Origin of the sequence: Corynebacterium tapiri (genome assembly GCF_006334925.1) — a bacterium.
In the GTDB taxonomy this organism is placed as follows: domain Bacteria; phylum Actinomycetota; class Actinomycetes; order Mycobacteriales; family Mycobacteriaceae; genus Corynebacterium; species Corynebacterium tapiri.
The window spans coordinates 170414-225153 of record NZ_VDHJ01000005.1 but is presented as its reverse complement, the minus strand read 5'-3'; the positions used below and the strand labels follow the sequence as shown (position 1 = coordinate 225153).

General features: G+C 61.8%; 64 protein-coding genes (2 of these 64 running past the window's edge). 47 read left to right on the top strand and 17 right to left on the bottom strand.

Annotated elements, in window-relative coordinates; genetic code table 11:
• The 3 genes from fusA to FHE74_RS05095 form a co-directional block, all read left to right on the top strand.
• Window positions 1-1500: the 3' portion of an elongation factor G gene (gene fusA, locus FHE74_RS05105; protein ID WP_139465424.1), read on the top strand. Its footprint begins 627 nt before the window's first position; only the last 1500 of its 2127 coding nucleotides appear in the window; its start codon lies off the left edge, out of view; the stop codon is at window positions 1498-1500.
• 351 nt (window positions 1501-1851) lie between these two features.
• Window positions 1852-3042, top strand: coding sequence for an elongation factor Tu (tuf, locus tag FHE74_RS05100; RefSeq protein ID WP_139465423.1), 1191 nt, complete (start codon window positions 1852-1854; stop codon window positions 3040-3042).
• 207 nt (window positions 3043-3249) lie between these two features.
• A complete protein-coding gene (locus tag FHE74_RS05095) occupies window positions 3250-3876 on the top strand; it encodes a hypothetical protein (protein ID WP_139465422.1) in 627 nt (208 codons plus the stop codon).
• Here FHE74_RS05095 and FHE74_RS05090 read toward each other — a convergent pair.
• Genes FHE74_RS05090 through FHE74_RS05065 form a run of 6 tightly spaced genes read right to left on the bottom strand, consistent with a single transcriptional unit; the run spans window position 3860 to window position 7026 of the window.
• The gene (locus tag FHE74_RS05090) at window positions 3860-4414 is read right to left on the bottom strand and encodes a hypothetical protein (RefSeq protein ID WP_139465421.1); all 555 of its coding nucleotides are present in this window, start codon (window positions 4412-4414) and stop codon (window positions 3860-3862) included. The genes FHE74_RS05095 and FHE74_RS05090 overlap by 17 nt on opposite strands.
• The gene (locus FHE74_RS05085; RefSeq protein WP_139465420.1) at window positions 4411-5010 is read right to left on the bottom strand and encodes a DUF6286 domain-containing protein; all 600 of its coding nucleotides are present in this window, start codon (window positions 5008-5010) and stop codon (window positions 4411-4413) included. Before FHE74_RS05085 ends, FHE74_RS05090 begins: the two co-directional genes overlap by 4 nt.
• Entirely contained in the window at window positions 5003-5929 is a 927-nt protein-coding gene (locus FHE74_RS05080; protein WP_139465419.1) for an Asp23/Gls24 family envelope stress response protein, read from the bottom strand. The genes FHE74_RS05085 and FHE74_RS05080 overlap by 8 nt, the downstream gene beginning before the upstream one ends.
• The gene (locus FHE74_RS05075) at window positions 5926-6123 is read right to left on the bottom strand and encodes a hypothetical protein (RefSeq protein ID WP_139465418.1); all 198 of its coding nucleotides are present in this window, start codon (window positions 6121-6123) and stop codon (window positions 5926-5928) included. Before FHE74_RS05075 ends, FHE74_RS05080 begins: the two co-directional genes overlap by 4 nt.
• A gap of 14 nt (window positions 6124-6137) precedes the next feature.
• On the bottom strand, window positions 6138-6458 hold the full coding sequence (locus tag FHE74_RS05070) for a hypothetical protein (RefSeq protein ID WP_139465417.1): 321 nt from the start codon (window positions 6456-6458) through the stop codon (window positions 6138-6140).
• A 58-nt stretch (window positions 6459-6516) separates the two neighbouring features.
• The gene (locus FHE74_RS05065) at window positions 6517-7026 is read right to left on the bottom strand and encodes an Asp23/Gls24 family envelope stress response protein (RefSeq protein WP_139465416.1); all 510 of its coding nucleotides are present in this window, start codon (window positions 7024-7026) and stop codon (window positions 6517-6519) included.
• A gap of 698 nt (window positions 7027-7724) precedes the next feature.
• On the opposite strand from FHE74_RS05065, the gene rpsJ reads away from it, so the two are divergent.
• The 15 genes from rpsJ to nirD all read left to right on the top strand — a co-directional run bounded on the left by rpsJ (window position 7725) and on the right by nirD (window position 17814).
• The gene (gene rpsJ, locus FHE74_RS05060; RefSeq protein WP_003848085.1) at window positions 7725-8030 is read left to right on the top strand and encodes a 30S ribosomal protein S10; all 306 of its coding nucleotides are present in this window, start codon (window positions 7725-7727) and stop codon (window positions 8028-8030) included.
• 49 nt (window positions 8031-8079) lie between these two features.
• Window positions 8080-8736 (top strand): 50S ribosomal protein L3, encoded by a 657-nt coding sequence (rplC, locus tag FHE74_RS05055; protein ID WP_139465415.1) that lies wholly within the window; start codon window positions 8080-8082, stop codon window positions 8734-8736.
• The gene (gene rplD / locus FHE74_RS05050; protein WP_139465414.1) at window positions 8733-9383 is read left to right on the top strand and encodes a 50S ribosomal protein L4; all 651 of its coding nucleotides are present in this window, start codon (window positions 8733-8735) and stop codon (window positions 9381-9383) included. Before rplC ends, rplD begins: the two co-directional genes overlap by 4 nt.
• Entirely contained in the window at window positions 9383-9688 is a 306-nt protein-coding gene (gene rplW / locus FHE74_RS05045; protein ID WP_139465413.1) for a 50S ribosomal protein L23, read from the top strand. The genes rplD and rplW overlap by 1 nt, the downstream gene beginning before the upstream one ends.
• A gap of 34 nt (window positions 9689-9722) precedes the next feature.
• Complete coding sequence (rplB, locus tag FHE74_RS05040; RefSeq protein WP_139465412.1) at window positions 9723-10559, top strand: 50S ribosomal protein L2; 837 nt, start codon at window positions 9723-9725, stop codon at window positions 10557-10559.
• Between the two features lie 16 nt (window positions 10560-10575).
• Window positions 10576-10854 carry a 30S ribosomal protein S19 gene (gene rpsS, locus FHE74_RS05035; protein WP_047258954.1) on the top strand — a complete coding sequence of 93 codons (279 nt, stop codon included), beginning with the start codon at window positions 10576-10578 and terminating at the stop codon, window positions 10852-10854.
• Between the two features lie 3 nt (window positions 10855-10857).
• A complete protein-coding gene (gene rplV / locus FHE74_RS05030; protein ID WP_139465411.1) occupies window positions 10858-11220 on the top strand; it encodes a 50S ribosomal protein L22 in 363 nt (120 codons plus the stop codon).
• Entirely contained in the window at window positions 11220-11972 is a 753-nt protein-coding gene (gene rpsC / locus FHE74_RS05025) for a 30S ribosomal protein S3 (protein WP_139465410.1), read from the top strand. The genes rplV and rpsC overlap by 1 nt, the downstream gene beginning before the upstream one ends.
• 5 nt (window positions 11973-11977) lie before the next feature.
• The gene (gene rplP / locus FHE74_RS05020) at window positions 11978-12394 is read left to right on the top strand and encodes a 50S ribosomal protein L16 (RefSeq protein ID WP_139465409.1); all 417 of its coding nucleotides are present in this window, start codon (window positions 11978-11980) and stop codon (window positions 12392-12394) included.
• Window positions 12394-12624: a 50S ribosomal protein L29 gene (gene rpmC / locus FHE74_RS05015; RefSeq protein ID WP_139465408.1), complete on the top strand. Its 231-nt coding sequence runs from the start codon at window positions 12394-12396 to the stop codon at window positions 12622-12624. The genes rplP and rpmC overlap by 1 nt, the downstream gene beginning before the upstream one ends.
• Window positions 12624-12905 (top strand): 30S ribosomal protein S17, encoded by a 282-nt coding sequence (gene rpsQ / locus FHE74_RS05010; protein ID WP_139465407.1) that lies wholly within the window; start codon window positions 12624-12626, stop codon window positions 12903-12905. Before rpmC ends, rpsQ begins: the two co-directional genes overlap by 1 nt.
• 287 nt (window positions 12906-13192) lie before the next feature.
• The gene (locus FHE74_RS05005) at window positions 13193-13639 is read left to right on the top strand and encodes a MarR family winged helix-turn-helix transcriptional regulator (protein WP_139465406.1); all 447 of its coding nucleotides are present in this window, start codon (window positions 13193-13195) and stop codon (window positions 13637-13639) included.
• Window positions 13629-14804: an MFS transporter gene (locus FHE74_RS05000; protein WP_139465405.1), complete on the top strand. Its 1176-nt coding sequence runs from the start codon at window positions 13629-13631 to the stop codon at window positions 14802-14804. Before FHE74_RS05005 ends, FHE74_RS05000 begins: the two co-directional genes overlap by 11 nt.
• A 138-nt stretch (window positions 14805-14942) precedes the next feature.
• Window positions 14943-17477: a nitrite reductase large subunit NirB gene (gene nirB, locus FHE74_RS04995; RefSeq protein WP_139465404.1), complete on the top strand. Its 2535-nt coding sequence runs from the start codon at window positions 14943-14945 to the stop codon at window positions 17475-17477.
• Window positions 17478-17481: 4 nt separating this feature from the next.
• Window positions 17482-17814 carry a nitrite reductase small subunit NirD gene (gene nirD, locus FHE74_RS04990; RefSeq protein ID WP_139465403.1) on the top strand — a complete coding sequence of 111 codons (333 nt, stop codon included), beginning with the start codon at window positions 17482-17484 and terminating at the stop codon, window positions 17812-17814.
• On the opposite strand, the gene FHE74_RS04985 is transcribed toward nirD, so the two are convergent.
• Together FHE74_RS04985 and FHE74_RS04980 are read right to left on the bottom strand one after the other, a co-directional pair.
• Window positions 17804-18433: a hypothetical protein gene (locus FHE74_RS04985; RefSeq protein ID WP_139465402.1), complete on the bottom strand. Its 630-nt coding sequence runs from the start codon at window positions 18431-18433 to the stop codon at window positions 17804-17806. The genes nirD and FHE74_RS04985 overlap by 11 nt on opposite strands.
• A 102-nt stretch (window positions 18434-18535) precedes the next feature.
• Complete coding sequence (locus tag FHE74_RS04980) at window positions 18536-19213, bottom strand: hypothetical protein (RefSeq protein ID WP_139465401.1); 678 nt, start codon at window positions 19211-19213, stop codon at window positions 18536-18538.
• A gap of 179 nt (window positions 19214-19392) precedes the next feature.
• On the opposite strand from FHE74_RS04980, the gene FHE74_RS04975 reads away from it, so the two are divergent.
• The 7 genes from FHE74_RS04975 (at window position 19393) to rplE (ending at window position 25198) form a co-directional block, all read left to right on the top strand.
• Window positions 19393-21165 carry an efflux RND transporter periplasmic adaptor subunit gene (locus tag FHE74_RS04975; RefSeq protein ID WP_139465400.1) on the top strand — a complete coding sequence of 591 codons (1773 nt, stop codon included), beginning with the start codon at window positions 19393-19395 and terminating at the stop codon, window positions 21163-21165.
• Window positions 21166-21171: 6 nt separating this feature from the next.
• Complete coding sequence (locus FHE74_RS04970) at window positions 21172-21870, top strand: ABC transporter ATP-binding protein (RefSeq protein WP_139465399.1); 699 nt, start codon at window positions 21172-21174, stop codon at window positions 21868-21870.
• Entirely contained in the window at window positions 21867-23135 is a 1269-nt protein-coding gene (locus FHE74_RS04965) for an ABC transporter permease (RefSeq protein ID WP_139465398.1), read from the top strand. Before FHE74_RS04970 ends, FHE74_RS04965 begins: the two co-directional genes overlap by 4 nt.
• Before the next feature lie 12 nt (window positions 23136-23147).
• A complete protein-coding gene (locus tag FHE74_RS04960; RefSeq protein ID WP_139465397.1) occupies window positions 23148-23729 on the top strand; it encodes an LURP-one-related/scramblase family protein in 582 nt (193 codons plus the stop codon).
• A gap of 210 nt (window positions 23730-23939) precedes the next feature.
• Window positions 23940-24308, top strand: a complete 369-nt coding sequence (rplN, locus tag FHE74_RS04955; protein WP_139465396.1) for a 50S ribosomal protein L14 — start codon at window positions 23940-23942, stop codon at window positions 24306-24308.
• Window positions 24309-24311: 3 nt separating this feature from the next.
• Entirely contained in the window at window positions 24312-24626 is a 315-nt protein-coding gene (gene rplX, locus FHE74_RS04950; RefSeq protein ID WP_139465395.1) for a 50S ribosomal protein L24, read from the top strand.
• Between the two features lie 2 nt (window positions 24627-24628).
• Window positions 24629-25198, top strand: coding sequence for a 50S ribosomal protein L5 (gene rplE, locus FHE74_RS04945; protein WP_139465394.1), 570 nt, complete (start codon window positions 24629-24631; stop codon window positions 25196-25198).
• A gap of 229 nt (window positions 25199-25427) precedes the next feature.
• Here rplE and FHE74_RS04940 read toward each other — a convergent pair whose 3' ends face one another.
• The 3 genes from FHE74_RS04940 to FHE74_RS04930 are packed head-to-tail and all read right to left on the bottom strand — an operon-like array spanning window position 25428 to window position 30301.
• Window positions 25428-27665: a GNAT family N-acetyltransferase gene (locus FHE74_RS04940; RefSeq protein WP_139465393.1), complete on the bottom strand. Its 2238-nt coding sequence runs from the start codon at window positions 27663-27665 to the stop codon at window positions 25428-25430.
• Window positions 27666-28937, bottom strand: a complete 1272-nt coding sequence (locus FHE74_RS04935; RefSeq protein ID WP_139465392.1) for a lysine N(6)-hydroxylase/L-ornithine N(5)-oxygenase family protein — start codon at window positions 28935-28937, stop codon at window positions 27666-27668.
• Window positions 28934-30301, bottom strand: a complete 1368-nt coding sequence (locus FHE74_RS04930; RefSeq protein ID WP_139465391.1) for a pyridoxal phosphate-dependent decarboxylase family protein — start codon at window positions 30299-30301, stop codon at window positions 28934-28936. The genes FHE74_RS04935 and FHE74_RS04930 overlap by 4 nt, the downstream gene beginning before the upstream one ends.
• Before the next feature lie 187 nt (window positions 30302-30488).
• Here FHE74_RS04930 and FHE74_RS04925 point away from each other — a divergent pair, with 187 nt between their 5' ends.
• Complete coding sequence (locus FHE74_RS04925; protein ID WP_139465390.1) at window positions 30489-31292, top strand: formate/nitrite transporter family protein; 804 nt, start codon at window positions 30489-30491, stop codon at window positions 31290-31292.
• Here the strand turns inward: FHE74_RS04925 and fdhD are convergent.
• The 4 genes from fdhD to FHE74_RS04905 form a co-directional block, all read right to left on the bottom strand.
• Window positions 31289-32113 carry a formate dehydrogenase accessory sulfurtransferase FdhD gene (gene fdhD / locus FHE74_RS04920; RefSeq protein WP_139465389.1) on the bottom strand — a complete coding sequence of 275 codons (825 nt, stop codon included), beginning with the start codon at window positions 32111-32113 and terminating at the stop codon, window positions 31289-31291. The genes FHE74_RS04925 and fdhD overlap by 4 nt on opposite strands.
• Window positions 32113-32379: a DUF6457 domain-containing protein gene (locus tag FHE74_RS04915; RefSeq protein ID WP_180339679.1), complete on the bottom strand. Its 267-nt coding sequence runs from the start codon at window positions 32377-32379 to the stop codon at window positions 32113-32115. The genes fdhD and FHE74_RS04915 overlap by 1 nt, the downstream gene beginning before the upstream one ends.
• Before the next feature lie 99 nt (window positions 32380-32478).
• The gene (locus FHE74_RS04910; RefSeq protein WP_139465388.1) at window positions 32479-33939 is read right to left on the bottom strand and encodes an MFS transporter; all 1461 of its coding nucleotides are present in this window, start codon (window positions 33937-33939) and stop codon (window positions 32479-32481) included.
• Between the two features lie 24 nt (window positions 33940-33963).
• Window positions 33964-35205 (bottom strand): amidohydrolase, encoded by a 1242-nt coding sequence (locus tag FHE74_RS04905; protein WP_139465387.1) that lies wholly within the window; start codon window positions 35203-35205, stop codon window positions 33964-33966.
• 447 nt (window positions 35206-35652) lie between these two features.
• On the opposite strand from FHE74_RS04905, the gene rpsH reads away from it, so the two are divergent.
• The 19 genes from rpsH (at window position 35653) to FHE74_RS04810 (ending at window position 48450) form a co-directional block, all read left to right on the top strand.
• Window positions 35653-36051, top strand: a complete 399-nt coding sequence (rpsH, locus tag FHE74_RS04900; RefSeq protein WP_139465386.1) for a 30S ribosomal protein S8 — start codon at window positions 35653-35655, stop codon at window positions 36049-36051.
• Window positions 36052-36069: 18 nt separating this feature from the next.
• Window positions 36070-36606: a 50S ribosomal protein L6 gene (gene rplF, locus FHE74_RS04895; RefSeq protein WP_139465385.1), complete on the top strand. Its 537-nt coding sequence runs from the start codon at window positions 36070-36072 to the stop codon at window positions 36604-36606.
• A gap of 3 nt (window positions 36607-36609) precedes the next feature.
• A complete protein-coding gene (rplR, locus tag FHE74_RS04890; protein WP_139465384.1) occupies window positions 36610-37014 on the top strand; it encodes a 50S ribosomal protein L18 in 405 nt (134 codons plus the stop codon).
• A 37-nt stretch (window positions 37015-37051) separates the two neighbouring features.
• Window positions 37052-37690 carry a 30S ribosomal protein S5 gene (rpsE, locus tag FHE74_RS04885; protein WP_139465383.1) on the top strand — a complete coding sequence of 213 codons (639 nt, stop codon included), beginning with the start codon at window positions 37052-37054 and terminating at the stop codon, window positions 37688-37690.
• A gap of 3 nt (window positions 37691-37693) precedes the next feature.
• Window positions 37694-37879, top strand: a complete 186-nt coding sequence (gene rpmD / locus FHE74_RS04880) for a 50S ribosomal protein L30 (RefSeq protein ID WP_139465382.1) — start codon at window positions 37694-37696, stop codon at window positions 37877-37879.
• 6 nt (window positions 37880-37885) lie between these two features.
• Window positions 37886-38335 (top strand): 50S ribosomal protein L15, encoded by a 450-nt coding sequence (rplO, locus tag FHE74_RS04875; RefSeq protein ID WP_139465381.1) that lies wholly within the window; start codon window positions 37886-37888, stop codon window positions 38333-38335.
• A 255-nt stretch (window positions 38336-38590) separates the two neighbouring features.
• Window positions 38591-39913, top strand: a complete 1323-nt coding sequence (secY, locus tag FHE74_RS04870; RefSeq protein ID WP_139465380.1) for a preprotein translocase subunit SecY — start codon at window positions 38591-38593, stop codon at window positions 39911-39913.
• Window positions 39913-40458: an adenylate kinase gene (locus tag FHE74_RS04865; protein WP_139465379.1), complete on the top strand. Its 546-nt coding sequence runs from the start codon at window positions 39913-39915 to the stop codon at window positions 40456-40458. Before secY ends, FHE74_RS04865 begins: the two co-directional genes overlap by 1 nt.
• A 34-nt stretch (window positions 40459-40492) precedes the next feature.
• Window positions 40493-41284, top strand: a complete 792-nt coding sequence (gene map / locus FHE74_RS04860) for a type I methionyl aminopeptidase (RefSeq protein ID WP_139465378.1) — start codon at window positions 40493-40495, stop codon at window positions 41282-41284.
• Between the two features lie 45 nt (window positions 41285-41329).
• Window positions 41330-42076: a L,D-transpeptidase gene (locus FHE74_RS04855; RefSeq protein WP_139465377.1), complete on the top strand. Its 747-nt coding sequence runs from the start codon at window positions 41330-41332 to the stop codon at window positions 42074-42076.
• A gap of 180 nt (window positions 42077-42256) precedes the next feature.
• A complete protein-coding gene (gene infA / locus FHE74_RS04850) occupies window positions 42257-42475 on the top strand; it encodes a translation initiation factor IF-1 (protein ID WP_139465446.1) in 219 nt (72 codons plus the stop codon).
• Between the two features lie 180 nt (window positions 42476-42655).
• Complete coding sequence (gene rpsM, locus FHE74_RS04845; protein ID WP_139465376.1) at window positions 42656-43024, top strand: 30S ribosomal protein S13; 369 nt, start codon at window positions 42656-42658, stop codon at window positions 43022-43024.
• Window positions 43025-43027: 3 nt separating this feature from the next.
• Window positions 43028-43432 carry a 30S ribosomal protein S11 gene (gene rpsK / locus FHE74_RS04840; RefSeq protein ID WP_139465375.1) on the top strand — a complete coding sequence of 135 codons (405 nt, stop codon included), beginning with the start codon at window positions 43028-43030 and terminating at the stop codon, window positions 43430-43432.
• Between the two features lie 22 nt (window positions 43433-43454).
• The gene (rpsD, locus tag FHE74_RS04835) at window positions 43455-44060 is read left to right on the top strand and encodes a 30S ribosomal protein S4 (protein ID WP_139465374.1); all 606 of its coding nucleotides are present in this window, start codon (window positions 43455-43457) and stop codon (window positions 44058-44060) included.
• 125 nt (window positions 44061-44185) lie between these two features.
• Window positions 44186-45199, top strand: a complete 1014-nt coding sequence (locus FHE74_RS04830) for a DNA-directed RNA polymerase subunit alpha (protein WP_139465373.1) — start codon at window positions 44186-44188, stop codon at window positions 45197-45199.
• Between the two features lie 51 nt (window positions 45200-45250).
• Window positions 45251-45742, top strand: a complete 492-nt coding sequence (gene rplQ / locus FHE74_RS04825) for a 50S ribosomal protein L17 (protein ID WP_139465372.1) — start codon at window positions 45251-45253, stop codon at window positions 45740-45742.
• A gap of 92 nt (window positions 45743-45834) precedes the next feature.
• On the top strand, window positions 45835-46707 hold the full coding sequence (gene truA, locus FHE74_RS04820; RefSeq protein ID WP_139465371.1) for a tRNA pseudouridine(38-40) synthase TruA: 873 nt from the start codon (window positions 45835-45837) through the stop codon (window positions 46705-46707).
• 40 nt (window positions 46708-46747) lie between these two features.
• Entirely contained in the window at window positions 46748-47974 is a 1227-nt protein-coding gene (gene eccB / locus FHE74_RS04815; RefSeq protein ID WP_139465370.1) for a type VII secretion protein EccB, read from the top strand.
• A gap of 41 nt (window positions 47975-48015) precedes the next feature.
• On the top strand, window positions 48016-48450 hold the full coding sequence (locus FHE74_RS04810) for a TIGR02611 family protein (RefSeq protein WP_139465369.1): 435 nt from the start codon (window positions 48016-48018) through the stop codon (window positions 48448-48450).
• Here FHE74_RS04810 and FHE74_RS04805 read toward each other — a convergent pair.
• Both FHE74_RS04805 and eccD read right to left on the bottom strand, forming a co-directional pair.
• Complete coding sequence (locus tag FHE74_RS04805) at window positions 48344-49534, bottom strand: S8 family serine peptidase (RefSeq protein WP_246049190.1); 1191 nt, start codon at window positions 49532-49534, stop codon at window positions 48344-48346. The genes FHE74_RS04810 and FHE74_RS04805 overlap by 107 nt on opposite strands.
• Window positions 49535-49545: 11 nt before the next feature.
• The gene (eccD, locus tag FHE74_RS04800) at window positions 49546-50904 is read right to left on the bottom strand and encodes a type VII secretion integral membrane protein EccD (protein ID WP_139465367.1); all 1359 of its coding nucleotides are present in this window, start codon (window positions 50902-50904) and stop codon (window positions 49546-49548) included.
• A gap of 180 nt (window positions 50905-51084) precedes the next feature.
• Here eccD and eccCa point away from each other — a divergent pair, with 180 nt between their 5' ends.
• Together eccCa and FHE74_RS04790 are read left to right on the top strand one after the other, a co-directional pair.
• Complete coding sequence (eccCa, locus tag FHE74_RS04795) at window positions 51085-54723, top strand: type VII secretion protein EccCa (RefSeq protein ID WP_139465366.1); 3639 nt, start codon at window positions 51085-51087, stop codon at window positions 54721-54723.
• On the top strand, window positions 54723-54740 hold the 5' portion of the coding sequence (locus FHE74_RS04790; RefSeq protein WP_139465365.1) for a type VII secretion-associated protein. The gene runs 945 nt beyond the window's last position; only the first 18 of its 963 coding nucleotides appear in the window; its start codon is at window positions 54723-54725; its stop codon lies off the right edge, out of view. Before eccCa ends, FHE74_RS04790 begins: the two co-directional genes overlap by 1 nt.

Here is a 54740-nt window from a genome sequence, read left to right as displayed (position 1 = left end):
AAGGCTGCTGAGTACCGTGAGGCCCTCGTTGAGACCGTTGCTGAGTCCGACGAAGAGCTCATGGAGAAGTACTTCGGTGGCGAGGAGCTGAGCATCGATGAGCTCAAGACCGCCATCCGCAAGATGGTCGTGAACTCCGAGATCTACCCGGTCTACTGCGGTACCGCCTACCGCAACAAGGGTGTTCAGCCGCTTCTCGACGCTGTTGTCGACTTCCTGCCGAACCCGCTCGACGTGGGCGAGGTTCACGGCCACGCTGTGGGCGACGAGACCAAGGAGCTCACCCGTAAGCCGTCCATCGACGAGCCGTTCTCCGCACTGGCCTTCAAGATTGCCGTTCACCCGTTCTTCGGCAAGCTGACCTTCGTTCGTGTGTACTCCGGTCGCGTTGAGCCGGGCGAGCAGGTCTCCAACTCCACCAAGGAGAAGCGCGAGCGCGTCGGCAAGCTCTTCCAGATGCACGCCAACAAGGAGAACCCGGTCGATGAGGCCGTGGCTGGCAACATCTACGCCTTCATTGGTTTGAAGGACACCACCACCGGTGACACCCTCTGCAACCAGAACGAGCAGATCATCCTGGAGTCCATGGACTTCCCGGATCCGGTGATCCAGGTGGCCATCGAGCCCAAGACCAAGTCCGACCAGGAGAAGCTGGGTACCGCTATCCAGAAGCTCGCTGAAGAGGACCCGACCTTCACCGTCCGCCTGGACGAGGAGTCCGGCCAGACCGTTATCGGCGGTATGGGCGAGCTCCACCTCGACGTCCTGGTTGACCGTATGAAGCGCGAGTTCAAGGTCGAGGCCAACATCGGTAACCCGCAGGTTGCTTACCGTGAGACGATCCGCAAGGCAGTTGCCAGCGTGGATTACACCCACAAGAAGCAGACTGGTGGTTCCGGTCAGTTCGCTAAGGTCATCGTCTCCATCGAGCCTTACGCACCGGCTCCCGAGGAGCTGGAGGAGGGCGAGGATCCGAACTACAAGTTCGTCAACGCCGTTACCGGTGGTCGCGTTCCCAAGGAGTACATCCCGTCCGTGGATGCCGGTATCCAGGACGCGATGCAGTACGGCTACCTCGCTGGCTACCCGCTGGTGAACATCAAGGCCACCCTGGAAGATGGCGCCTACCACGACGTCGACTCCTCCGAGATGGCCTTCAAGCTGGCAGGCTCCCAGGTCCTCAAGGAGGCCCTGTCCAAGGCTAAGCCGGTCCTGCTCGAGCCGCTGATGGCTGTCGAGGTCATCACCCCCGAGGAGTACATGGGCGATGTCATCGGTGACCTGAACTCCCGCCGTGGACAGATCTCGTCCATGGACGACCGTGCAGGCGCCAAGGTGGTCAAGGCTAAGGTCCCGCTGTCCGAGATGTTCGGTTACATCGGTGACCTGCGTTCCCGCACCGCCGGCCGTGCTAACTTCACGATGATCTTCGACTCTTACGCTGAGGTTCCCAAGAACGTCGCGGACGAGATCATCGCGGAGCGCAACGGCAACGCTTAAGTCCTGGGCCTGTTCATCAGGCCAAGGCATTGAGTTCACGGGCCGAATGAGTGCTCGTGAGCTCTGGCTCACGCCAGTGGCAGGGTAGGGGCCATGCTGAACGTCACCCCAATAGCGTGTGTCGTTGAGCTGGCCGTTACCCTGTGAGAAGGTCCGCGATTCTCGTCGACATCAAAACCACGCGGTAACACCCGCCAAGGTTTGAAAATAGGTCGGTGCAAATCTAGGATCGTGTAACTGGCACATCTTGAAAAAGATCGCTTGCTGGTGCCCAAAAGGTATGAGCAAGTGGAAAAGTCAACCACGTGGCTGCGAAAGTCGTAGCCACCATGAAGTCCAGGAGGACATACAGTGGCAAAGGCGAAGTTCGAGCGTACAAAGCCGCACGTCAACATTGGTACCATTGGTCACGTCGACCACGGTAAGACCACCACCACGGCTGCCATCACCAAGGTTCTGGCTGACCAGTACCCGGAGGAGAACACCGCCTTCGCTTTCGACGCCATCGATAAGGCGCCGGAGGAGAAGGAGCGTGGCATCACGATCAACATCTCCCACGTTGAGTACTCCACCCCGAAGCGCCACTACGCACACGTCGACGCTCCGGGCCACGCCGACTACATCAAGAACATGATCACCGGTGCTGCCCAGATGGACGGCGCTATCCTCGTGGTCGCCGCTACCGACGGCCCGATGCCGCAGACCCGTGAGCACGTTCTGCTGGCTCGCCAGGTCGGCGTTCCCTACATCCTCGTTGCACTGAACAAGTGCGACATGGTTGACGATGAGGAGATCATCGAGCTCGTCGAGATGGAGATCCGCGAGCTGCTGGCCGAGCAGGACTTCGACGAGGAAGCTCCGATCGTCCACATCTCCGCTCTGAAGGCTCTCGAGGGCGACCAGAAGTGGGTTGACTCCATCGTCGAGCTGATGAACGCTTGCGACGAGTCCATCCCGGACCCGCAGCGTGCAACCGACCAGCCGTTCCTGATGCCCATCGAGGACATCTTCACCATTACCGGCCGCGGCACCGTGGTTACCGGTCGTGTGGAGCGCGGTCAGCTCAACGTTAACGAGGACGTCGAGATCATCGGTATCAAGGACAAGGCTATGTCCACCACCGTTACCGGTATCGAGATGTTCCGTAAGCTCCTCGACTACACCGAGGCTGGCGACAACTGTGGTCTGCTGCTCCGCGGCACCAAGCGCGAGGATGTTGAGCGCGGCCAGGTCGTGATCAAGCCGGGCGCTTACACCCCGCACAAGAAGTTCGAGGGCTCCGTCTACGTCCTGTCCAAGGACGAGGGCGGCCGCCACACCCCGTTCTTCGACAACTACCGTCCGCAGTTCTACTTCCGCACCACCGACGTTACCGGTGTTGTGAACCTGCCGGAGGGCACCGAGATGGTCATGCCTGGCGACAACGTTGAGATGTCCGTCGAGCTGATCCAGCCGGTCGCTATGGACGAGGGCCTGCGCTTCGCTATCCGCGAGGGCTCCCGTACCGTTGGTGCTGGCCGCGTCACCAAGATCCTGGACTAGTTCCAGACTTGGAACGCTTCAGCGCTAGACGCTGACAGCACTTAAGAGAAGCCGTTCCCGAGCTATTGCTCGAGGGGCGGTTTTCTTTTACCCAGAGCGCTTGACAGAATCACAAGAGTGCAAAAGGATCCCACCCGAATTCCCCGTGTGCTTGACGCCTTACAGCAAGCATGGGAGGGGCAACCTGATCGCAGCCTCCTGGAACTAATGGCTCTTGTCGAACAAGAGGCAGCACTACGTGGAACCAGTGATGAGTCAGTCCTGAAGCTGCTGAGGGAATTCTCGGCGGCTTGCCCTCCACGCATCTCTGCAGCCGACTTGGCGCATCGCTGCGCTGTCGTGGACACCGAATCGCCAGCTGCCAGGGTCTATCTGGCGCAAGGAGCAAGCCGGGTAACGGTGCGCTACCGCAACCAGGAGATACTTCCTTCGTCGTTTAGCGCGAAGATCAAGAGGTGTGAAGTTGCCATGCCCCTTGTGGTGAGTGACTCTAACGGGATTGATCGCCGTATCGGCGTTGCGCAGTCGATAAGAGTGTTCACCCCGCCTGAGTTCACGCTCAATGATGTGGAACGGAAGCAGATGGGGGACCTGCTGTGTGCCGTGTTTCTAGACGACGAGCGGGGAGGTGTCGACCTGTGCTTGATTGACCATGCCGTGACCGTTTACCGGGCCGGTCGCAGGACTACGCAGGTTTTACGCCACCGCTACTCCCGAATTGCCCGATGCGAGGTGGGAGGTGTGCTTCAGATACACGAAAACCCCGGCACGAATGCCATCGCGCTGGGGCTTGTGAAGGAAATTGTGGTGCTAGACGCTAGCTCACAGGGTTGAGCTGTACGAGGTAGCGGGTATCGACGTCCAGGTCACCCACTGCCTCACGAACATCCTGATCTGCCTGATTCACCGCGGAAATCAAGGTAGGCATAGACACACGGGGATCGGCTGTGATCCTCCACGTTAAAGTCTGCCGTCCGCGATCTTCCTTGGTGGTGTTCTTGACGTCTTCAACCTGGGGAGTCTTCTCCAGGTCGTCTCCGACGGCGTCCGCAAGCCGGGTGGTCGCCAAGCTGAGATCACCGGTGGAATTGCTGTGCGGAGAGGTCAGCCGGTTAAAGCTGTTACGCCGCAAGTTGGCGATCAGCAGGATCAGCCCAAGGATGACCGACAAAGCGGTGAAAATGCCGAGGGCAGCTGGCCACCAGGAGGCGCTGAATGCCCGGGAAACAATCCCAAGGTCGAGGTACTCCGCGTATCGGTGAGCGATGGATACGTCGAAATACCACAGCACAGCCCAAAGACCGCCCAGGATGAGCAGCAAGGAGAGCAGGAAAATAAGAAAGCGGTCGAAGCCGGCTAGTCCTCGGCTCATGCCGAAACCTCCTTGTTGTTGTCGCTTGACGCGGTCTGAGACTGAGCCTGCGACAGCTTTACGCGCACGTTCACGTCAGAACCGAATGCCGAGGCCAGCTCGGACTTCAGACGTTCCTCGATACGCTGTTGGGTTGCGCTATCCGGGTTGAGGGCAGTTGCTTCGACAGTGACCCGGTTCTTCTTAGCCAAAGACGTTGCGTTGATAACTCCGGGAACTTGCTTTGCACGGGCCGTCGTAAAGCGAGCGATGTCCACCGGACGCATCCACACCGACGGAGTCGCCTGTGAGACCTCGCGGTAGCGCTTCTTTCGCGGAGCTAATGCCGCAACCAGCAAGATGAGGCCGATGAGCAAAGCGATCGCACCGCTAATAGCGATCAGTTCCTTGGTCATCGACTGCAGTGCCTGGGGGATGGGTTCTAACCAGGAGGTCCACCCCTGCGGAGGCCGGTACATCACGAGCAGTTCGCGAGCAGCGACCAACCCGGCGGCGATCAGCAGAAGGCTAAGAAGAATCGTCCACCAGCGCACCTGGGGCGAACTAGCAGGCTTCAGCCCAAAGCCGCGAGAAGAAGAGCCCTTTTGCTTAGTCATTACTCTCCTCCCTCGTGGGGTCGAATCGGCGAATCACAATGTGGGCCAGTGGCTTTTCCGGAGGAACCGTAACCGGCACAAGGCGCTGGGCTCGGGGAACCTGTACGGAGGCCGGATCGATGTGGCCCCGGTACGGGCGGATAGCCACGTTAAGCAGGGGCGCCTCGGCGGGCACGCTTGGACGATAAGGCTGAATCGGTCGCGGCGCACGCACGAACCGAGCAGCAATATCACGGGGAGCGTATACGCGCTTGAGCTGCTGCGGTCGAGGAACGCTCACTCGGGCGAGGGAGAGAGCCGGTGGGACCTCTGGCGACCACACGGCACGCTCGCGCGGTAACTCCGGCGTGGAAACCGGCTTCTCATCCGGAACGGACGGCGACCACGGCTCAGGTGACTCCGCGACCTGCGGGGACTTCACCGTGACCTCAGAAGGATACTCGGGCATGACGACGCGCTCGCTAGCCTTCGTTTGAGGCGAAACGACGTTCAAAGTAGACGAGGTCACTGGGGAGGTGATTTCCCGCGAAGGTGCAGTCTCGACGGGAGTCAGTTGAGGCTCGGTGTCCATAGCGCTCAGCTCAGCTGAGCTCACGCGAGCGTGTCCCGCAATGGTCTGCTCGACCACCACATTCACGCGGGTGGCGTCCATGCCAGTCATGGACTTCACCCACGAAACAATGTTGGCCTGAACGCGTTCCGCGACAGCCGTTACCGGGGAAGGCCAGGAAACGGCGATAAACGAATCAACGTGCACCTCGTTGGCAACTGAGTCCTGACGAACGTCGCAGCGCGGATAGCTTTTCGTGCCGATCTCCGCCCACGAGCTGGTTAGTGTTTGCACGCCCGGCACGGCGGACGCTGCGTCATTAACTACTCGAGAAACGATGCGATCGGCGATCACAGTCGTTCCGGTCACCCGCGACCTCCACGGGAGCTCGTTACGTTGGACACCAAGTTCTTCAAGTCAATGCGACCTTCGAAGTGAGCGGCACACAGACCGCCGGTGATGCCGAAGAACAGTGCCCACAAGAATCCGCTAAATCCGTCAATAATGACGGCCAGGGCGACGAGGAGTCCGATGACTACGCCAAGAAGCGTCAGGTTGTTCATAAAAATTCCTTAAATCAGGCGGTTTGTGGTGAGGAAGCGATGGCGTCGGCGACGAAGATGTCAACCGGCAAATGCGTCAGCGATCCTGCAGCTCGGCGGACACTTTCCGATACCTCGTGCAGAGTGTGGCCTTCCGGTACAGCTGAAAGGTCGGCGACGACGTGGACTTGCAGGCGTTCGTCGACAACCCGAACGCCCCTCACACGCTGTCCGGGAAACAGCGTTGCCACTTCCCCGTGCGGCCCTCCGTGTAGTTCGGCGACCCCATTCACCCCCGAAACGGCGTCGGCGATAGAGCGGGCCAGATCGGCAGTAATGGGCTCGAAAGAACTCATACAGATACCTCGGGTTCAGAAATGATCGAATAGGGAAGTGGTCGGAAAGGGCTGCGTATTACTGAACGCGCGGCTGAGCGATCTCGGCCTGCTGTGCAGCCTCGAGGTCGCGAGAGTTGTCCTCGTTCTTGTCATCCTGCGGCAGGTGAACGTCGGTGACGTTCACGTTGACCTCGGTGACCTCCAGGCCAGTCATGCGCTCGATGGAGCGAGCGATGTTGCGACGGATAGCCTCAGCGAGCTCGTGAATAGCAACGCCGTACTCGGCCACCACGGAAAGGTCAACGGCAGCCTGGGTCTCGCCAACCTCAACGGAGATGCCCTGCTGGACGTTCTCGGAACCGCCGAAGGTGTCGCGGATAGAACCCATCATGCGAGCTGCGCCACCGCCGAGGGCGTGGACGCCGGAAACCTCGCGAGCGGCGATGCCGGCGATCTTGGACACGACGGTGTTCTCGATCACGGTGCGACCGGTGTCGGTAACGTTTGCGTTGGTGCCGTTGACGTTTGCGTCAGCGGCGGTGGCAGCGGTTGCGGTGTCCTTAACCTTGTTGGTGTTATCAGCCATGGTAGGCGTCCTTTCGGTAGTTCTAGGTGGACCGTTTTTAGCCTAACAACAATTTCTGCATGTGTCGGGTTAAGTTTCGGTCACAAGACCCCCGTACCCCCTGGGCAAATACGTGCCGTCGAACTCGATGCGTCGTTGATGCGAGCGGGAGAAAAAATAATTTGCCAAACTCGTCGAGCTCATGTTTAAATACCCAGGTTGCCTTGACATAGTCCGTCGATACACACGTAAAGACGGAACATGGCGAGGTGAACATGACACCTTTGAGTGCAAGGGCCCGTCCTCATCCTGAGGATGACCACCCTTGTGCAGAAGGCTCCATTATCGGGGAAGGTCGGCCGAAGTAGGCGCGGCATCCCGAGAGTGGAGACCGGAGAAGGGGCATGGCAAATAAACAGCGGCAGTACGTAAGGGCCACGCTTATCGCGAACTTTTGGTCCCTTTACGTCATGACGATGCAGTCCCCGCGGCCTCTGGCCGATGAGGCTGCGCCGGGTGCATCTGCGAGTGCGTTTATTTGTGCTTAACGCCCCGGAACCTGGTTAAGCGTCATGGCAATAAAGACAACGACACTGGCGTTGTGCCAGGCCCCGTAAGTGGGATCCGGACAACGTTATAGGGAAATCGAGAAGCGAACCCCACCGCTGCTCGGCGCTGATAGCGCTAGGGCAAGTGGGCTAGCGAGGAAGAGGATAAGCGTGGCGGGACAGAAGATCCGCATTCGGCTCAAGGCTTACGACCACGAGGCTATCGACGCATCCGCGAAGAAGATCGTCGAGACGGTCACCCGCACGGGTGCTCGAGTTGTTGGCCCGGTGCCGTTGCCCACTGAAAAGAACGTGTACGCCGTTATTCGTTCTCCCCATAAGTACAAGGACTCTCGCGAGCACTTCGAGATGCGCACGCACAAGCGCCTCATCGACATCCTCGACCCGACGCCGAAGACCGTCGACGCGCTGATGCGCATCGACCTTCCGGCCAGCGTCGACGTGAACATTCAGTAATCACGAGTGATCGATAGACCGAAAGACTTTGGCAGCGGAGAACTAACACATGAGTGAAAATGAGATCAAGGGCATTCTGGGCACCAAGCTCGGCATGACCCAGGTCTTCGACGAGAACAACCGGGTTGTCCCGGTCACCGTCGTCGAGGCTGGGCCGTGCGTGGTCACCCAGATTCGCACCACCGAAACCGACGGCTACAACGCCATCCAGATCGCCTACGGCGAGATCGACCCCCGCAAGGCAAACAAGCCGCAGGCGGGTCACTTCAAGAAGGCCGGCGTGACCCCGCGCCGCCACGTGGCTGAGATCCGTATGGACGATGTTTCGTCCTACGAGCTCGGTCAGGAAATCACTGCCGCAATCTTCGAGGGCGAGACCTTCGTCGACGTTAGCGGCGAGACTAAGGGCCACGGCTTCGCCGGTGGCATGAAGCGCCACGGCTTTGCCGGCCAGGGTGCAGCTCACGGTAACCAGGCTGCTCATCGCCGCGTCGGTGGCATCGGTGCCGCCGCTACCCCGGGCCGCATCTTCAAGGGCAAGCGCATGGCTGGCCGCATGGGCGGTAACCGCGTTACCACCCAGAACCTGAAGATCCAGAAGATCGACGCCGACTCCAACATCATCCTCATCAAGGGTGCTATCCCTGGCGCTAAGGGTGGAGTCGTCACCGTCAAGACCGCAGTGAAGGGCGGTGCACACGCATGACTCTGAAGCTCGACGTACACACCGCTGAGGGCAAGACCAACGGATCCGTTGAACTGCCGGCCGAGATTTTCGACCGCGAGGCCTCCGTTGCTCTGATGCACCAGGTTGTCAACGCACAGCTCGCCGCTGGCCGTCAGGGCACCCACTCCACGAAGACTCGTGGCGAGGTATCCGGCGGTGGACGCAAGCCGTTCCGCCAGAAGGGCACCGGCCGCGCCCGCCAGGGTTCGATCCGTGCGCCTCACTTCACCGGTGGTGGCATTGTCCACGGCCCGAAGCCGCGTGACTACTCTCAGCGCACCCCCAAGAAGATGATCAAGGCTGCTCTGTTCGGCGCACTGACCAACCGTGCCCGCAACGAGCGCATCCACGTCATCGAGGAACTGGTGCCGGGTCAGAACCCGTCCACCAAGTCCGCTCGCACCTTCATCGAGCGTCTGACCGACCGTAAGTCTGTCCTGCTGGTCATCGACCGCGAGGACCTGAACGGCCGCCGCAGTGCTAACAACCTGCCGAACGTTCACATCCTTGAGCCGGGTCAGCTGAACACCTACGACGTTCTCAACGCAGACGATGTTGTGTTCTCGGTTGCCGCTCTGCACGCCTTCGTTAACCGCACCCAGGGTGCGGACAAGGAGGAGAACTAATGGCACAGACCGCTAACCCGCGCGACATCATCCTCGCGCCGGTCGTCTCTGAGAAGTCCTACGGGCTGATGGAGCAGAACGTGTACACGTTCTACGTCGCCCCGGACTCCAACAAGACCCAGATCAAGATTGCCATCGAGCAGATCTTCGGCGTCAAGGTTGCCTCTGTGAACACCGCTAACCGCGAGGGCAAGCGCAAGCGCACCCGCACCGGTTACGGCAAGCGCAAGGACACCAAGCGCGCCTACGTGACGCTCCGTGACGGCAGCGACTCCATCGACATCTTCGGCGGCGCGACCGTCTAACGGCGCCGAAAACGTCGAAAGGTAAGGAACAATTATGGCTATTCGTAAGTACAAGCCGACAACTCCGGGTCGCCGCGCCAGCTCCGTTTCCGAGTTCGAGGAGATCACTCGCTCCACTCCGGAAAAGAGCCTGCTGCGCCCGCTGCCCAAGACCGGTGGCCGCAACTCCAAGGGCCACATCACCACTCGTCACCGCGGCGGCGGCCACAAGCGTCGTTACCGTGTGATCGACTTCAAGCGCAACGACAAGGACGGCATCCTGGCCAAGGTCGCTCACATCGAGTACGACCCGAACCGCACCGCCAACATTGCGCTGCTGCACTACCGCGATGGTGAGAAGCGCTACATCGTGGCGCCGAAGGGCCTGAAGCAGGGAATGCTCCTCGAGTCCGGTGCTAACGCCGACATCAAGGTGGGCAACAACCTCCCGCTGAAGAACATCCCGACCGGTACCACCATCCACAACGTGGAGCTGAAGCCGGGCGCTGGCGCTAAGCTGGCCCGCTCCGCAGGTGCCTCCGTGCAGCTGCTGGGTAAGGAGCACAACTACGCAGTGCTGCGTATGCCGTCCTCCGAGATCCGTCGCGTTGACATCCGTTGCCGCGCCACCGTGGGTGAGGTCGGAAACGCCGACCAGATCAACATCCGCTGGGGCAAGGCTGGTCGTATGCGCTGGAAGGGATGGCGTCCGACCGTCCGAGGCGTTGTCATGAACCCGGTCGACCACCCGCACGGTGGTGGCGAGGGCAAGACGTCGGGTGGCCGCCACCCGGTGTCGCCGTGGGGCCAGAAGGAAGGCCGCACCCGCAACCCGAACCGCTACTCCAACAACATGATCGTGCGCCGTCGTCGCCCGAACAAGAAGCGCTAAGAGGAGGTAAAACGCTATGCCACGCAGCCTGAAGAAGGGCCCGTTCGTCGATGAGCACCTCCTCAACAAGGTTGATGCTCAGAACGAGGCCGGCACCAAGCAGGTCATCAAGACCTGGTCTCGCCGTTCCACCATTCTCCCCGATTTCATCGGCCACACCTTCGCCGTCCACGACGGTCGCAAGCACGTGCCGGTGTTCGTCGACGAGTCCATGGTTGGCCACAAGCTCGGCGAGTTCGCACCCACCAAGACCTTTAAGGGTCACGTTAAGGACGACAAGAAGGGACGTCGATAAGCGATGAGTGACACCATCACCTCCGCACGCGCGACCGCCCGTTTCGTCCGCGTGACTCCGATGAAGGCCCGCCGCGTCATCGACCTGGTACGCGGCAAGACCGTCTCCGAGGCGCTCGCCATCCTGAAGTACGCCCCGCAGGGCGCAGCTAAGCCGGTAGCAAAGGTTGTTGCCTCCGCTGCTGCTAACGCTGAGAACAACTTCGGCCTGGATCCGCGCACCCTGGTCATCTCCGAGGCTTACGCCAACGAGGGACCGACCATGCGTCGCTTCCAGCCGCGCGCTCAGGGCCGTGCATTCCAGATCCGCAAGCGCACGAGCCACATCACCGTGGTCGTCGAGAGCCAGAAGGAAGGGGCCAAGTAATGGGCCAGAAGATTCATCCTCACGGCCTCCGTCTGGGCATCACTTCCGACTGGAAGACCCACTGGTACGCCGACAAGAACTACGCCGACTACGTAGCCGAGGACATCAAGATCCGCGAGTTCCTCTCCAAGGGTCTTGAGCGCGCCGGCATCGCCGACGTTGTTATCGAGCGCACCCGCGACCGCGTTCGCGTTGACATTCACACCGCCCGCCCGGGCATCGTGATTGGTCGTCGCGGCGCCGAGGCCGACCGCATCCGTCGTGGCCTGGAGAAGCTGACCGGCAAGATGGTTGCCCTCAACATCCTTGAGGTCAAGCAGATCGACGCCAACGCAACCCTGGTTGCACAGTCGATCGCCGAGCAGCTGGTTAACCGCGTTGCCTTCCGTCGTGCAATGCGCAAGGCCATCCAGTCCGCCATGCGTCAGCCGCAGGTCAAGGGCATCAAGGTTGTCTGCTCCGGTCGTCTGGGCGGCGCCGAGATGTCCCGCACCGAGCGCTACCACGAGGGTCGCGTTCCGCTGCACACCCTGCGAGCCGAGATCGACTACGGCGTTGCAGAGGCTCACACCACCTTCGGTCGCATCGGCGTCAAGGTTTGGATCTACAAGGGCGACGTCGTGGGCGGCGTCCGTGAGTCCGAGCTGAACGCTCCGTCCGAGCGCGGTGGCCGTGGCCGCGGCGACCGTGACCGTCGTCCGCGCCGTGGCGGCCAGCGTCGCCAGCGCGCTGAGAAGAAGCAGGAGGGCTAAAGCACATGCTTATCCCGAAGCGCGTTAAGTACCGTCGCCAGCACCGCCCGAACCGTCGTGGCGTGTCCAAGGGCGGTAACCGCATCACCCAGGGTGACTACGGCATCCAGGCTCTCGAGCCGGCTTACGTCACCAACCGTCAGATCGAGGCCGCTCGTATTGCGATCAACCGCCACGTCAAGCGTGGCGGCAAGGTCTGGATCAACATCTTCCCGGACCGTCCGTTGACCCAGAAGCCGCTCGGCGTGCGTATGGGTTCCGGTAAGGGCCCGGTCGAGAAGTGGGTCGCCAACGTTAAGCCGGGCCGCGTCCTCTTCGAGATGTCCTACCCGAACGAGGCCACCGCACTCGAGGCTCTGCGCCGCGCAGGCCAGAAGCTTCCGTGCAAGGTCCGCATCATCAAGAAGGAGGACCAGTTCTAATGAGCACCGGTACCCCCGCATCCGAGTTCCGCGAGCTCGGCACCGAGGATCTGACCGCTCGCTTGGCCGACGCCAAGGAGGAGCTGTTCAACCTCCGTTTCCAGCTTGCGACCGGCCAGCTGACCAACAACCGCCGCATCGGCACCGTCAAGCGCGACATCGCCCGCATCCTCACCATCCTGCGTGAGCGCGAGCTTGGTCTGTCCGCTGTCCCGGGAGCTGATCAGTAATGAGCGAGGCTAACGTGACCGAAACCAAGGAGCAGGGCGCCCGCAAGGTTCGCACCGGCTACGTCGTCTCTGACAAGATGCAGAAGACCATCGTTGTCGAGCTTGAGGACCGCAAGCAGCACGCCCTCTACGGCAAGATCATGCGTCGTTCCAGCCGCGTGAAGGCTCACGATGAGAACGAGACCGCCGGTGTTGGCGATCGCGTGCGCATCGAGGAGACCCGCCCGCTGTCGAAGGACAAGCACTTCCGTCTCGTCGAGGTCGTCGAGCGCGCGAAGTAAAGCTGTAGGGAGTTAACTCCCACGGTTAAACGAAAGGCCGCCATTCCCCGCAAAAGGGAATGACGGCCTTTTTGCGTGCTCGGAGTATCCATTCTCCGTCGAGTGGCGCCTCTCAATTGTGACCAAAACCGTCGCTGCAAAGAGTATGACCCGGTGCAGGCTCACTCAGCCAATGTGGGAATCTACTGGCGGTTGGGCGAGCGAGTCTGAGATCAATTGCATGTGAAGTGAAACTGACGTGTTGGTAAAACATTCAATTTCGCTTAAGTGTCGGTACGATCAGTGTTATGGACAAGGTTGAGCTATCGGACGAGTGGTGGATCGAGCTACTTTCTGCAACTTCTCGTTTTGTTCGTTCTTCGCAGGCGGCAGCGGGGCACCACCCTGGCTCTGCGACCTGGCGTGTTCTTACCACGTTGGACTACTACGGACCCAGCAGGGCAACGGACATCGCGCGCGCAGAGTGCAGTTCTCAGCCCACGGTGAGCAGGCTTTTGGCTCGGCTTCGCGACGAAGACCTCATTGCCACGGAGGTCGATCCCACCGACCGACGTGCGATGCTGGTGACACTGACTCCCGCTGGTAAGACCTTGCTCAATCGGAATCGTCAGTCGCTTGTCGACGCCGTTCGCAGCGTGTCGAGTTCCCTCGAACAGGATGAGATTGATGCGCTTAATAAGGCGGTAAAGACCTTGAATTCCCTATCCGATAGCATGCGAGAACATGAATGCTAAAGCTATCTTTCGCCAGCCCCTAGCAGTATGGGTGCTGGCGTTTGCGTGTGCGGTCTCTTACATGGGTCTAGGTCTGGTCGATCCCATCCTTCCCACGATCGCCCGCACCCTCAACGCATCGCCGGGCCAAACGGAGTTGCTGTTTACCTCCTACCTCTTTGTCACCGCGTTCGTGATGTTCTTTTCGGCGTGGATTTCTTCGCGCCTGGGAGTGAAAAAGACTCTCGTCGGGGGAGTGGCGATCATCGTCGTCTTTGCCCTCGGGTGTGCCCTCTCGAGCAGTGTTAACGAGATCATTGGTTTTCGGGCTGGCTGGGGTTTGGGTAACGCGCTCTTCGTCTCCACCGCGCTGGCTGCGATTGTGGGGTCTGCTTCTAGTGGGCCGGCCGCCATCATCTTCTACGAGGCCGCGGTAGGGCTTGGTTTCGCCGTAGGACCCTTGGTGGGCGGTTTGCTTGGAGAGGTCAGCTGGCGAGGCCCGTTCTTTGGGACGACCGCGTTGATGAGCCTTGCGCTGCTCGCCATCGCAGTCTTGTTTCGCGATCCGGTTTCCCACGCACAGCACCGGTATGGGCCCTTTGAGGCATTTAGGGCTGCCGTTCACCCGAGCATGCGTTGGTTGGGGTTAGGCGCCCTGTTCTACAACTTCGCCTTTCTCATGATGCTGGTGTATGCGCCTTTCCCCGTCGAACGCGCTGCTCACGCTAACGGAGTGACGTTCACTCCCATCCACCTCGGCTTCGTATTCTTTGCTTGGGGCTGTGCCCTTGCCGTGTCGTCGGTTTTCCTGGCTCCAATACTGGAGCGATTCTTTGGCACGCGCCCGTTGCTAGTGGGCATGATGATCCTTGTGGCGATGATTCACATGGCCGTGGCGGTGTCGGCGGGTTCACTCGTTGGCACGGTTATTTCGGTAGTGGTCAGTGGCGCAATCTTGGGAGTAGTAAATACCCTCTTGACTACCGCCTCGATGGGGGTCAGGGAGCTGCCGCGTCCCGTTGCAAGCTCAGCCTATTCAGGAGTGCGATTCATCGGCTCTGCATTAGCTCCGACACTGGTCGGGCCGCTGGAACTGGTGAGCCACACTGCGCCCCTGTGGGCCGCTGGAATCTCCGCTTTACTGTCTGCCGCTGTTCTGACAGCTGCGTTTTGGCGCCCAACTTAGGGTTACCTGAGTGGTAAAGAAAACACTTTTACGAATGCATATTTAGGAAACGCGTCCCCTACGCTGTTAATTAACTGGGGCTAGCGGTCAAACGAGATCGAGTGCCCCACGTAAGTCACCGACGAGTGGGGAGTATTCATGAACCAAACAACCACCTCTCAGGCGGCTGACGTCCTCGTTGTAGGTTTCGGAATGGTGGGGCACCGTTTTTGCCAGGAGCTTTCCAAGCTTCAGCCGGAGCGTTCCATCACCGTCATCGGACGCGAGCACGACTACGCCTATGACCGTGTGCACCTTTCCAGCTATGTCACGGACTGGAGCCGCGAGGGCCTGTACCTGGAGGACCTGCCGGAGTCTGTGACCGTGGTGGAAGGCCGGGCGGTTTCCATCAAGCCGGAAACCCGTGAGGTGGTGCTAAGCGACGGCCGCGTGTTCTCCTACCAGGAGCTCGTCATGGCTACTGGCTCGCGCCCGTTCATCCCGCGCCTCCCGGGCAACGACAAGCCGCAGGTGCACCAGTACCGCACCCTGGACGACCTGGACGGTATGCGTGCCGCGGTAGAAGGCGCCGTCGGAAACCATGGCGACGCTACTGCCGTGGTCATTGGCGGTGGCCTGCTGGGCCTGGAGGCAGCAAACGCGCTCCAGCACCTGGGTGCCCACACGCATGTGGTCGAGATGGCTCCTCGACTCATGCCACTGCAGGTCGACGATGCTGGTGGTGAGCTTCTCCAGGAGGCCATCCGCGAGCTGGGGGTGGAAGTGCACGTCGGTGCAGCTTCGCGCGAGATCACCGACGACCCGGATCGCGAGGGTGGAGTAATCCTCGATTTGGGTGATAAGGGCAGCATCAAGACTGACCTGGTGTGCTTCTCTGCTGGTATTCGCCCGCGCGACTCCCTCGGCCCGGACGCTGGTCTGGAGCTCGGGCCGCGTGGAGGCTTCCTCGTCGACCGTCAGTGCGCCACCGACGTCGAGCACATCTCCGCCATCGGAGAATGCGCCGCCGTGGATGGCAAGACCTACGGTCTGGTTGCTCCGGGCTATGACATGGCCCTGATCACTGCGAAGCGCCTGGCAGGTCAGCCGGGTGAGGACTTCCAGGATCCGGATATGTCCACCAAGCTCAAGCTCATGGGCGTCGACGTTGCCTCCTTCGGCGATGCTTTCTCCACCGCGGAGGGACGCAAGGAGCTGCACATCCAGGACCCGATCTCGGGTGTGTACAAGAAGCTGGTTCTCGACGCCGAGGGCAAGCGACTGCTGGGAGGCATCCTGGTGGGCGAGGCCTCCAGCTACTCGATGCTTCGCCCGATGGTGGGCTCTGAGCTGCCGGGAGACCCGGTATCGCTCATCGCTCCGGAGACCGGTGCGGGTACCTCCGCCATTGGCGTTGACGCCCTGCCGGACGAGGCTCAGATCTGCTCGTGTAACAACGTGTGCAAGGGACAGATCCGCGAGGCCGTAGGACAGGGTTGCCATTCCGTCGAAACGCTCATGGCAGCCACGCGCGCCGGTACCTCCTGTGGATCCTGCGTGCCGCTGCTCAAGGGCATTCTCGAGGGCGAAGGCATCGAGCAGTCCAAGGCGGTGTGCGCCCACTTCAGCCAGTCGCGCGCAGAGCTGTTCGAGATCGCGCAGTCGACCGGCATCAACGACTTCCCGTCCTTCATCGCTCGCTTCGGCCGCGGCGGGGGATGCGAAGTGTGCAAGCCGACCTTGGCTTCCATCTTCGCGTCTCTGCACACCGAGGACCACGTCCTCGAAGGCCAGCGAGCAGGTCTGCAGGACACGAACGACCGCATGCTGGCCAACATGCAGAAGAACGGCACGTACTCGGTCGTTCCGCGTGTGCCCGCGGGCAACATCAGCCCGGAGCACCTGGTAGTGATCGGCGAGATCGCCCAGGAATTTGGGCTGTACACCAAGATCACGGGTGCTCAGCGCATCGCCATGTTCGGTGCGCGCGTGGAGCAGCTGCCGCACATTTGGCGACGTCTGGTCGACGCCGGAATGGAATCTGGCCAGGCCTACGGCAAGTCTCTGCGCGCAGTGAAGTCCTGCGTGGGTACGGATTGGTGCCGTTACGGCCAGCAGGATTCCGTGGCTAAGGCTGTCGAGCTCGAGCTGCGTTACCGCGGCCTGCGTAGCCCGCACAAGCTCAAGATGGGTGTGTCCGGATGTGCCCGCGAGTGCGCAGAGGCACGCGGCAAGGACATCGGTGTGATCGCCACCGAGAACGGCTGGAACCTTTACGTGGGCGGCAACGGAGGCGCCACCCCGCGCCACGCTCAGTTGCTCGCTGGTGATCTGACCGATGAGGAACTGTTCCGCTACATCGACCGATACCTCGGCTTCTACATCCGCACTGCGGATCGTCTGCAGCGCACTGCCGCCTGGCAAGAGTCCGTTGAGGGCGGACTTGATCACATTCGCGACGTCGTGGTGAACGATTCGCTGGGTATTGGCTCCGACCTCGAGGCATACATCGAGCGCCACGTAGAGAACTACTTCGATGAGTGGGCTGCTGTTCTCAATGACCCGGAGAAGCTCTCCCGATTCGTTAGCTTCGTCAACGCTCCGGAGACCCCGGACCCGCTGGTCCAGTTCGAGGAGCACCCGCAGGGCGGCCGCAAGGTTCCGCTCATGACTCCGACCGTGGGAGGAAACTAAACACATGAGTTCCACCGTTGTCTGCCGCCTCGACCAGCTCACACCCAACCTGGGAGCAGCGGCGCTTTTGGAAAACGATCGGCAGATCGCGCTCTTTCGTCTGCAGTCCGGCGAGTCCGAAACCGTGTACGCCGTGGATAACGTCGACCCGTACACCGGCGTAGGTGTCCTCTCACGGGGGATCGTCGGCGAGCACGACGGTCGCCCGGTCGTAGCTTCGCCTCTGCTGAAGCAGAAGTTCTACCTGGACACGGGCGAGTCTCTGCAGGGCGACGAGAAGTCGCTGGCCACCTACACCGTCGGAATTGACGATGGAAACGTCGTCATCAGCGAGTAGTTAGACGCTGTTTCCACTCGAAGCCGGCGGCGACGAGGCTAAGCAGAATGCCGACGCCGGCGAGGGGGAGAAGCGGGAAGAAGAACGCAAGGCCGACGAACACGAGTGCGCCGGCCACCGCGGACAGACTTGCGGCTCGCGATGGGCGCGCCCAGAAGGCGACAACCATCTGGATAGTGCCAATGATGGGCGCGAAAAATACCACAGTGGAAGATGGCCCGAACGGCAGCGCGATAGAAGCTGCCAAGAGGGCGTAACAGAGTAGAAACCCGGGCGCGTGAGGGGAGCGCAGCTCCTTCATCCAGCGCGAGCCCATCCACGCCAGAGCACAGCCTACTGCCGCAGCACCAACGGAAATGCCCAAGATATTTATAGCGGATCCATCGCCTCGATCAATGGTCAGCGCCACCCACGATCCCGCGCTTACACATCCCGCGAGCGCCGGCACACTTCCTGCCCAGCGCAACACCCGCGATGTGCTGCGTAGCGCGGTAATAAGGCACACCAGGCACCCCGCGAGGTCCATGTAAAAGGGCCAGGGCAACCGCTCTGACCCCCAGACGAACACCGCGCCACTGATGCCCACAATCTGCAGTACAACACCCACCAAGTACGTCATGCTTGCACGATAAGCAGCAATGCCTCGGTGGGAATTCCGATTCTGGTCACGGGTTGGTCAAGAACGTCCACACCGTCGGAATTGACGACGGAAACGTCGTCGTCAGCGAGTAGCCAGGCGCTCCTTCACCTCGAAGCCGGCGGCGACAAGGCCTAAGAACAATCCGATCGCGACGAGTGGAAACAGCGGATACATGTAGGCCACGCCGATGAAAACGAGCGCACCTGCCACGGCGGACAGGCGCGCGGGCCAAGTGTCCTTGGCGCACAGGGCCACGCACATCTGCAGAGTTCCTACTGCAGGTAAGAGAACGTACAGGTCAACAGGGAACTTCACTGGTAGGAAGATCCAGCCGGCCGCCGCTAGCGCACTCAGCACGGTAAAAGCGCCCGCCCAGGGGTAAGTCAGGCGTGGTTGCCAGCGCGAGGCCAGCCACGCCAGTGCACAACCTGCCGCTGCGGGTTGTCCCGCGATACCCAAGATATTGAGGTTGGAGCCGTCCCCCGGATCAATAAGAACCGGGATCCAGGACGCCCAGCTCAGCGCCCCCACGACAGCAGGCACCCCGCCAGCCCAGGTGAGCACACGGGAGCGCCTACGCACCGCGGCGAAGAGGCACAGCACGCAGCCCAGCAAGCCCGCAATCACTGGCCAGGGGAAGAAATCACTGCGCCAGGCGATCACATAGCCAAAACAACTGAGAATCTGCAGGAAAACGCCCGCCAAATACACCATGACTGCACCATAAGCAGCAAAGATCACGTTTCGGGCGTCAAGCAAGCTGCGATTTGGTAAAAACTGGGCAGCAAGAGGCGTCGTCAAGCACCCCACCCCCGAGTGTGGTCAGGGGAATCCCCGAGCCCACCCGGGCACCCCACCCAAATTCCTCTGGCCGTGCTCAAGGAGCGGGCTCGACGCGTTAATGTCGTAATCGACAATCGTGTGCAAGGGGAAAGAACGTGGGTTTGAACAAGAAGACAGTGGCGATCGGTGTAGCGGCAGCAGCTTTGGTCGGTGCTGGGGGCACCGCCTGGGGCATTTCGGCGTTTGGCCCGAAGTCCGTTGCTTTGAATGAGTCGGACGTGGTCACGCTCAAGCCCCACGAGTTCCGCTCGACCGTTCCCGTCACGGGCACCGTTGCCGCACAGCGCACCGTGTCGTTGTCGACTTCGCTGACGGGCCCCGTCGAGAGCGTCGACGTCAAGGTCGGCGACCGGGTGTCCAAGGATCAGCTGCTCGCCCGTGTGGATACCACGGAGCTGAACCAGCAGCGCGCGGCCCAGGTGGCTCAGCAGAACCAGGCCACCACCGAGGCCTTGAACGCCGTGGAACAGGCGCGTTCGGCGTACTCGCAAACCCAGGAGCGCGTCAACAACGGCCTCGACCAGGAGGTTAACGCCGCGAACGCGCAGGCCCAGCAGGCTAACAACGCCTACCAGGAGGCGGTGCGCAAGTTCGAGAATCGCCAGCGCCAGGTTGCTAACGGGGCAGATCCCACGCTGCGCCAGCAGGCGGACGCTGTTCGCCAGGCTCGCGCGCAGGTTGATTCGGCCTCCATTGCTGCGACCCGCGAAGGCGTGGGGCTGATCGGCACGGGCCTGGGCAATGGTGCACAGGCGCTGACCAGCCTGGGTAACGTGGTGCGCTCGGTGCAACTGCAGGACCAAGCCAAGTCGGGCGATCAGGGAGCTAAGTCTGATCTGGACACGCTGCGCGCGGAGGCCGCCGCCCCGTCGAATCCTCTCGGAGCTATCGACGGCGCCCTGGCCAACAAGGAGGCCGTCAACCAGGTCGAGCAGGCCCGCGCAGCTCTCGCTCACCAGCAGGCAGTTTATGGCGACACCCTTGCTCAGCTCGACGAGGAGCTTGCCACCCAACAGAGCCAGGTTGCCCAGGCTTTTGCCGACAAGAATGCCGCAGAGGTAGCCGCGGAGGCTGCTCGGCTGAACTCCCGCCAGCAGCTGGAACAGCAGTCCCAGGCGGTGGATCAGGCCTGGCGCGGAGCCCAGGCTGCAGAGCTGAGCAACCAGGCGCAGATCGACAACCTGAACCTGTCTATTGCCAAGGCTGAGCTGCGAGCTCCCATGGGAGGAATTGTTATTGCCACCCCGTCGCCAGCCGGTGCTCCTGCGCAGGGGCCGGTCGTGACCGTGGCGGACGACTCGAGCCTGTTGCTCAAGACCGAGGTTAAGGAGACTGACCTAGACTCCATCCGCGAGGGCAACAAGGTGACCTTTACTACGCGCCTGACCGGCCCGAAGGAGTTCGCCGGCACCGTGAGCCGAATCTCTCCGGTCTCTACCGCAACGACGGAGGCCGCTGGAGGCGGTGGCCAGGCACCAGGCGCAGCCAGCGCGGCCACCTCCCAGTCCGGCGCATCCGGCAACCCCCGGCCAACCTTCGCTGTGGAGATCAAGGTGGACGGCAACAAGGACGACCTACGTATCGGCGGATCGGCCAAGGCTGACGTCATTACCGCGCAGGTCCCGCGGGCGCTAACCGTACCGCGCGATGCGATCTTCACCGACGACCAGGGCAAAGACGCCGTCATGGTCGTCCGGGAAGAGGATGGGCACCAGGTGGTGCGCCAGGCCAAGGTCAAGCGCGGCGAGAGCAATGACTTCGACGTTGTGATCACCGGAGGCGACGTCAAGGAAGGCGACAAGGTGATCACCCAGTCGTCTCGTCTCCAGGAGCTGGATGGTCAGCGCGTCGACGTGGCGGCGGAGTAACCCGTAATGGAGATTCCCGAAAACCGCATCATCTCGATGCGCCACATCTGCCGTCGCTTTCACACGGGCACGCCCAACGAGCTAACGGTCATTCCCGACCTCGACTTCGACGTCGACGCCGGCGAATTCGTTGCCGTGGTGGGCGCCTCGGGATCCGGTAAGTCCACGTTGATGAACATCATCGGGCTTCTCGATCGCCCCACCAGTGGCACCTACCACCTGGCCGGGGAGGACGTGCTGGCGGTCCCCGACAACAAGCTCGCGCAGCTGCGCAGCTCCAAGATCGGCTTCGTATTCCAGAACTTCAACCTCATCGCGCGCATGGACGCGGTGGCCAATGTGGCCATGCCCATGATGTACGCCGGCATGTCGCGCCGGGAGCGCACCGCCCGGGCGGAGTATTTGCTCGAGCGCGTCGGTATGGCAGATCGCCGCCATCACCAGCCCAACGAGTTGTCTGGCGGTCAGAAGCAGCGCGTGGCCATCGCGCGCGCCCTGGCCAACGAGCCTGAGCTCTTGCTTGCCGATGAGCCCACCGGTGCGTTGGACTCCGCCACTGGCCGCATGGTCATGGACCTCTTCCATGAGCTCAACCAAGAAATGGGCAACACCATCGTTTTCATTACCCACAATCCCGAACTCGCGGAGGAAACGTCGCGCACGGTGACGCTTCTCGACGGCGTTCTTACCGGGGGTGTCGCATGAGCCTGAGCGATTCCATCCGCCTGGCGCTGACCAGCCTGCGCGCCAACAAAATGCGCTCCTTCCTCACCCTGCTTGGCGTGATCATCGGCATTGCCTCGGTGATCACGATCCTCACTCTGGGTAAGTCTCTGAAGTCATCGACGGAGAAGTCGCTGGCGGAGCTGGGCGTGGGTGACTTGACCGTGCAGGTCGAGGCACGTCCGGAACCGGGTGAAGAAGAAAAGCCTTCCGGAGGCATCAACTACGAGCAGGTTGAGGACGAAAGCTCGCGGCTGAAGTACTCGGATGTGACCGACCTAGAATCCCGGTTCGCCGGTCGCATCAGCGGCGTGTCCATCGGCCAGGGACTCTCCGGTGAGGGAGACGTCACCGTGGGGCTGAATTCCGGAAGCGTGGAACTCAACCCGATCAACGCCGACTTCCAGCCGATGCGCTCGATCACCACAAGCGCGGGTCGCTTGCTCACCGAGGACGACGTAACCGGTGAGCGCCCGGTCGCCCTGGTGAACCAGGAGCTCGTCGATAAGTTTTACAACGGACAGACGGATAAGGCCCTGGGTTCTGAGATCGAGGTAGAGACCTCCCACGGATTTGGTAGCTACCGGATCGTGGGTGTGCAAAAGCCGAAGGAGTCCAATGGGTTCGGCGGGCCGGCGAGGGCGCAAATCTATATCCCGGTGACATTGGCGCCGCAGGTCTTGCCCGATGCGGCCACCTATCAGTCCGTGAACGTGCGCGTGGCGCCCAATATGGATCAGGATCAGGTGCGCAAGGACCTCCAGGACTGGGCGACGGAGCGCTACGACGACAACCCGGACTACCGCCTGACCCTCGGTGACATGTCCAAGGACACCGAAGAACTCAATAAAATGCTGAACTCTTTGAGCGCGGCACTGGCAGCCATTGCCGGACTGTCGCTGCTGGTGGGCGGAATTGGAGTCATGAACATCATGCTCATTACCGTCACCGAGCGCACCCGCGAGATTGGTGTGCGCAAGGCCCTCGGTGCGACAAAGACCTACATCCGCACGCAGTTTGTGGTGGAGTCCATGATCGTGTGTCTCGTCGGCGGTATCATCGGCGTCATCATTGGATCCATCGGCGGCATGATTGGGGCGAATGCACTGGATGCGTTCGTGCTCCCGCCACTGGGTGGCGTCCTGCTATCGCTGCTGTTCTCGCTGGCCATTGGTCTGTTCTTCGGCTATTACCCAGCAAACAAGGCCGCGAAGCTTAACCCGATCGACGCTCTACGTTACGAGTAAGGAGCTAAGAACATGAGCGCGCTTTTGCAACACGACGTCTTGGTGGTGCAGCAGATGCGCCACGTATTCAACGACACCTTCGACATCCTGGGGCCCGATGGCTATCCCATTGGGTTTGTGGTCGGGCAGGGGAGTGCTTTACGACGCCTGGCCGCCGGCACGCGAGAGCTCTCCGTGCACGAAACCACCCCAGATCCCGCCGGGGGCCTGGGACCCGGACAGCGCATTCTGACCATCACCGACCCGTTCAATTTCCTGCGGGATACCTTCGAGGTTCACGACGACCAAGGTGTGCTGGCGACCATCACGCGTCGCTGGTCGATGTTCGGCAATAAGCTCAGCATCGAGCTGCCCGGGTATCCGGCAGTGGAGTTTCGCGGCGACGTGTTCGACTTCAACGCACAGATCTACGTGGGGGAACAGGTGGTGGCCACCATCGATCGCCAGTTCTCCGGAGTGCTCAACGAGCTTGCCGGCAAACAGCGCTACGTGATCACCTTCGGGCAAGGTCTTGACCTGCGTCTGCGTGCTGCCATTCTGGGAGCCGCTATTGCCGCTGACCTGATCAAATCCAAGGATTCGCGCAGTAGCTAAACGGTTTTGGCTTTAGGCCGGGCCTCGTGATTAAATATTTCAGTTGCCCACGCTGGTCGGGTGCGTCCGGTGCGTTCCGAACTGGGACCCCCGAGACCCTTCGACCACCTGCTAGCAGGCGGTTCGATGATAAGCGTGGTAACGGTACGAGACCACGTGCGCGTAAGGACGGAAATCTTCGCGCACATTGATCCAGGTCAGGAGACCCTAGTGATTCAGCAGGAATCGCGTCTGAAGGTCGCCGATAACACCGGTGCACGTGAAATTCTGTGCATCCGAGTTCTCGGCGGATCTGTGCGACGCTTCGCTGGCATCGGCGACACCATCGTCGCCACCGTCAAGGAGGCCACCCCGGGTGGCAACGTGAAGGAAGGCGACGTCGTCAAGGCCGTCATCGTTCGCGCTAAGAAGGAAACCCGTCGTCCCGACGGCTCCTACATCCGTTTTGATGAGAACGCCGCTGTCATCATCAAGAACGACACTGAGCCCCGCGGTACCCGTATCTTCGGCCCGGTCGCTCGTGAGCTTCGCGACAAGAAGTTCATGAAGATCGTGTCGCTCGCACCGGAGGTGATCTAGTCCATGAAGATCCACAAGGGCGACACTGTCGTCGTTATTTCCGGTCCCGACAAGGGCGCGCAGGGCAAGGTCATCGAGGCCTACCCGAAGCGCGATAAGGTCCTCGTTGAGGGCGTTAACCGCATCAAGAAGCACGTTGCCAACTCCGCCAACGAGCGTGGCGCCGAGTCCGGCGGCATCGTGACCCAGGAGGCTCCGATTCACGTCTCCAACGTCATGCTTGTCGACGCCGACGGCACCCCGACCCGCGTTGGTTTCCGCTTTGACGAGAACGGCAAGAAGGTCCGCATCTCCAAGCGCAACGGGAAGGACATCTAATCATGGCTGAGAACTACACCCCTCGCCTGAAGACCCGCTACCGCGAGGACATCCGGACCAAGCTCAACGACGAGTTCAAGTACGACAACGTCATGCAGATCCCTGGCGTGACCAAGGTCGTCGTGAACATGGGCGTGGGCGAGGCTGCCCGCGACTCCAAGGTCATCAACGGCGCTATCGAGGACCTGACCCTCATCACCGGTCAGAAGCCGCAGCTGCGCCGCGCCAAGAACTCCATCGCTAACTTCAAGCTCCGTGAGGGCATGCCCATCGGTGCAAAGGTCACCCTGCGTGGCGACCGCATGTGGGAGTTCCTGGACCGTCTGCTGACCGTGGCTCTGCCGCGTATCCGCGACTTCCGCGGTCTGTCTGACCAGCAGTTCGATGGCCACGGCAACTACACCTTCGGCCTGACCGAGCAGACGATGTTCTACGAGATCGACGTGGACAAGATCGACCGTCCGCGCGGTATGGACATCACCGTGGTTACCTCCGCCACCAACAACGAGGAAGGCCGCGTGCTCCTGCGCGAGCTCGGCTTCCCGTTCAAGAAGGCTGAGCAGCAGCAGTAAGCTCCTGCTTTCGAAAACCCCTGAGGTCTCCGTTTTGTGGAGGCTTCGGGGGTTTTCTGCGTTCTGGGACGGTGGCGTGTGGGTCCGGCTTAGCCACAGACCTCTAAAGGAATCGGCACAAAGGACGCCCAAATGTGCCCTAAAGCTCTAAAGGGCGCGCCCTTTAGAGCGATTCCTTTAGAGCTTTGCGCGTATCAGGCGACAATAGGCAACAGGCAACCGCCCCACATTAGGCCAACGGGTTACGGATCGTGCCGGCGTAGAGAAGCGAGGACTCCTGGTCGCCCAGCTCGACCATGGTCAGCGGGTTCTTCAGCTGCAGGCGGTTGAGGCATGAGTGCCGGAACTCAGGCACCAGGATTGAGGAGGTATCGCCTGGGTACTCTTCGACGCACTCGCGGACGAGCTGCCAGAAGAGCGGCTCGTGGAGGACGGACGCGTCGTCGAGAAGCGCTGCGACATGACGCAGCACCCCATCGAGCACGTCGGTGTGCACGCTCAGGGCGCGCTGGGCATCGGTGAAGCTGCCGTCGTCGGCTTGCATGCGGGGGACCGGGACTTTGGTGCTGTGGCGGACGACGGCTGCCTCCTCGCCGAGGTCCTTGAAGAAGGATCCGCTGGGCGCGAAGTCGGTGAGCTCCACAACGACGTTTTCGGAGTGGGGCATGAACACGATGTCGTGGGCCAACAGGGCGCGCAGCACCGGGGTGAGATATACCCGCAGCAGGCGGCGCACCCACTCAGCGGCGTCGAGGCCGGAGCGCTTGATCCACTGCTCGACCAGGGCGTTTCCTTCGGAGTCGCGGTGGAGGATCGCGGCCAACGTCACGGCGTGGGCACCCTCTGGCAGGTGGCCGATAGGGGATTCGCGCCAGAGCCCAGCGAGCATCTTGGTGAACTCATTCTTGGTACCCAGGCCATGGTAGACGTCACCCACGAAGCCGGTGGCGGCGAACTCGCGCAGGAGGCGAACGTTGTGTTGGCGAAAGATCGGATCGCTGCCGAGCGTCTGGTGAAGCCAGTCGTTGATCCGCGGAGTGTCGCGCATGTACTCCGGAGAAAGCCCCCGGGTGAAGCCCATGTTGCGCACGGCGACGGCCGTCTTGACGTAGGGGCTCAGTGGCTGCGAAGCGTTGAAGAACGTGCGCAGCGATTGTTGGGGACGCATGAGGTCGGTGCCTTCTCCGAGGAAGACCAGGTCGCCGGAGGCTAGCGAGTCGGAGAAGTTGGGGACGATTCGGTGTTCCCACTGCCAGGGATGTACTGGAATGGGCGTATAGCCATCGGGTACGCCAGCACACAGCTGAGAGAATTGCCCGGCTAGCTGCGGGTCCTCACTGATGGCCTCCACCGCCAGTTCCTTGCGGGCGGCCAGCCAGACCAAGCGAGTGGCTGCGCCGAACTCGGGGGCATACGCCAGAATGTCGCTTTCACTCATGCCGTCGCGTCCGGCATTGGCCAGAAAGCTCGGATGGCCTTGGGTCATGGCGGATTCGATGCGCAGGTAGTACTGGGCCGGGGTGTCACCGGCTGGGTCGGCAAGTTCGGCGGAACTTTGGCGCGGGCTCTGACGGATGCGGCGCTGACCAGCCAGCGTTGCCGAGATTTCCCCCAGGTAGGTGGCGCGGAAGTGCTCCGGGATCTCCAGGGCCTCGGCGGCGTCGGCGACCAGCTGCGTAAGTGCGGGAAGTGGGCCTTCGGCGCAAGCGATCGAATTCGGGTCAATGCTGAGGTGCTCCAGCGCATGCTCTTCCGCTTGGAAGGACAGAATATGCGGACCGACCTGGACGGTGTACCCGTCTGCCAGGCGCCGGGGAGAAAGGAGCCGCTCGTGGATGAACTCGCGCAGCATCTTAGCGATGAGCTCGCGCTCGGCGGCATCGATTCCAGTGACGCGTGCTGGGTTCTCCACTGGAGTGTGAGTGGTGCTTAGCGACGCCACCCGCGAGGCCAGAAAATCCCCACGCTCAAGCAGCTGCACGCGGGCAGTCTTGTTGGGAAGCGCGTACTGCGTATAACCCGGCAAATCCCGGAAACCAGCGAGCTTGTTCATGGCCAGGATGGCCTCGTTGCGCTCGTCGGGTTCCACGACCAGTGCCGGAGCGTCCTCCAGCATCCAGCGCACGGCCGTGGAAAACAGGGTCCTGGTCAACCCCGGTCGCGGAGTACTTCGGGGAGGTGCGACCAGAAAGTGCATGCCCATGGTGCCCGCGGGAAGATGAGGCACCAGGTCCTTGAGTACGGACTCGGCGGGTACGTAGCGTTCGAGCAGCGCTATGTCCTCCCCGTCGAGCGAGATGATCCACGCATCCAAGTCGGTGTATTCGTGGCGAATGTCCTCCTCGCTGGCGTCCTGGCAATCCCAGAAGTGCGAGCGGGGATGGGTCAGCCAGGCGTGCAGCATGGCGCCGTCGCGGCCGGGGCGTACTGGGCGGAGGGTGACCTCGCCTAAAGGTGTCAGCAGCATCTATGCCTCCGATCCGAAGCTCTGGAATGCGATGTTGCGCTCGATCGGGTACACCTCGTGGCCGGTGATCTGCTTGATGATGATGGAATTTCGCCAGGGTCCCATCCCCAGATCAGGCGCGTTTAGCGCGTGGGTGTGTTCCTCGGCGTTGGCCACGAAGAAGGATGCGTGCTTATCGACGCTAAAGTCCAAGCCCACGCTCAAGCGCCCCACCGAGTCGAAGCGAAGCTCCCCCTGCGCATCCTCAAGAAAGTCCGGCAGGCGCGGTCCCTTGTATCCAGTGGCCATGACCAGGGCATCTGCTTCCACCTCACGCGTCGCGCCGGTGATGTTGTGGGTGAGCTTGAGGTGGTGGCGCCCGTCGTAAGCTAACCATTGCGCGGCGTGATCGCTGCGCAGCTCAGTGGTGAGCTTTCCGGTCAGTTGCAGGCGGTAGAGAAGGTCGTAGATCTCGTCGACGAGGTCACCAGAAATTCCTTTGTACAACGAGCGTTGTGAGCGATTGAGTCGGTCGCGCACGTCCATGTCCAGGCCGTGGAAGAACTCCACGTAATCCGGTGAGGTCATCTCCAGGGTGAGCTTGGTGTACTCCATGGGAAAGAAGCGCTCAGAGCGGGTAACCCAGCTCAGCTTCCGGTTGTTATGCGTCATCTCTGGGAGCAGGTCGCGGTAGATCTCAGCGGCTGATTGGCCGGAGCCGATGATCAGGACGGAGTCGTGCTCCACCAGCTGGTCGCGGTGGGGAAGATAGTCACCGGAGTGCCAAGCGTGCGGATGCTCCAGAGCGCCGGACAATTCCTGGGGCACGAATGGGGAGGTTCCCACGCCCATGACTACGTTGCGGGCGTAGACGGTCTGCTCGCCAACCTGGAGGCGCCAGAGATCGCCCTCTTTGACCACGCGCGTAACTCGGTGTGAGAAGTGCACTGTCTCCAGCTGTTCGGCGACCCACGCGCAGTAATCGGAGTATTCGCTGCGCAGCGGATAAAAGGATTCGCGGATATAGAACTGGTGGATTCTCCCGCGCTGCTTGAGGTAGTTCAGGAAGCTGAAGCGGCTCGTCGGGTCGGCAAGCGTGACGAGGTCTGCCATGAAGGGGACCTGAATCGTGGCGTCCTCGAGCATCATGCCCGGGTGCCAGGCAAAGCTATCGCGCTGCTCAAAGAAGGCTGCGCTGAGCTCGCCGTTTTCCACCAATGGGTTGCAGAGCGCCGCGAGGCCGAGGTTGAAAGGGCCGACTCCGATGCCGACGAGGTCATAGGTGGTGCTCATAGGTAGGACAGCTCCTTTGTGTTGGCCAGGGCGGCGATGCGATCAAGAACCGGGGACACCTCGTCGAGGGTCAGGTAGGGATCAAGGATGGTGAACTTCAGCCAGCGCTCTTCGGCCACGGTGGTGGTGGCTACTACGGCGTCGCCGGCGTCGAAAAGCGACATTTTGAGCTGTTCGAGTTCGTCGCTCGACACCCCGCGGGGGCGGAAGATAACTGTGCTGAGCTGCGGAGTTTCGTACAGCTCGAGTGTGGGATGGCGCTCGATGGCCTCGGCGATCGCGCCCGCGTGGCTCATACACCGCGCAAAGGCGGAGCCGATCGCCTCCGCGCCGTAGGTAGACAGTGAGAGGAAAATCTTGGCGGCGTCGAAGCGGCGGGTGGTTTGCAGGGAGTTGTCGGCCAGATTGGGGCGCTCAGACTCCGCCGGGTTGAGATAGCTGGCATTGATGCGGATGGCCGCGAGCGTCTGCGGGTCGGGAACCACCAGTGCAGAGCAGGGTACGGGCTGGAAGAAGCCCTTGTGCATATCCAGTGTCACGCTCGCAGCCCGCTCGATTCCACGCAGCGCACCGGACGTTTCGGCGTTGCACAGCAGCGCGCCCCCGTAGGCGGCGTCGACGTGCAGGTGGGCTCGATGGTCCTCGGCAAGGTCTGCCAGCGCTTCCAGATCGTCGATGGAGCCTCGGTCGGTGGTGCCCGCGGTGGCGATGATGGCTGCGGGGGAATCCTCCAGCGTGGCAATGAGTTCGCGCGCTGCCTGCGGGTCCATGCGGCCGAAGGCGTCAGTGGGCACAAGGTGGGTGCGCAATCCAAATAGCGCCGCGGCTCGGCTGACGGAGTAATGAGTGTTGGCGGTGATCAGAATGTCTTTGCGTGGCGAGGCTTGCCGCACGATTGCGAGCGCCTGCAAGTTCGATTGGCTGCCGCCAGAGGTAAACGTTCCGCTGGCGTCGTTCCACCCGACGAGCTGACCAAGAGTACGTAAGACGTTGACCTCCGCCTCGGCGGCAACGCCCGCCTGGTCAAAGGACTCGACGGCGGTGTTGGCGATCGTCGCCATGATGTCGGCTGCGACCCCCAACGCGGAGACCGGGCAGTTGAGGTGTGCGAGGTAGCGCGGGTGGTGGTACCACACAGCCTGGCCTAGCCATTCGCGCCCGAAGCTTTCCAACGCCTCCTCCGGGGTAGGCGGGGTGTGCGGGAGCAGCGGGCGCGCTGAGGACGAGGGAGTCTCGGCGCCCTCGAGGTGGTCGAGTGCCGTATCGACGGCCGTATGCAGCAGTTTTCTCAAGCGCTGCGGGTTAGGGTGTCGACCCAAAAGGACAAGATCGTCCACCTCATCGGTGGGGGAAGGTTCAAGCATGCGCAGCAGGTTAACAAGGTAAGGCTAACCTAACTCTGTAAATGGCTTAGGGGCTTAATGAAAATCGTGGCGCATCTCTGCCAGCTCATTGCCAGCTCGAATCGCAGCCTTCGGGTAGCGGGGGTTAAGGTGAACGAGAAATCGTGCTGGTCACCTTTGGCCTTTCATACCCCAGAAAGGAGCGCGCATGGCGCTCAATGACATCGCCAGCGGGGCGGTAAACAAAAAGATTGTGCTCATGGAGCGCAACCCGATGCGCTTCGGAGTACGCAGCATTTTTGGTGGCGCGTTTCTCACCCTCGGCACGGCCTTTGCCGGGGTCGTGGGCAACGCCGTGGAGTCCGCAGTACCCGGCCACGGACTGGGAGCAGTGGTCTTCGCGATGCTGTTCGGCCTGGGGCTGTTCTGCATCGTCATCCTTAACGCCGAGCTGGCGACCGGCAACATGATGATGGGCGCCTACGGGGCAGCCGCAGGCCAGATCAGCTGGCCCAAGGCCCTGTGGTTCGCGCTGGTCACAACCTTCTGGAACCTCGTAGGTGCGATCCTGATCGCAGCCATCCTGGGAGTCTCCGCGAAGTACAACAGCTTCGACGCCACCAACCTGGTGGCCACGCTTTCCTCCGGCAAGCTGGATAAGAGCTGGTGGGGCGCGATGGTAGAGGCCATTGCCGCAAACTTCGTGGTCAACATGGCCATCGTGGCGGCGCTGTTTGCCAAGGACTTCGTGTCCAAGTTCTTTGTCATCCTGCCGATCATTGCGATCTTCGTCGGACTGGGTCTCGAGCACGTCATCGCCAACTTCTCGCTGATGACCATTACCGCCTTCGCCGGCGGCTTTGACGCCAGCCTGCTGCCCGATAACTTCACCGCTGGTGCCGTGGCCCTCAATTGGTTGTTCGTCTGGATCGGCAACTACATCGGTGGCGGCCTCCTCATCGGCGCCGTCTACGCCTGGCTGAACAGCGGCGACGAGGCGTACCGCGACTAGTGCTCTAGCTCGCCGGCATAAAGATTAAACCGCCCAGAGCGAGTAAATCCGGCCAGTGCAAGCCCCGAGGACCGCGCCAACTCGATGGCCAGCGACGACGGGGCCGACACCGCGACCAGCGCACCAAAGCCCGCCATCACAGCCTTCTGGACGAGTTCGAACGAGGCACGCGAACTCATCACCAAGATGCGGTTCTCGGCGGGTAAGGCATCGTCGAGAAGCAACGCCCCGATCACCTTGTCCGCGGCGTTGTGTCGACCGATGTCCTCTCTGACCACGAGCGGTTCGCCATCAGCGCTGAACGCCCCGGCCGCGTGGACAGCGCCGGTCTTGCGGAAAAGCTTCTGCTGGGCGCGCAGGCGCTCGGGAAGTTCGGGAACCAACCTAGGGTTGAGGCGAACTGGGGTCAGTGGCGTTTCGCGCCGGGTGAGAATCTGCTCGATGGACGTCGAGCCGCACACCCCACAGGCAGACGTGGTGGGGGTCAAACGAATATTTTCCAGCCCCGGGGCGCGGACGGAACTGGCCAGATCTAGCTCCAGCACGTTGTAGGTGTTCTCACCCTGTGGGCCGGTGGCGCCTGCGCAATACCGGGCTCTTGTAACGTCCTGCGCACTGCGAATGAGTCCCTCGCCGTACAGGAATCCATGGGCGAGCTCGATGTCCTGCCCTGGGGTGCGCATCGTCGTGGTTAGCGTGGGCCCTGAGACGCGGATCTCCAGCGGCTCCTCTACGACCACGGTGTCCGCGCGGGTGTCGGTCTCTATCGTCTCACCGACCTGGACTCGGGTCACTGCCAGGTTGCGTGTAATCCTGCCCATCAAGATTCCTGAATGGATGCGGCGAGCTTGTCGACGATCGTTGCGACCTCATCAACCGGCGTTTCCGATTGAGCGGCTGCTAAGCCGATAAGGAACGTGGTCAGCGGACCCGCCGGGCGTGCTTTGTTGTGCGCCACCAGTTTGGTCAACCGGAGCAGTTCGTCTCCACAGTCGTAGACGACAGTTGGGTCGATCCCTAGCTCTTCTGCGACCTCGGCGAGCCACTGCCTGGTGTCTGCAAAATCCGGATCATTGGCGACGGCCATGAAAAATGCGCCCCTTTCTGTGTGTGAGACGGTGAGTCCTTGATGCGGGTCAGTCTACGGGGCGACCGGGACACAGAAAGAGGCGCAGTGGTTAGCGGCTTACTTCTTCTTCTCGTTCGGGATGAACAGGATGATGGAAGCCAGTGCGATCAGACCCATGATGAAGTTGACGCCCAACCCGATCATGCCGGCCTCGCGTACTGCCACGTTGTCTTGGCGACCGCTGAACTCCACGGCTGCGTGCAGGAATTCGGAACCGGAGGTCTCCAGCGCAGTGAAGATAGCAGCAGACAGGGCCACGCCGAATGCCGCACCCAGCGAGGAGGCCATCTTGTAGATGCCAGAACCAGAGCCGGCTTTGTCATCCGGAAGGTTGGACAGGGCCGCATCGGTTGACGGGGTGGCGTAGAAGGCCAAGCCCAGGCCGAAGAGAGAAAAGGCGATCACGGAGAGGATCGTGTACAGGCTCTGCGCCTGATTGGTGGCCATGAGCAGCGCGATCGAGGTGAGCACGATGAGGGTGCCCCAGATCATCGGCTTCTTCGGTCCGAAGCGCTGCAGCAGCTTCTCGCCCACACGGATGAACGCGATGATAAAGACGGCGTAGCCGATGGTTAAGTAGCCGGCAGTTGCCGCGGAGAAACCACCCGCGCCCTGCAGAACCCACAGGGAGACGGCCAGGGTGCCCGCGGTGGCGTTGATCAGCAGGTTCGAAATCGTAGCGCCGGTAAAGACTTTGTTGCTAAACAGCGAGAAGTCCACGAAGGGATCGCTGAAGTTTATCTCGCGGCGGATAAACGCGACAATCGCGATGATGAATGCGGCCAGCAGAATCCACACGATGGGGTTGGCCCAGCCGATGGCCGATCCTTGCGTAACGACGACCTGCAGGGCAACCATCGCGATAGCGAAGGAGATAATGCCCGACCAGTCGGTACGTGCTGCGCGGCCTGCGCCCGGAGCGGACTCAGGCATGGGGGACAGCAGCAGGATGGAGGCTACCGAGACGAGCGCGCAGATGATGAAGATGGAACGCCATCCCAGGAAGGAGTTGGCAACCACGCCGCCGAACAGCGCGCATAGGCCAGATCCGCCCCAGGATCCGATGGACCACATGGATACGGCACGCTGGCGAGCCTTGCCCTCCCAGTACGTCTTCACCAGCGCCATCGATGCCGGCATGATTGAGGCGGCAGCGAATCCCTGGAACACGCGGCCCAACAAAACCATGGGGGAGGCGAGAGGTCCGGTGATGGCAAAAGCGATGAGCAGCGAACCGATGATGTTGAAGATGTTGCCGTAGAAGACAACCTTCTTGCGTCCGAGGCGATCGGCCAGGCCGCCGGCGACGACGATGAACATGCCGCTGAACAGTGCGGCCGCGGCGATGGCGATGTTCATCACCGGCATGGCCATGTTCAGGTCGTTAGCCATGAGTGGGCCGATGTTCAGCGTCGTCTGGGCAAATAGCCAGAAGGTGACAACGGCCAGAACGATGCCGGCAAGGTCGCGGTCCGTGCCCTGGTAAGCGGGCCGGTCGGTCCGCGTAGCTGTGGTCATAGTGAAAGGTCCTTACGTCTATTTTTAGTTGTTGGCGGGAGCGAGCCAGGCGGCTGCAGCGACGACGGCGGCCTCGACTCCGCGATCCAGGGTTGGCTGCAGATCCGGGGCGAATGCCGGGGCATGGTTGCCGGGAGCATTCTTCTGGTCGGCGAATCCGCCGAGTCCCCAGTAGGTGTAAGGGACCTCGAGGGAGTCCGGGATGATGGAGAAGTCCTCGGAGGCTGGCACGGGAGCAAGATCGCCCGACTCTTCGCCGAAGTATTCGTCGAAGGCGGCGCGGACGTGACCGGTGGCGTCCTCGTTGTTATCAGTCAGCGGGTAGGAGTCGTAGTACTCAAACTCCGGTTCCTTGGGGCTGCGGGCTCCCTCGCACTCGGTGGAAACCAAACGCTCGATGGCCTCGCGGAGGTGATCCGAAACTTCGTCGCTGTAGGCACGGGTGTTGATGAGCAGCTCGGCGGTCTCGGGGATCACATTGGACTTAGAACCGGCCTTGATAGAACCCACAGTCACCACCGCGGTTTCGGCGGCGGCCACCTCGCGGGAAATGACCGTCTGCAAACGCATGACGATGGAGCTAGCCAGCACAACCGGATCCACGCCCTTTTCTGGCATGGAGCCGTGCGAGCCCTTGCCATAGATGGTGACCTTTACCGAGAAGGCCTTAGACAGCACCGGGCCCTCGTGGGTGCCGACGTGCCCACCCGGCAGGCTGGCCAGCACGTGCTGGCCCAGGTAAACGTCCGGGGTCGGTATGGCCTTGGCGATGTTGGCCTCCACCATGGCGCGAGCACCGGCTGCGGTTTCCTCTGCCGGCTGAAATACGCCCACGTAGGTGCCGGACCATTGGTCCTGGTGGGCGTTGAAGGCCTGCAGCGCGCCCAGCAGGCTGGAAATGTGGACGTCGTGTCCACATGCGTGGGCCACTGGAACCTCTTCCCCGGTGTTCTGGTCCTTCTGGGTGGCGGTGGAGGCGTAGTCCTTGCCGCTGGCTTCCTTCACGGGCAGGGCATCAATATCGCCGCGCATGGCTACGACGGGTCCTTCACCGTTGTTGATGATGGCCACCAGCCCGGTTTCGGAGACCCGCTGAACCTCAATGCCGGAGTTCTTGAGCTCCTGCTCGATGCGATCGGCAGTTGCGAACTCCTGCATGGACAACTCTGGGTGCTGGTGGAAGTGCTTGTACAGCTCCTCGCGATCGGCCCGGGTGGACTCGAGGTCGCTCAGGATGCCGTCTACCGCTGCACGGTTGATGCTCATCGACTTCTCCTTGGGTGTTTGCTCGGACTACTAAAACGGTTTACCCCTTTTAGGGGGAGATGGCTAAAAGAGTACCATTGGACCGAAGGGTGTGAGTTGTTGGCGAAAGCTGGTGGGATCGTTTGTCGAATGGGCCGAAAGGGCGTCGACAAGCGAGAGTTTCCACAGCGTTGGGCGGAAGGATTTGGACGTCGCAGGGGAGACGTCGTAGTCTTGAACGCTGGACTTCTGTCCGTCACCGTTGGTGTACGGGTAAGGGTTCACGTAAGAACTTCATCCAACTTTGTTGTAGGCCCCCCGCCTTGTTTCGCGGACCGGGTGGTGCATGGGTGGCGAGCGCCCCAAGCTACTGAGCTTGGCGGAGCGATGAGTAGCCCGAAGGAGCACCCGGAGAACGCTTAAAGGTGGGTTATCGGGAACCGCAGCGAGAAAGGAAACGGTCACCCAATGACCATGACTGACCCCATCGCCGACATGCTGGCGCGCGTTCGCAATGCGAACCATGCGCACCACGATGTCGTGTCGATGCCCTCTTCCAAGATCAAGGCCAACATCGCCGAGATCCTGAAGCAGGAGGGCTACATCGCTAACTACTCCGTCGAGGACGCCAAGGTTGGCAAGACCCTGACCCTCGAGCTGAAGTACGGCCCCTCTCGCCAGACCTCCATCGCCGGCCTGCGCCGCGTGTCCAAGCCGGGTCTGCGCGTGTACGCCAAGTCCACCAACCTCCCTGAGGTGCTCGGTGGCCTGGGTATCGCCATCATTTCCACGTCCCAGGGCCTGATGACTGACCGTCAGGCTCACGAGAAGGGTGTGGGCGGGGAAGTCCTCGCCTACGTCTGGTAAGGGAGAGGTACGTAACTTATGTCTCGAGTTGGTAAGGCACCGATCGCCATCCCGAATGGCGTCGAAACCACCATTAACGGCCAGCAGGTCGAGGTTAAGGGCCCGAAGGGTACCCTCTCCGTTGACCTGCCTGCGCCCATCACCGCCGCTGTCCAGGACGGAGAGATCGTCGTCTCCCGTCCGGATGATCACCGCAAGAACCGCTCTCTGCACGGTCTCTCCCGCTCCCTGGTGAACAACCTGGTTGTGGGTGTGACTGAGGGCTACACCATCAAGATGGAGATCTTCGGCGTCGGCTACCGCGTTCAGCAGAAGGGCAGCAACCTCGAGTTCGCCCTCGGCTACTCCCACCCGATCCTCATCGAGGCTCCGGAGGGAATCACCTTCGCGGTGGACGGCAACACCAAGTTCTCGATCACCGGTATTGACAAGCAGCAGGTCGGGCAGATCGCAGCTAACATCCGTCGTCTCCGCAAGGATGATCCTTACAAGGGTAAGGGCATCCGTTACGAGGGTGAGCAGATCCGCCGCAAGGTCGGAAAGACGGGTAAGTAAAGCATGAGCAACACTGCAGAAAACACGAACCGCAAGCCGGTCGGCAAGGACATCTCGTCCCGCCGTCGTCAGGCCCGCGCACGCCGTCACTTCCGTATCCGCAAGACCCTGCGTGGCACTCCCGAGCAGCCGCGTCTGGTCGTGCACCGCTCCTCGCGCCACATGCACGTTCAGGTCATCGACGACCTGGCTGGCCACACCCTGGTCTCCGCCTCCTCCATGGAGCCGGACGTGCGTGCTATCGAGGGCGACAAGAAGGCCAAGGGTGCAAAGGTAGGCGAGCTCATCGCTCAGCGTGCCAAGGCAGCCGGCATCGAGTCGGTCGTTTTCGACCGCGCCGGTTACAAGTACCACGGCCGCGTCGCAGCCCTCGCTGAGGCTGCCCGCGAAGGTGGTCTGAAGTTCTAATGGCCACCACCAACATCATCAACGGAAGGATTGCGTAATGCCGGGACGTGAACGGCGTGACGGCGGACGCTCCGCCGACGAGCAGAACAACAAGAACAACCGCAACGATCAGCGTGGTGGCCGCGGCCGTCGCGACGATCGCCGCAACCAGGACAACGAGCGCGACAAGTACATCGAGCGCGTTGTCACCATCAACCGCGTGGCCAAGACCGTCAAGGGTGGCCGTCGCATGAGCTTCACCGCTCTTGTCATCGTGGGCGACGGCCAGGGCATGGTCGGCGTTGGCTACGGCAAGGCCCGTGAGGTTCCGGCCGCTATCCAGAAGGGTGCCGAGGAGGCTCGCAAGAACTTCTTCCGCGTCCCGATGGTTGGCGGAACCATCACGCACCCGGTTCAGGGTGAGGCCGCAGCCGGCGTCGTTATGATGCGCCCGGCTGCCCCCGGTACCGGTGTCATCGCCGGCGGCGCTGCCCGCCCGGTGCTTGAGTGCGCTGGTGTCCAAGACGTGCTGTCGAAGTCCCTCGGCTCCGACAACGCCATCAACGTCGTCCACGCCACCGTGGACGGCCTCAAGCAGCTGGTTCGCCCCGAAGAGGTTGCCGCTCGCCGCGGCAAGTCCGTCGAAGAGGTCGCCCCGGCTCGTATTCTGCGTGCACGCGCAGGGCAGGAGGCATAAAGAATGGCACTGAAGATTACTCAGGTTAAGGGCCTGGTCGGCGCCAACCCGAAGCAGAAGGCCAACATGGCTTCCCTCGGGCTCAAGCGAATCCGCCACACCGTGATCAAGCAGGACAACGAGGCCACCCGTGGCATGATCAACGTTGTGCGCCACCTGGTCACCGTCGAAGAAGTGGCAGGGGAGTAGGTAAACATGAGCGAGATCATCAAGCTCCACGATCTGCGCCCGGCAAAGGGTGCAAACAAGCCGAAGCACCGCGTTGGTCGCGGTGAAGCCGGTAAGGGCGGCAAGACCGCTGGCCGCGGTACCAAGGGCACCAAGGCACGTAAGCAGGTGTCGGCAGCCTTCGAGGGTGGCCAGATGCCGCTGCACATGCGTCTGCCGAAGCTCAAGGGATTCAAGAACCCGAACAAGGTCGTTTTCCAGGTCGTCAACGTCGCCGACCTCGAGAAGGCTTTCCCGAATGGTGGCGACGTCACCATTGCGGACATCGTTGCAGCAGGCCTCGTCCGCCCGAAGCAGCCGGTTAAGGTGCTGGGCAACGGCGAGCTGAAGGTGGCTCTCAACGTCACCGCAACGAAGTTCTCCAAGTCTGCCGTGGAGAAGATCGAGGCAGCTGGCGGCTCCGTCACTGAGGCTTAAAGCTTCTAGCTTTTCCTCGGAGCTTAAAAAGGCTCCGTACTGCTGAGTGAGATTTTCTCTCACCGGCCGTGCGGGGCCTTTTCTTTATGCCCACCATTCGGGCTTGCCCAGGGAGGCTGTTAAGATACGTTCGTCCTAGATCACCGTTGTGCTGTGTTGTGCATCCCGTAGATAGTCGGGTTTGGCATAAGTAGCGCAGTTCGGCTCGAACGTAAGAACTTCCGCACATGCTGGCAGCGGGAGTCAGGAGGTTACGTGTCCGCCATCATTCAGGCGTTTAAGGACGCTGATCTGCGCAAGAAGATCTTTATCACCCTTGCGCTCATCATCGTCTACCGCATCGGCGCCCAGATTCCCTCGCCGGGAGTTGATTACGCAGCGATTCAGTCGCGCCTCGGCCATCTGGGTGAAGAAGGCGGAAACGTTTTCTCGCTCATTAACCTTTTCTCCGGTGGTGCGCTGCTTCAGCTTTCGATTTTCGCCATCGGCATCATGCCGTACATCACGGCTTCGATCGTGGTGCAGTTGCTCACTGTGGTGATCCCCAAGTTTGAGGAGCTCAAAAAGGAAGGCCAGTCCGGCCAGGCGAAAATGACGCAGTACACGCGTTACCTCACTCTGGCGCTGGCACTGCTGCAGTCCTCAGGCATCGTCGCGCTGGCGGACCGTGAACAGCTGCTGGGCCAAGGCTTCCCGGTGCTGGTGGAAGACCGCAACATCTTCGACCTGATTGTCATCGTTATGGTGATGACCTCGGGTGCCATGCTCATCATGTGGCTGGGCGAGATCATTACGGAGAAGGGCGTCGGCAACGGCATGTCTCTTCTGATCTTCTCCGGCATCGCTAGCCACCTGCCTAACGACGGCGCCAACGTCTTCGCTCAGTCAGGCGGTCTCGTCTTCGCTCTGGTTATCCTCGCCGTGATCGCACTCGTGATTGGCGTGGTCTTCGTCGAACAGGGCCAGCGCCGTATCCCGGTGCAGTACGCCAAGCGCATGGTGGGACGCCGTCAGTACGGTGGCTCCTCCACGTACCTGCCCCTGAAGGTGAATCAGGCCGGTGTGATCCCGGTGATCTTCGCCTCCTCGCTGATGTACATGCCGGTTCTGATTACCCAGATCATTTACTCGAACCAGGCAGCCCCGCCAGATAACTGGTGGCAGCGCAACGTCATGGCGTGGCTGCAGGCGCCCTCGTCGTGGCAGTACATCCTGCTGTACTTCTTGCTCATCATCTTCTTCTCGTACTTCTACGTCTCCGTGCAGTACGACCCGAACGAGCAAGCGGACAATATGAAGAAGTACGGCGGATTCATCCCCGGCATCCGACCCGGCCGCCCGACTGCCATGTACCTGGGCTATGTAATGAACCGACTCCTGTTCGTCGGCGCCCTCTACTTGGGCGCGATTGCAGTTCTGCCGAACATCGCCATGGACATGGGGGTAGGCCAGACCCAGGCGGGTACATCCGCCTTTGGTGGTACGGCTATTCTGATTATGGTGTCCGTGGCCCTGACCACGGTTAAGCAGGTGGAATCCCAGCTGCTGCAGAGCAACTACGAAGGATTGTTGAAATAATGCGACTCGTACTTCTTGGCCCTCCCGGTGCAGGCAAGGGAACCCAGGCTGCCCTCCTGGCTGAAAAGCTCAATGTTCCCCACATCTCCACCGGAGATCTTTTCCGCGCCAACATCGGTGAGGGAACCCCGCTGGGTGTTGAGGCAAAGAGCTACATCGACGCCGGTGAGCTCGTTCCCACTGACGTCACCGCTCGCATGGTCTCTGCCCGCCTCGAGGAGGAGGACGCCGCTAACGGTTTCCTTCTCGACGGCTTCCCGCGCACCGTGGAGCAGGCGGAGATTCTGACCAAGCTTCTTGCCGAAAAGGGCCTCAAGCTGGATGGCGTGCTGAACTTCCGCGTGACTGAGGACGTCGTCGTGGAGCGCATGCTGGCCCGTGGCCGCGCCGACGACAATGAGGAGACCATCCGTACGCGTCTGCGCGTCTACCGCGACGAGACCGCACCGTTGATCGACCACTACGGCGAGGCACTTATCAACATCGACGCCGTCGGTGAGGTCGAGGAGATTCACGCTCGCGTGCTTGAAGCGCTGGGCAAGTAACCCAACGCCCGGCGGGGTCTTTTAGGGTGTGAGTATGGCTTTTCGACGCACCAAAAAGATTCCCGCCAAAACTCCCGGTGAGCTCGACGCTATGGAGGCTGCCGGTCGAGTAGTCGCAGCGGCACTAACCGCGGTGCGCACGCAGGCCCGCGCGGGAATGACCACCGCGGACCTCAACGCAATCGCCGAGGACGTCATCCGATCCCACGGCGCAGTCCCCACGTTTTTGGGATACGAGGGCTTTCCCGCCTCCATCTGTTCCTCCGTCAACGACGTGATTGTTCACGGCATCCCGTCCGACGAGGAGAAGCTTTTCGACGGTGACCTTGTCTCCATCGACTGTGGTGCCACCCTGGATGGATGGGTGGGGGATTCCGCGCTTACGTTCGGTATTGGAGACCTCGACGTAGAGCACGACAAATTGAACAAGGCGACTGAGTACACCCTTTACCAGGGCATGCAGGCCATGGTTCCGGGCAACCGTTTGACGGACGTGTCGCATGCCTTGGAAGTTGCCACCCGTGAGGCAGAACAAAAGTTTGGCGTCACGCTGCACATCGTCGATGGTTATGGCGGTCACGGCATCGGGCGCACCATGCACGAGGATCCATTCCTGGCTAACGAAGGACGCCCCGGACGCGGCCCCATTATTCAGGAGGGTTCGGTCCTAGCCATTGAACCTATGCTGGCCTTGGGCACTGCCGACAACGGAGTGCTGGAAGACGACTGGACCGTCGTTACCCTGGATGGCTCTTTCGCCTCCCATTGGGAGCACACCGTGGCCGCAACGTCCCATGGCCCGCGCATCCTGACACTCCGCGACTAACCCCGATCGCACTAATTCATGAGCTAACGCTTATACTGAGGGGCTATGAAAACTTCCACTCGGGGAGGCCGCGCTATTCGACGCGCAGCCGCAGGTGCCGCAGCAGCTATCATGTCCGTTTCTGTCGTGTTCGCGCCGACAGCGTCCGCGCAGACGTCGAGTGATCCCGCGGCCGCAATCGAGCAGTTTGCTCCTGACTTCAACCTGGACCAATGGCGTCAGGATTTGACGTCCGGGGCGGAGGAGCAGGCGTGGCAGACTCGCCAGCTGTTGGTTTCCCAGGCAACGGCCGTCCTCAACCCGATGCAGTCTGAGCAGCTGGTCACTTTCGTTGACGGAATCTTGGAAGGCATCTTCCCGGGAATCGTCGGGCGCCACACCCCCAAGCCCGAGGCAGCGCCGGCTCCGGCTCCCGCCCCGGCACCGAGCTTTGACACCGGTTCCTGCCCGGCGAGCGCGGATGTGTGCGTGGATCAGAAGCGCAGCATCTCCTGGCTGCAGGACAATGGCCGAGTCACCTACGGTCCGGTGAATATCTCGGCTGGCGCCCCGACTCCAGAGGACGCCACCCCGAACGGAACCTTCCACGTGACCCGCAAGGTTCGCGATGAGATCTCCTACGAGTTCAACAACGCACCAATGCCGTTCGCGATCTACTTCACCAACAACGGTCACGCCTTCCATGAGGGTAGCCCGCAGGTGCTGTCGAACGGCTGCGTCCACCTCAATCACAATGACGCAGTGAAGTACTTCGACGACCTGCAGATCGGCGATACCGTCTACATCTTCTAGCCAGCACGTAGGTCTGGAAAAGCCGCCGCCCCGCCCGGGAGAAAGGGTAGGAGCGGCGGCTTGTGTTTTTGCGCGCCTTAAGACTAAGGTGGTCAGTTGGTGTTCAAGCAGTTGAGCTTGAAGGCCTACCTGTACGTGAGACGAAACAGTGCCGAATCGGTGCTGGGAATGAACGAGGTTATGGCTAAAGAAGGCGCAATCGAGGTTGAGGGTCGCATTATCGAACCCCTGCCCAACGCAAACTTCCGTGTCGAGCTCGACAACGGGCACAAGGTTCTTGCCCACATCTCGGGCAAGATGCGCCAGCACTACATTCGTATCCTCCCCGAGGATCGTGTGGTTGTAGAGCTGTCTCCTTACGACCTGACCCGCGGCCGTATCGTCTACCGCTACAAGTAAAACCAGACCGCCTCCTCACCCAGGGTGTGTAAGCGTTCGCAGCGTCGACACGCGATCTGACAGTGCATGCTGCAGCACACCTTTTAGACCTCCGGCCGCGGTGGCCGGAGCCTCGTTGTTTTCACGCAATCGAGGACGAGTGGGGAGAAAACCACCGCAGTAACCTGAAAGGTTTGCCACATGGCACGTCTTGCTGGTGTGGACCTCCCGCGCAATAAGCGCATGGAGGTTGCACTTACCTACATCTACGGCATCGGCCCCGCCCGTGCCAAGGAGCTTCTCGAGCGCACCGAGATTTCTCCTGACCTGCGTACGGACAACCTGAGCGACGATCAGCTGTCCGCACTGCGCGATGTCATCGAGTCCACCTGGAAGGTCGAGGGTGACCTCCGCCGCCAGGTTGCTGCCGACATTCGCCGCAAGATTGAAATCGGCTCCTACCAGGGTCTTCGCCACCGCCGCGGCCTGCCGGTCCACGGTCAGCGCACCAAGACCAACGCTCGTACGCGTAAGGGCCCGAAGAAGACGATCGCAGGAAAGAAGAAGTAACACATGCCTCCGAAGACTCGTTCCGGCGCGCGCCGTACCGGCCGTCGCGTCGTAAAGAAGAACGTGGCCCAGGGCCACGCCTACATCAAGTCCACCTTCAACAACACCATCGTGTCGATCACCGACCCGAACGGCGCTGTGATCTCCTGGGCATCCTCCGGCCACGTCGGCTTCAAGGGCTCCCGTAAGTCCACGCCGTTCGCTGCGCAGATGGCTGCCGAGAACGCTGCCCGCAAGGCTATGGATCACGGCATGAAGAAGGTCGACGTTTTCGTTAAGGGCCCGGGTTCGGGCCGCGAGACCGCCATCCGTTCCCTCCAGGCCGCCGGCCTCGAGGTCTCCTCGATTTCGGATGTGACCCCCCAGCCGCACAACGGCTGCCGTCCGCCGAAGCGTCGCCGCGTCTAGGGAAAGGAAAAGGTAAGAAACAATGGCTCGTTATACCGGCCCCGTTACCCGTAAGTCCCGTCGTCTCCGCGTTGACCTCGTCGGCGGCGACATGTCCTTCGAGCGTCGCCCCTACCCTCCGGGACAGGCTGGCCGCGCTCGCATCAAGGAGTCCGAGTACCTCCTGCAGCTGCAGGAGAAGCAGAAGGCTCGTTTCGCCTACGGCGTCATGGAGAAGCAGTTCCGTCGCTACTACGAGGAGGCCAACCGTCTCCCCGGCAAGACCGGTGACAACCTGCTGATCCTGCTGGAGTCCCGTCTGGACAACGTGGTTTACCGCGCTGGACTGGCCCGCACCCGTCGTCAGGCACGTCAGCTCGTCTCCCACGGCCACTTCACCGTGAACGGTAAGAAGACCAACGTTCCTTCTCACCGCGTCACCCAGTACGACATCATCGACGTGCGCGAGAAGTCGCGCAAGATGCTGTGGTTCGAAGAGGCCCAGGACAGCCTGGCCGACGCCGTGGTACCGGCTTGGCTGCAGGTCGTTCCGTCCACCCTGCGCATCCTCGTGCACCAGCTGCCCGAGCGCGCTCAGATCGACGTTCCGCTGCAGGAGCAGCTCATCGTCGAGCTTTACTCGAAGTAAATCGCTTCACTGTTGGGCACGTTGTTTGCAGCGTGCTTCAGCAATTGGGAATCACTCGATTCCTGTCTCGTCAATCACCTTCTACCGGCGTCATATAGCGGTCGCCGACAAAGGAGTTTCACACCATGCTCATTTCCCAGCGCCCCACGCTGACCGAGGAGTACGTCGACTCTGCTCGCTCCCGGTTCATCATCGAACCGCTCGAGCCGGGCTTCGGCTACACCCTGGGTAACTCGCTGCGCCGCACGCTGCTGTCTTCCATCCCGGGAGCGGCCGTGACCAGCATCAAGATCGACGGTGTTCTCCACGAGTTCACCACGATCAACGGCGTGAAGGAGGATGTCACCGAGATCATCCTCAACGTGAAGGGAATGGTTCTGTCCTCCGACTCTGACGAGCCGGTCGTCATGTACCTGTCCAAGGAAGGTCCGGGTGTTGTCACCGCAGGCGACATCCAGCCGCCGGCTGGTGTGGAGATCCACAACCCGGATCTGCACATCGCCACCTTGAATGAGCAGGCCAAGATCGACATGGAGCTCATCGTGGAGCGTGGCCGTGGCTACGTTCCGGCAGCTACCGGTGGATCCAGCGAGATCGGACGCATTGCGGTTGACCAGATCTACTCCCCGGTGCTCAAGGTGAGCTACAAGGTTGAGGCCACCCGTGTGGAGCAGCGCACCGACTTTGACAAGCTCATCCTCGACGTGGAGACCAAGAACTCCATCACTGCCCGCGATGCCATGGCATCCGCTGGCGGCACCCTTGTCGAGCTCTTCGGCCTGGCCCGCGAGCTCAACACCGCTGCCGAGGGCATTGAGATCGGCCCGTCGCCGCAGGAGACCGAGTACATCGCCTCCTACAGCATGCCGATCGAGGACCTGAACTTCTCGGTGCGCTCGTACAACTGCCTCAAGCGCCAGGAGATCCACACCGTCGGCGAGCTCGCTGAGTGCACGGAGTCGGATCTGTTGGACATCCGCAACTTTGGCCAGAAGTCCATCAACGAGGTCAAGATCAAGCTGTCCCAGCTTGGCCTTACTCTCAAGGACGCTCCGGAGGACTTCGATCCGACGGTCCTGGAGGGCTACGACGCGGAGACCGGTGACTTCATCGAGACTGATATCGAGGATTCCGAGTAAACACGCGCGCTTGTGACCAAGCGTTCACTATCCGTACACGAGGAGTAACACATGCCTACCCCGAAGAAGGGCGCTCGTCTCGGCGGCTCCGCGGCTAACCAGAAGCACATTCTGGCTAACCTCGCATCCGCTCTGTTCCAGCACGGCGCCATCAAGACCACCGATGCCAAGGCGAAGATGCTTCGCCCCTACGCGGAGAAGCTGATCACCAAGGCTAAGTCCGGCACCATCGCCGACCGCCGCGCAGTGCTCGCTCAGGTTCCGCAGAAGGACGTTGTTGCGCACCTGTTCGACAACCTGGCACCGAAGTTCGCCAACCGCGAGGGCGGTTACACCCGCTCCATCAAGTTGGAGAACCGCTCCGGCGACAACGCCCCGATGACCCAGATCTCCCTGGTTCTCGAGGAGACCGCCACTGCCGAGGCAACCCGCGCTACCCGCGCTGCTGCTTCCAAGAAGGCTGAGGAAGCCAAGGCAGAGGAGACCAAGGCTGAGGCTGAGGTTGAGGCACCGGAGGCAACCGAGGCTGCTGAGGAGAAGTAAAACTCTCTTCCCACCCGGGAGCCCCGGCGAGCCCCCACCGCGACTGAAGGTTGTGGTGGGGGCTTTCCCATGCCCAGGTAGCATCGACGTCTATGTCTGCCACACGCTTGCGATTGGATCTGGCCTACGACGGAACTGACTTCCACGGCTGGGCTGCGCAGAAAGATCCGGAGTTGCGAACAGTCCAAGGGGAGCTGGAAAAGGCACTCACACTGATCTTGCGCACGCCGATCGAGCTGACCGTGGCGGGTCGCACCGACGCAGGCGTGCACGCAACCGGCCAGGTTGCCCATGTGGACGTCCCCGAGGAGTCACTGCAGCAGCGCTCCATCGACGGAGACCCGGCCCGTCTTGTGCGACGCTTAGGGCGCTTTCTGCGCGATGACCTGGTGATTAGGGACGTTACGTTCGCGCCGAAGGATTTCGATGCCCGGTTCTCGGCCTTGGACCGCACGTACTCCTACCGGGTGACCACCCATCCCTCGGGTGCGAATCCTCTCCGGACCCGCGATACCGCCGTCTGGAACCGACCAGTCGATCTGGATGTTATGAACGCAGCGGCCTCTATGCTCATCGGTCTGCAAGACTTTGCGGCGTTCTGCAAGGCTCGCCCGCATGCGACCACGGTGCGTGAACTTCTGGAGTTTTCCTGGGAGGACATTTCCACCCCGGATCAGCCACAGCTCTACCGTGCTCACGTCGTAGCCGATGCTTTTTGCTGGTCAATGGTGCGCTCACTGGTGGGAGCCTGCCTCAAGATCGGCCAAGGAAACGCCGACACCGGGCTCATCCTCGAACTGCTCAATGAACAGTCTCGTTCCTCCCGGATTCCCGTCGCGCCCGCGAAGGGGCTTAGCCTCACCCAGGTGCGTTATCCCAGCGTCGACAAGCTAGGAGAGCGTGCGCTTACCACCCGTGCCCGCCGGGACCAGCCTCAGCCAGCGGGGGAGACGACTGCGATGTAAAGTCCCCTTCGAGAATGTGATCTTCGGGGGGAGATGACTCATGAGCTCGGTGCTTTTGCCAACGACGCGCGCCCAAGTATCGGGGCACCGCTTCTTGCGACGACGTATGCAGCACGGCCTGGTATTCGGGGATATCCGCATGATCCATGACCCGTTGCGCTCCCGGGCCAGGGCCAGCCTGTTCGGGGTGGTGGCCTTGGTCCTCGGGATGATGGCCGCCGGGCTCATGGCGTGGGTGGCTCCGCAGGCGAATCCGGGTCAGGCTCCCATCGTGCGTACCGAGGATGGAAGCTTGCACGTGTGGGTGGGCGAGCGCCTCCATCCGGTGACCAACCTTGCCTCCGCGCGCCTTATCACCGGGGAGCCCGGGGCGCCAGCTGCCATTGGTGCGCAGCATTTCGCGGAGGCTCCCAAGGGGCCGTTGATGGGAATCTTCCCTGCTCCTGGCGCCTTTTCACAGACCAGCGACGCTAGCTTTGTGGCGTGCCATGATGACGCTGGCACCGTGGGAGTCGAGGCGGTACCGCACAACGCGCTGCCCACACCCCTGGGAGTAGGCGAGGCAGTGCTGGTCTCTTCTCCCACGGGGGATTGGGTTCTGACTGCGGCTGGTCGAAATGAGCTTCCCTCCGAGGAATCCCCGGAAGGCCGAGCACTGCGCCGGGCGGTGGGAATCTCACCGGAGACCCCGCGGTTGGACGTCTCTGGCGCGGGGCTGAGCGCAATTTCTGAGCGTGAGCCGTGGACGGTTCCAGACGGGGTGACATTGCTTAACGACGCCACGACTACCTTTGCACAGCACGAGAATGCAGCAATCGCAGTGACCTCCACGCAGGAGCGCATCCTCAAGGAGCTCGGGGTCACCGAGGAAAGAGTCTCCGCGTCGCGCGTAGCGCAGCTTGCTCCCATGGCCCCGCTGCCTCTTCCCGAGGACAAACTGCGCTTCATTGACCCGCTGGGAATGAGAGTGTGCTCGCTGCCAGGCGGGGGAGTGGGAACTGCGCCGGGAGGACTCCGCGGGGCAGAGTTGCCTGGGGATGCACCTGCAGGTCACTTTGCCGGGCTAGAGTCGGGGGCCGTGGTGGTAGATACTGGTGCGGGCCACCAGGTGGTCACGCCTCATGGGTTGCGGCATGAGGTCGCCCCGGGCGCTCTAGATCTGTTGGGGGCTCCGGCCCCGGTGGCCGCGGATCACCGGGTCATTGACCTTCTGCCTCGGGGGCCCGTGCTAGATACCCAGGCCGCGCGAACTCCAGTCGCCTATTAGTAGCGGGGAACTTTCCCCCAGCGGCTATCGTTAGCCACATTATGGCCACTATGCGAGATGCTGTGCTCACGCGAGCTGCTCAGTTGGAGCACATGCATGCACGCTGGAAGACCCGTAAGCATGGCTGGCTGGTGCGCCCGGCCACCATCGCGCTGGGTGCACTCGTTGTCATTATCGGGATCATTGCCATCCCGCTTCCTGGCCAAGGGTGGTTAATCACCTTCGCCGGGATCTCCATCCTTGCCTTAGAGGTGGCGTGGGCTCGGCGCCTGCTCACCTGGGGACTAGCAACGTTTGACCGGGTGAGCACCTGGTATCGGGCGCAACCTCGCTGGCTGCGATGGCTGATCATGACGCTCTTTACGCTGATTACGATTGCCACACTTGCGCTCGTGGCCTGGGCCAGTTGGTTCTACGGCGGCTTGGACTGGTTGAGCCCCGCCTTCGAGTTCTTGGGGCTTGAACGTAGGCGCTGATAAGCACGGATGCTGCGGAAAGCAAAGCCAACGCTGCGATAATCAACTGGCCAGTGCGCACTCCCGAGGACTCCGGGGAAGCGGGCACAGCCAGCTCGACAGTCCGGGCCTGCTCCTGGTGACGCGGCGCCTGCGTTACCGCAGCGAGGGGATCCACCACCCCGAGCGGAGGCTGGGCAGAGGCCACAATGAGCTCGCGAATCTCCCGTGCGCTCGCCTGCGGGTGGCGCTGAATTAACAGCGCCGCGGTGCCCGAGACGACAGGCGCGGCAAAGCTCGTCCCCTCAAACGGGTTGACCTGGCCTTGGCCCTGACTCATGCCGCGCGCCCAACCATCCCCACGGGGAGACAGCGCAAAGGGAATACGGCCAGGTGCTGCCAGCGCGGTCTTGTCACCTCGAACGGGCAGCGCATAGCTAGCCAACGTATAGGGATCCGCACCGAGTGCGCTTACGGAAAGTGCCGTTGGCTCCTGGGTAGGAAGTACCACCGAATCCTGTGTGCAGTCTTGGGTTGCGTTACCTGAGGCAGCCACGACTACGGCGTTCTCTCGCTCCGCGCGAGCAAGGGCGTCGACAAGCGCTGACTTATCCACCTGCGACGCTTGGGAAGCGGGCAGACATGCCACGACGGAAATGTTGATCACGCGGGCGTGGTGATCGAGGGCCTTGTTGATCGCCTCGGCCAGGGATGCGATGCTCCCGCTGGTAAGTGAGTTTTCGTCCTTGCGCACGTAAGAGCTGGTCTGCCGGACGGAGCCGATGCGGGCGTGTGGGGCCACGCTGTCGATCACTCCGGCGACGACGGTCCCGTGGCCGTCGCAGTCGAAATGCGGATTGGGTGTATCCGGGGTGACCAAGTCAGCGATGGGGACGACCTCGGTGAGTTCGGGGTGAGCCGCGACCCCCGTATCGATGACCGCCACGAGCACTCCCTCCCCCGTGGCGAAGTCGGTGGGATACACCGCATCCGCAGGTTGTCGAGGCGGCGGAGCAGGATTGGCCGAGACGGGCGCTGGGCAACGATCCGCTTCCTGGGCCTGAGCCGGAACCGCTGCTAGCGCCAGCATTGCGCAAGCGCTCACAGTGTGCCTGATCATCCCAGACCTCGCACTAGGGCGAACACTCCGGCCACCCAGGCTGCGAGCGGGATGGTGGCGACCAAAGCGGCCATTTCGGCGCGTTCCCACCAGGCCAAAGTAGTGGGGGAGGGATTCATCTCCCGCAGCCACAGTGGTGCGCTCGCGCAAGCCACGGCAGCACAACCCGCCAGCACCAGGTGTACAGGGTGCGCCGGAGCGTCCCCGCGCAGCGGCGCAATAGTGACCACACTCAACGCCGTGATTGCACTTAGCCCCAGCGCCCACGCCCAAGCTGGACTGCGGTGTCGTGCTGCATGCACCACGGTGGCTCCGGCAACCGCTAGCGCGCACAGTTGTACTGCCAGGCCACCGACGAAGCCCAGGCACGCCAGTGCGACCACGAGAACGACGCCCGCTCCGCTCGCCATTCCATCGGCCACCATGCGAGCCCGGCGCGCCCGTAAATCCACGTCGGGCTGGAAGGAGTCGGAGTAGGAGAGGTCTTGGCCTGCGGTCGGAAGCCGAAAGACCTCCAGGCCGGCCAGCGTGGTGGCCATGCCTGGGGCGATGGCAAATACGGCAAGAGCCCCCAGCGTTGCCAGCGCAGCGGGCGCCTGGACTAATCCGGTGCCAGAAAGGTAAGCCACGCCGAAGCCAAGGCTCGCGCAGAGCGCAATAACGCAGGCGGTGATCAGCCCCACCAGACTTCTGACCATGGTGGCGCTTAACCAGGCTGCTGCTGCCGCCACAGTCAAGGTCATCAGCACACTCGTCGCAGCAATCCACGCCACGCCAGTCGCAGTAGCGGGCACTCCGGCATCGGCAACTGCCCAGCCAGCTGCACCACCCGCAGCCACCGCTGACACAACCGCATAGGCTCCACAGGTTCTGTGCCGGGCAAACAGCAAGGCCGCGCAGATTGCTACGACGGCGCCTGCCACCACGGGACTGCTGAGGTGCCAGGCGATAACCCCTAACCCCGCAGCGCCGATGATCGCGGCTAGCGGAAGAATTCCGCGCGCTCCCGAACCGGTGACTTGGGCTACCAGGGCTTCGGCCGAATCGCGGATGATGGGGGCGTCGACAGGCTCGGAAGGAGAGAGAACAACCACGTCACCGTGCCCAATGCCTGTGTCCATGATGGCGTGGGACATGGGGACGGCACTTCCGTTAGCTGTCGAGGCTCGCCACGGTCGGCTGATAGTGGGCGCCTCGCAGAGGTCAAGGATTGCGGGCAGCATCTCTGCCAGTGCCGACGAGGCAGGTACGGATAGGTCCACCTCGCGGATGTATGACCCCACATGAACGCGCACCGTGATCCGCAGTGAATGGCTACGTGGTGGCTCTGTAGCCGCAGTTATCCCGCTGGACATGGTCAATTCGCTTCCCCCTTGCGTGAATCGTTGCCAGGCCCCCACCTGCCAACGCGCTCATCTTCGCCTACTATCAGCCCCGTGTCCACCGATGCGGTGGAACGAAAGGTCGGGGGACCTTGCACAAGCAAGAAGCGTTCGTGAACACAACGCATTTTTCGGGGGAAAGCGAATCATTTAATGGGAGTTACTTTTGCCACCCACGAGCAGTGGGTTGTTGAGCCAACGCCGCCGAGCCAGCGCGATCCTGCCCCTCCGAAACCGGAGAGGGTCATCACGGTGGATGCAGTGCCGACAGCACAGCGCCCGCAGCCCACACCCGTGGTCCGCATTCTCATGCCCGTGGTCATGGTGGCAGCTGTTGCTGCGATGGTGGTCCTGGTCTTTGCCGGTGGGCGCAACGCCAGTCCCATGATGTTGGTGCTTCCTCTCATGATGGGCGTATCGATGCTCATGATGTTCGCTCCGCCACAGACCGAGGGGGACGTAGACGAAACCCGGCGGACCTATCTGCGTCACCTCGCCGTAGTTCGGGAAAAGGCCCTGGCCGATGCCCATGCCCAGCGAGCACATGAGATGCACCGCCATCCAGATCCGGCTGATCTCCTGGCACGCGTGGGCACCAATCGCATGTGGGAGCGCGGCAGCGACGACCCAGATGTGTTGGAGGTGCGATTCGGCCTGGGGCCAGCGGCGTTGAGCAGCCGCCTGGACGTCAAGGAATCCGCCGCGCCGGAAGAACTAGAACCCGTGTGCGCGGTCAGCTTGCGGGCCACCGTTTCTGCTGTATCCACCGTGGAACAGATGCCCATCTCGGTGCAGCTGCGGGCGTTTCGCTTCCTCTCTCTTTCCGGTTCCGGAGCGCGTTCCGCTGCGCGCGCCATGGTCGCCCAACTGGTCACTGCCCACGGTCCCGAAACCGTGGGCATCGTTGCACAGGGCGAGGGTTGGGAGTGGCTGCGGTGGCTACCTCATGCGATGCAGGCGGATCAGGCCAAGTATCGAATTTTGCTTATCGACGATCTGGCCACCACTGGTACCGAAGAGTTCATCGATAACCCGGAGTGGAACGTGATCGTGGACCTCTCGCCACATCCGACTGCCAGCGCTCTGGGGGTGCGTGCAGAGACCGAAGGCCTGGCTCTGAGCGTGGACGAACGTCTGCGGGTGTACACCGCAGCCGGGGTCGAGGACCTCGGCAAGGCGGATGCGTTCAGCGAGCGAGAAGCCCGGATCTTTGCTCGAGCCATGACCCGCTACAGCCGGCCGGAAGGCGTACTCGCGCCGGGAGCAGGCGGGTTACTCGGGCTTCTGGGAATCGCCGATCTGAGCGACGTGGCCCCGGAAGTTTTGTGGTCCGGAGAACTGAGTGCCCGCGGCCGCCTCAACGTGCCGATCGGCACGACAGAATCACAGGCCCCGGTCAGGCTTGATCTCAAGGAATCCGCTCACGGAGGTATGGGACCGCACGGACTGATCATTGGCGCCACGGGCTCCGGTAAGTCGGAGCTGCTGAAGTCCCTGGTTGCCGCCCTGGTGGCCACGCATAGCCCGGAGGATCTCAACTTGGTCCTGGTGGATTTCAAGGGCGGCGCCACCTTCCTCGGTTGCGAGTCGGCCCCGCACACCTCCGCCGTGATCACCAACCTAGAAAACGAAGCCGGACTCGTTGATCGCATGTACGACGCACTATCTGGCGAGCTCAACCGTCGCCAAGAAGTCCTGCGAGCTGCCGGAAACTTCGCGAACATCACCGACTATGCCGCCGCTCGAGCAACCAGGCATGATCTGCCGTCCCTGCCGGCGCTGGTCATCATCGTCGATGAGTTCTCGGAGTTGCTCGGACAGCACCCGGATTTCGCCGAGCTGTTCGTCGCCATTGGTCGCCTGGGGCGCTCACTGGGGGTCCACCTACTCTTGGCCTCCCAACGATTGGAGGAGGGCAAGCTCCGCGGGCTGGATTCCCACCTGTCCTACCGGATCGGTTTGAAGACCTTCTCCGCGGCGGAATCGCGCCAGGTCCTTGGAGTACCCGACGCCTACCAACTTCCCGCTCAGCCCGGTGCGGGATACCTCAAAGCGGACGCAGAGCGTCTCATCCGGTTCCAGGGCGCGTACGTATCCGGTCCGGTTCCGCGCCGGGTAGCGAGCGGCACGGAATCCACGGGTCCAGGGCAGGTGGAGCTGCTCAGCAGCGTTGATTGGGCTAACCAGAGTTCCGAAGACTCTTATCTTCCGGATCACTCCTCAACCGTTCTCGAGGAGATCGTGGCTTTGTCGCGGGCGGCCGCCCAGTCACGCGGGTTGGCTGCGCACAAGGTCTGGCTGGATCCCCTGCCTGTGCGCATAGAGCTGCCCGATGTGGCCGACGCCGAAATTCCCATGCGCCCCGTCATCGGGCTCATCGATCGGCCCTACCATCAGCGCCAAGACGCTCTCAGCCTGGATCTGCGGACAGCGGGCGGACACGTTGCCGTGTGCGGAGGGCCGCAGTCGGGCAAGTCGATGACGCTGAAAACACTGGTTGCCGCGCTGGCAGCCGCGAACACGACCGCAGAGGTCCGGTTTTACGTCATCGACCTTGCCGGTTCCTCACTCAGCGGATTGGCCCGTTTGCCTCACGTAGCCGGTTACGCCGGGCGTGGCGATGACGAAACCGCCCGGCGCATCGTCGACGAAGTATGCGGCTTCATTGACTCACCAGAGAACCGCAGAACCTTCTTAGTCATTGACGGGTGGCACGCCATTGCTTCACCGAACTCTGGGCTGGACGACCTGGTGGAGGCGTGCACCCGCCTGGTCGCCGACGGCCCAGCAGCGAATTGTCACCTGCTGGTCTCCACCCCGCGATGGAGCGTGCTGCGACCGGCGATGCGTGACCTCATCGCTCACCGCGTCGAGCTCAAACTCACCGAGTCCCTGGATTCGCTCGTCGACCGCAAGGCACAGGAGAAGGTGCCCACTCTTCCGGGGAGGTCTGTCACCTCCGATGGTCAACACAGCCTGGTGGCGTTTACCTCCTCCCAGGACGTCGAACACATTCGCCATACTGCGGAAAAACAGGGGCAAGTGCCCGTACCCGCACTGGCCACGCTTCCCGCCCTGCTTGCGCTGGAAAGCATCCCGCACCAGCCTGGCGCGATAGCGCTGGGGCAAGGTGGAGCGCGACTCGGATGGATCTACCTCACGGAACATGCGGATCGCCACCTGGTGGTGCTCGGGCAATCTGGGGCGGGAAAGTCCACAGTGGTCTCCACCGTCATGGCCGGTGTGGAATCACTCGGGCCCGAGCGAGCGCGCATGGTCATCCTGGACCCGCGCCGCGCACACCTGGCGGAGGCGAAAGATTCGATGGTGGCGGCCTATGGGGCGTCGTCAAGCGCCATCACAGAGGCGATCCGCGCCACCGTCACCACGCTGAACACCCGTCTGCCGGGGGCTGATGTCACACCAGCCCAGCTCAAGGAGCGCTCCTGGTGGTCGGGTCCGGAGATCGTCGTGATTATTGACGATCTCGAGCTCATCAGCGAAAGCGACCTCCATCCCTTGCTGGCGCTCTTGCCACATGCACGGGATATCGGTTTGCGAGTGATTGTTGCGCGTAAGTCGGCCGGCATCAACCGTGCTCTCTTCAGTGGCTTCCTGTCCGCACTGCGGGCGGAGCAACCATCGGCATTGGTTATGGACACAGATCGTGACGACGGACAAATTTTCGGCGTGCGGTGCGGACCCCAACCAACAGGGCGAGGCGTGTTCGTCTCGCGCGGAAACCTCGTGGGACTCACTCAGATCGCTCGCCGCACGGAGGAGGTTCAATAATGACCCAGCGATTAAGT

Excerpts from the sequence above, each read along its gene's own strand:
- FHE74_RS05095 (WP_139465422.1), top strand. The coding sequence starts at position 3,250 with ATGGCTCTTGTCGAACAAGAGGCAGCACTACGTGGAACCAGTGATGAG.
- FHE74_RS05090 (WP_139465421.1), bottom strand. The coding sequence starts at position 4,414 with ATGAGCCGAGGACTAGCCGGCTTCGACCGCTTTCTTATTTTCCTGCTC.
- FHE74_RS05085 (WP_139465420.1), bottom strand. The coding sequence starts at position 5,010 with ATGACTAAGCAAAAGGGCTCTTCTTCTCGCGGCTTTGGGCTGAAGCCT.
- FHE74_RS05075 (WP_139465418.1), bottom strand. The coding sequence starts at position 6,123 with ATGAACAACCTGACGCTTCTTGGCGTAGTCATCGGACTCCTCGTCGCC.
- FHE74_RS05070 (WP_139465417.1), bottom strand. The coding sequence starts at position 6,458 with ATGAGTTCTTTCGAGCCCATTACTGCCGATCTGGCCCGCTCTATCGCC.
- FHE74_RS05065 (WP_139465416.1), bottom strand. The coding sequence starts at position 7,026 with ATGGCTGATAACACCAACAAGGTTAAGGACACCGCAACCGCTGCCACC.
- rplC (WP_139465415.1), top strand. The coding sequence starts at position 8,080 with ATGAGTGAAAATGAGATCAAGGGCATTCTGGGCACCAAGCTCGGCATG.
- rplD (WP_139465414.1), top strand. The coding sequence starts at position 8,733 with ATGACTCTGAAGCTCGACGTACACACCGCTGAGGGCAAGACCAACGGA.
- rplW (WP_139465413.1), top strand. The coding sequence starts at position 9,383 with ATGGCACAGACCGCTAACCCGCGCGACATCATCCTCGCGCCGGTCGTC.
- rplB (WP_139465412.1), top strand. The coding sequence starts at position 9,723 with ATGGCTATTCGTAAGTACAAGCCGACAACTCCGGGTCGCCGCGCCAGC.
- rpsS (WP_047258954.1), top strand. The coding sequence starts at position 10,576 with ATGCCACGCAGCCTGAAGAAGGGCCCGTTCGTCGATGAGCACCTCCTC.
- rplV (WP_139465411.1), top strand. The coding sequence starts at position 10,858 with ATGAGTGACACCATCACCTCCGCACGCGCGACCGCCCGTTTCGTCCGC.
- rpsC (WP_139465410.1), top strand. The coding sequence starts at position 11,220 with ATGGGCCAGAAGATTCATCCTCACGGCCTCCGTCTGGGCATCACTTCC.
- rplP (WP_139465409.1), top strand. The coding sequence starts at position 11,978 with ATGCTTATCCCGAAGCGCGTTAAGTACCGTCGCCAGCACCGCCCGAAC.
- rpmC (WP_139465408.1), top strand. The coding sequence starts at position 12,394 with ATGAGCACCGGTACCCCCGCATCCGAGTTCCGCGAGCTCGGCACCGAG.
- rpsQ (WP_139465407.1), top strand. The coding sequence starts at position 12,624 with ATGAGCGAGGCTAACGTGACCGAAACCAAGGAGCAGGGCGCCCGCAAG.
- FHE74_RS05005 (WP_139465406.1), top strand. The coding sequence starts at position 13,193 with ATGGACAAGGTTGAGCTATCGGACGAGTGGTGGATCGAGCTACTTTCT.
- FHE74_RS05000 (WP_139465405.1), top strand. The coding sequence starts at position 13,629 with ATGAATGCTAAAGCTATCTTTCGCCAGCCCCTAGCAGTATGGGTGCTG.
- nirB (WP_139465404.1), top strand. The coding sequence starts at position 14,943 with ATGAACCAAACAACCACCTCTCAGGCGGCTGACGTCCTCGTTGTAGGT.
- nirD (WP_139465403.1), top strand. The coding sequence starts at position 17,482 with ATGAGTTCCACCGTTGTCTGCCGCCTCGACCAGCTCACACCCAACCTG.
- FHE74_RS04985 (WP_139465402.1), bottom strand. The coding sequence starts at position 18,433 with ATGACGTACTTGGTGGGTGTTGTACTGCAGATTGTGGGCATCAGTGGC.
- FHE74_RS04970 (WP_139465399.1), top strand. The coding sequence starts at position 21,172 with ATGGAGATTCCCGAAAACCGCATCATCTCGATGCGCCACATCTGCCGT.
- FHE74_RS04965 (WP_139465398.1), top strand. The coding sequence starts at position 21,867 with ATGAGCCTGAGCGATTCCATCCGCCTGGCGCTGACCAGCCTGCGCGCC.
- FHE74_RS04960 (WP_139465397.1), top strand. The coding sequence starts at position 23,148 with ATGAGCGCGCTTTTGCAACACGACGTCTTGGTGGTGCAGCAGATGCGC.
- rplX (WP_139465395.1), top strand. The coding sequence starts at position 24,312 with ATGAAGATCCACAAGGGCGACACTGTCGTCGTTATTTCCGGTCCCGAC.
- rplE (WP_139465394.1), top strand. The coding sequence starts at position 24,629 with ATGGCTGAGAACTACACCCCTCGCCTGAAGACCCGCTACCGCGAGGAC.
- FHE74_RS04940 (WP_139465393.1), bottom strand. The coding sequence starts at position 27,665 with ATGCTGCTGACACCTTTAGGCGAGGTCACCCTCCGCCCAGTACGCCCC.
- FHE74_RS04935 (WP_139465392.1), bottom strand. The coding sequence starts at position 28,937 with ATGAGCACCACCTATGACCTCGTCGGCATCGGAGTCGGCCCTTTCAAC.
- FHE74_RS04930 (WP_139465391.1), bottom strand. The coding sequence starts at position 30,301 with ATGCTTGAACCTTCCCCCACCGATGAGGTGGACGATCTTGTCCTTTTG.
- FHE74_RS04925 (WP_139465390.1), top strand. The coding sequence starts at position 30,489 with ATGGCGCTCAATGACATCGCCAGCGGGGCGGTAAACAAAAAGATTGTG.
- fdhD (WP_139465389.1), bottom strand. The coding sequence starts at position 32,113 with ATGGGCAGGATTACACGCAACCTGGCAGTGACCCGAGTCCAGGTCGGT.
- FHE74_RS04915 (WP_180339679.1), bottom strand. The coding sequence starts at position 32,379 with ATGGCCGTCGCCAATGATCCGGATTTTGCAGACACCAGGCAGTGGCTC.
- FHE74_RS04910 (WP_139465388.1), bottom strand. The coding sequence starts at position 33,939 with ATGACCACAGCTACGCGGACCGACCGGCCCGCTTACCAGGGCACGGAC.
- FHE74_RS04905 (WP_139465387.1), bottom strand. The coding sequence starts at position 35,205 with ATGAGCATCAACCGTGCAGCGGTAGACGGCATCCTGAGCGACCTCGAG.
- rpsH (WP_139465386.1), top strand. The coding sequence starts at position 35,653 with ATGACCATGACTGACCCCATCGCCGACATGCTGGCGCGCGTTCGCAAT.
- rplF (WP_139465385.1), top strand. The coding sequence starts at position 36,070 with ATGTCTCGAGTTGGTAAGGCACCGATCGCCATCCCGAATGGCGTCGAA.
- rplR (WP_139465384.1), top strand. The coding sequence starts at position 36,610 with ATGAGCAACACTGCAGAAAACACGAACCGCAAGCCGGTCGGCAAGGAC.
- rpsE (WP_139465383.1), top strand. The coding sequence starts at position 37,052 with ATGCCGGGACGTGAACGGCGTGACGGCGGACGCTCCGCCGACGAGCAG.
- rpmD (WP_139465382.1), top strand. The coding sequence starts at position 37,694 with ATGGCACTGAAGATTACTCAGGTTAAGGGCCTGGTCGGCGCCAACCCG.
- rplO (WP_139465381.1), top strand. The coding sequence starts at position 37,886 with ATGAGCGAGATCATCAAGCTCCACGATCTGCGCCCGGCAAAGGGTGCA.
- FHE74_RS04865 (WP_139465379.1), top strand. The coding sequence starts at position 39,913 with ATGCGACTCGTACTTCTTGGCCCTCCCGGTGCAGGCAAGGGAACCCAG.
- map (WP_139465378.1), top strand. The coding sequence starts at position 40,493 with ATGGCTTTTCGACGCACCAAAAAGATTCCCGCCAAAACTCCCGGTGAG.
- FHE74_RS04855 (WP_139465377.1), top strand. The coding sequence starts at position 41,330 with ATGAAAACTTCCACTCGGGGAGGCCGCGCTATTCGACGCGCAGCCGCA.
- infA (WP_139465446.1), top strand. The coding sequence starts at position 42,257 with ATGGCTAAAGAAGGCGCAATCGAGGTTGAGGGTCGCATTATCGAACCC.
- rpsM (WP_139465376.1), top strand. The coding sequence starts at position 42,656 with ATGGCACGTCTTGCTGGTGTGGACCTCCCGCGCAATAAGCGCATGGAG.
- rpsK (WP_139465375.1), top strand. The coding sequence starts at position 43,028 with ATGCCTCCGAAGACTCGTTCCGGCGCGCGCCGTACCGGCCGTCGCGTC.
- rpsD (WP_139465374.1), top strand. The coding sequence starts at position 43,455 with ATGGCTCGTTATACCGGCCCCGTTACCCGTAAGTCCCGTCGTCTCCGC.
- FHE74_RS04830 (WP_139465373.1), top strand. The coding sequence starts at position 44,186 with ATGCTCATTTCCCAGCGCCCCACGCTGACCGAGGAGTACGTCGACTCT.
- rplQ (WP_139465372.1), top strand. The coding sequence starts at position 45,251 with ATGCCTACCCCGAAGAAGGGCGCTCGTCTCGGCGGCTCCGCGGCTAAC.
- truA (WP_139465371.1), top strand. The coding sequence starts at position 45,835 with ATGTCTGCCACACGCTTGCGATTGGATCTGGCCTACGACGGAACTGAC.
- eccB (WP_139465370.1), top strand. The coding sequence starts at position 46,748 with ATGAGCTCGGTGCTTTTGCCAACGACGCGCGCCCAAGTATCGGGGCAC.
- FHE74_RS04810 (WP_139465369.1), top strand. The coding sequence starts at position 48,016 with ATGGCCACTATGCGAGATGCTGTGCTCACGCGAGCTGCTCAGTTGGAG.
- eccD (WP_139465367.1), bottom strand. The coding sequence starts at position 50,904 with ATGTCCAGCGGGATAACTGCGGCTACAGAGCCACCACGTAGCCATTCA.
- eccCa (WP_139465366.1), top strand. The coding sequence starts at position 51,085 with ATGGGAGTTACTTTTGCCACCCACGAGCAGTGGGTTGTTGAGCCAACG.